Source organism: Aeromonas sp. MR19, from assembly GCF_963899305.1.
GTDB lineage: Bacteria > Pseudomonadota > Gammaproteobacteria > Enterobacterales > Aeromonadaceae > Aeromonas > Aeromonas bestiarum.
Genome location: NZ_CAWQWZ010000050.1, coordinates 1 through 55,099 on the forward strand (window position 1 = coordinate 1; position 55,099 = coordinate 55,099).

The 55,099-nt window shown below is 60.7% G+C and carries 54 protein-coding genes, 2 tRNA genes, 2 pseudogenes and 1 other annotated feature (1 of these 59 cut by a window edge); of the genes and pseudogenes, 40 read left to right on the plus strand and 18 right to left on the minus strand.

The features are described from left to right. Positions 1-611: 611 nt before the first annotated feature. The 4 genes and pseudogenes from AACQ95_RS17145 to AACQ95_RS17160 form a co-directional block, all read right to left on the minus strand. Positions 612-1,334, minus strand: a pseudogene (locus AACQ95_RS17145) (carboxypeptidase M32); the annotation flags it as partial. A 131-nt stretch (positions 1,335-1,465) separates the two neighbouring features. Then, positions 1,466-2,047 (minus strand): DNA endonuclease SmrA, encoded by a 582-nt coding sequence (smrA, locus tag AACQ95_RS17150; protein ID WP_241279159.1) that lies wholly within the window; start codon positions 2,045-2,047, stop codon positions 1,466-1,468. Between the two features lie 141 nt (positions 2,048-2,188). Further along, complete coding sequence (locus AACQ95_RS17155) at positions 2,189-2,374, minus strand: DUF3149 domain-containing protein (RefSeq protein WP_098984905.1); 186 nt, start codon at positions 2,372-2,374, stop codon at positions 2,189-2,191. Positions 2,375-2,507: 133 nt separating this feature from the next. After that, a complete protein-coding gene (locus AACQ95_RS17160) occupies positions 2,508-3,398 on the minus strand; it encodes a TraB/GumN family protein (protein ID WP_241279160.1) in 891 nt (296 codons plus the stop codon). A gap of 87 nt (positions 3,399-3,485) precedes the next feature. Here AACQ95_RS17160 and AACQ95_RS17165 point away from each other — a divergent pair, with 87 nt between their 5' ends. Then, positions 3,486-3,818, plus strand: a complete 333-nt coding sequence (locus AACQ95_RS17165; protein ID WP_241279161.1) for a DUF1904 family protein — start codon at positions 3,486-3,488, stop codon at positions 3,816-3,818. Positions 3,819-3,908: 90 nt separating this feature from the next. Here AACQ95_RS17165 and AACQ95_RS17170 read toward each other — a convergent pair whose 3' ends face one another. The 7 genes from AACQ95_RS17170 to AACQ95_RS17200 all read right to left on the minus strand — a co-directional run bounded on the left by AACQ95_RS17170 (position 3,909) and on the right by AACQ95_RS17200 (position 13,007). Then, positions 3,909-4,739 (minus strand): SDR family oxidoreductase, encoded by an 831-nt coding sequence (locus AACQ95_RS17170; protein WP_241279162.1) that lies wholly within the window; start codon positions 4,737-4,739, stop codon positions 3,909-3,911. Positions 4,740-4,853: 114 nt separating this feature from the next. Beyond that, entirely contained in the window at positions 4,854-6,299 is a 1,446-nt protein-coding gene (locus tag AACQ95_RS17175; RefSeq protein WP_043554719.1) for an OprD family outer membrane porin, read from the minus strand. A gap of 508 nt (positions 6,300-6,807) precedes the next feature. Next, positions 6,808-8,745 carry a methyl-accepting chemotaxis protein gene (locus AACQ95_RS17180; RefSeq protein ID WP_241279163.1) on the minus strand — a complete coding sequence of 646 codons (1,938 nt, stop codon included), beginning with the start codon at positions 8,743-8,745 and terminating at the stop codon, positions 6,808-6,810. Between the two features lie 95 nt (positions 8,746-8,840). Continuing rightward, positions 8,841-9,743, minus strand: coding sequence for a DMT family transporter (locus AACQ95_RS17185; RefSeq protein ID WP_241279164.1), 903 nt, complete (start codon positions 9,741-9,743; stop codon positions 8,841-8,843). A gap of 125 nt (positions 9,744-9,868) precedes the next feature. Then, positions 9,869-10,699, minus strand: a complete 831-nt coding sequence (gene rhaD / locus AACQ95_RS17190; protein WP_205619597.1) for a rhamnulose-1-phosphate aldolase — start codon at positions 10,697-10,699, stop codon at positions 9,869-9,871. 217 nt (positions 10,700-10,916) lie between these two features. Beyond that, positions 10,917-12,068, minus strand: a complete 1,152-nt coding sequence (locus tag AACQ95_RS17195; protein WP_241279165.1) for an iron-containing alcohol dehydrogenase — start codon at positions 12,066-12,068, stop codon at positions 10,917-10,919. Positions 12,069-12,176: 108 nt separating this feature from the next. Beyond that, complete coding sequence (locus tag AACQ95_RS17200) at positions 12,177-13,007, minus strand: helix-turn-helix domain-containing protein (RefSeq protein WP_216640170.1); 831 nt, start codon at positions 13,005-13,007, stop codon at positions 12,177-12,179. A 295-nt stretch (positions 13,008-13,302) separates the two neighbouring features. Between AACQ95_RS17200 and rhaB the strand changes: the two genes are divergently transcribed. The 4 genes from rhaB (at position 13,303) to rhaM (ending at position 17,531) form a co-directional block, all read left to right on the plus strand. Next, entirely contained in the window at positions 13,303-14,787 is a 1,485-nt protein-coding gene (gene rhaB, locus AACQ95_RS17205; RefSeq protein ID WP_241279166.1) for a rhamnulokinase, read from the plus strand. Next, a complete protein-coding gene (locus AACQ95_RS17210; RefSeq protein WP_098984893.1) occupies positions 14,784-16,043 on the plus strand; it encodes an L-rhamnose isomerase in 1,260 nt (419 codons plus the stop codon). The genes rhaB and AACQ95_RS17210 overlap by 4 nt, the downstream gene beginning before the upstream one ends. A gap of 133 nt (positions 16,044-16,176) precedes the next feature. Then, the gene (rhaT, locus tag AACQ95_RS17215; RefSeq protein WP_241279167.1) at positions 16,177-17,205 is read left to right on the plus strand and encodes an L-rhamnose/proton symporter RhaT; all 1,029 of its coding nucleotides are present in this window, start codon (positions 16,177-16,179) and stop codon (positions 17,203-17,205) included. Between the two features lie 11 nt (positions 17,206-17,216). Continuing rightward, a complete protein-coding gene (rhaM, locus tag AACQ95_RS17220; RefSeq protein ID WP_098984891.1) occupies positions 17,217-17,531 on the plus strand; it encodes an L-rhamnose mutarotase in 315 nt (104 codons plus the stop codon). 73 nt (positions 17,532-17,604) lie between these two features. Here rhaM and AACQ95_RS17225 read toward each other — a convergent pair. Then, positions 17,605-17,681 (minus strand) — tRNA-Arg (locus AACQ95_RS17225). A 50-nt stretch (positions 17,682-17,731) separates the two neighbouring features. Beyond that, the gene (locus AACQ95_RS17230) at positions 17,732-18,886 is read right to left on the minus strand and encodes a flagellar assembly protein FlgT (protein WP_098984889.1); all 1,155 of its coding nucleotides are present in this window, start codon (positions 18,884-18,886) and stop codon (positions 17,732-17,734) included. 192 nt (positions 18,887-19,078) lie between these two features. On the opposite strand from AACQ95_RS17230, the gene AACQ95_RS17235 reads away from it, so the two are divergent. Next, positions 19,079-19,699 carry a FlgO family outer membrane protein gene (locus AACQ95_RS17235; RefSeq protein WP_043139910.1) on the plus strand — a complete coding sequence of 207 codons (621 nt, stop codon included), beginning with the start codon at positions 19,079-19,081 and terminating at the stop codon, positions 19,697-19,699. Positions 19,700-19,714: 15 nt separating this feature from the next. Next, a complete protein-coding gene (locus AACQ95_RS17240) occupies positions 19,715-20,146 on the plus strand; it encodes an LPP20 family lipoprotein (RefSeq protein ID WP_043139908.1) in 432 nt (143 codons plus the stop codon). Positions 20,147-20,206: 60 nt separating this feature from the next. Here the strand turns inward: AACQ95_RS17240 and pheA are convergent, their stop codons facing one another. After that, positions 20,207-21,379 (minus strand): prephenate dehydratase, encoded by a 1,173-nt coding sequence (gene pheA, locus AACQ95_RS17245; protein WP_241279168.1) that lies wholly within the window; start codon positions 21,377-21,379, stop codon positions 20,207-20,209. A gap of 38 nt (positions 21,380-21,417) precedes the next feature. After that, positions 21,418-21,540, minus strand: a sequence feature (Phe leader region). Positions 21,541-21,709: 169 nt separating this feature from the next. Here pheA and AACQ95_RS17250 point away from each other — a divergent pair. From AACQ95_RS17250 to galE, 21 genes are all read left to right on the plus strand, one after another. Then, positions 21,710-22,306 carry an HAD family hydrolase gene (locus AACQ95_RS17250; protein ID WP_241279169.1) on the plus strand — a complete coding sequence of 199 codons (597 nt, stop codon included), beginning with the start codon at positions 21,710-21,712 and terminating at the stop codon, positions 22,304-22,306. 31 nt (positions 22,307-22,337) lie between these two features. Then, positions 22,338-22,616 carry a DUF6482 family protein gene (locus tag AACQ95_RS17255; protein ID WP_043134374.1) on the plus strand — a complete coding sequence of 93 codons (279 nt, stop codon included), beginning with the start codon at positions 22,338-22,340 and terminating at the stop codon, positions 22,614-22,616. A gap of 45 nt (positions 22,617-22,661) precedes the next feature. After that, on the plus strand, positions 22,662-23,534 hold the full coding sequence (locus tag AACQ95_RS17260; protein ID WP_043554728.1) for a hypothetical protein: 873 nt from the start codon (positions 22,662-22,664) through the stop codon (positions 23,532-23,534). A gap of 100 nt (positions 23,535-23,634) precedes the next feature. Further along, the gene (locus AACQ95_RS17265) at positions 23,635-24,183 is read left to right on the plus strand and encodes a DUF3157 family protein (protein WP_241279170.1); all 549 of its coding nucleotides are present in this window, start codon (positions 23,635-23,637) and stop codon (positions 24,181-24,183) included. Positions 24,184-24,390: 207 nt separating this feature from the next. Further along, positions 24,391-25,020 (plus strand): outer membrane beta-barrel protein, encoded by a 630-nt coding sequence (locus tag AACQ95_RS17270; protein ID WP_241279171.1) that lies wholly within the window; start codon positions 24,391-24,393, stop codon positions 25,018-25,020. Positions 25,021-25,193: 173 nt separating this feature from the next. Beyond that, positions 25,194-26,138 (plus strand): YbgA family protein, encoded by a 945-nt coding sequence (locus AACQ95_RS17275; RefSeq protein ID WP_098984879.1) that lies wholly within the window; start codon positions 25,194-25,196, stop codon positions 26,136-26,138. Between the two features lie 137 nt (positions 26,139-26,275). After that, positions 26,276-27,163 carry a MerR family transcriptional regulator gene (locus AACQ95_RS17280; RefSeq protein WP_241279172.1) on the plus strand — a complete coding sequence of 296 codons (888 nt, stop codon included), beginning with the start codon at positions 26,276-26,278 and terminating at the stop codon, positions 27,161-27,163. After that, positions 27,160-28,581, plus strand: a complete 1,422-nt coding sequence (gene phrB, locus AACQ95_RS17285; RefSeq protein WP_241279173.1) for a deoxyribodipyrimidine photo-lyase — start codon at positions 27,160-27,162, stop codon at positions 28,579-28,581. Before AACQ95_RS17280 ends, phrB begins: the two co-directional genes overlap by 4 nt. Before the next feature lies 1 nt (position 28,582). Then, positions 28,583-29,011, plus strand: coding sequence for a nuclear transport factor 2 family protein (locus AACQ95_RS17290; RefSeq protein WP_241279174.1), 429 nt, complete (start codon positions 28,583-28,585; stop codon positions 29,009-29,011). Then, a complete protein-coding gene (locus AACQ95_RS17295; protein ID WP_241279175.1) occupies positions 29,008-29,742 on the plus strand; it encodes an SDR family NAD(P)-dependent oxidoreductase in 735 nt (244 codons plus the stop codon). Before AACQ95_RS17290 ends, AACQ95_RS17295 begins: the two co-directional genes overlap by 4 nt. Continuing rightward, entirely contained in the window at positions 29,739-30,998 is a 1,260-nt protein-coding gene (locus AACQ95_RS17300; RefSeq protein WP_241279176.1) for an NAD(P)/FAD-dependent oxidoreductase, read from the plus strand. Before AACQ95_RS17295 ends, AACQ95_RS17300 begins: the two co-directional genes overlap by 4 nt. Further along, complete coding sequence (locus AACQ95_RS17305) at positions 30,995-31,747, plus strand: DUF1365 domain-containing protein (protein WP_241279177.1); 753 nt, start codon at positions 30,995-30,997, stop codon at positions 31,745-31,747. The genes AACQ95_RS17300 and AACQ95_RS17305 overlap by 4 nt, the downstream gene beginning before the upstream one ends. Continuing rightward, complete coding sequence (locus AACQ95_RS17310; protein WP_241279178.1) at positions 31,747-33,003, plus strand: SAM-dependent methyltransferase; 1,257 nt, start codon at positions 31,747-31,749, stop codon at positions 33,001-33,003. Before AACQ95_RS17305 ends, AACQ95_RS17310 begins: the two co-directional genes overlap by 1 nt. Positions 33,004-33,005: 2 nt before the next feature. Then, positions 33,006-33,485 carry a DUF2878 domain-containing protein gene (locus AACQ95_RS17315; RefSeq protein ID WP_241279179.1) on the plus strand — a complete coding sequence of 160 codons (480 nt, stop codon included), beginning with the start codon at positions 33,006-33,008 and terminating at the stop codon, positions 33,483-33,485. Beyond that, on the plus strand, positions 33,482-33,700 hold the full coding sequence (locus AACQ95_RS17320; protein WP_043134397.1) for a TIGR02450 family Trp-rich protein: 219 nt from the start codon (positions 33,482-33,484) through the stop codon (positions 33,698-33,700). Before AACQ95_RS17315 ends, AACQ95_RS17320 begins: the two co-directional genes overlap by 4 nt. Continuing rightward, the gene (locus AACQ95_RS17325; RefSeq protein ID WP_241279180.1) at positions 33,657-34,199 is read left to right on the plus strand and encodes a chalcone isomerase family protein; all 543 of its coding nucleotides are present in this window, start codon (positions 33,657-33,659) and stop codon (positions 34,197-34,199) included. Before AACQ95_RS17320 ends, AACQ95_RS17325 begins: the two co-directional genes overlap by 44 nt. 14 nt (positions 34,200-34,213) lie before the next feature. Then, positions 34,214-34,756, plus strand: coding sequence for a DUF3833 domain-containing protein (locus AACQ95_RS17330; protein WP_241279181.1), 543 nt, complete (start codon positions 34,214-34,216; stop codon positions 34,754-34,756). Positions 34,757-34,885: 129 nt separating this feature from the next. Then, positions 34,886-35,353, plus strand: coding sequence for a Dps family protein (locus AACQ95_RS17335; RefSeq protein WP_021140949.1), 468 nt, complete (start codon positions 34,886-34,888; stop codon positions 35,351-35,353). Between the two features lie 218 nt (positions 35,354-35,571). Further along, the gene (hcp, locus tag AACQ95_RS17340; protein ID WP_241279182.1) at positions 35,572-37,221 is read left to right on the plus strand and encodes a hydroxylamine reductase; all 1,650 of its coding nucleotides are present in this window, start codon (positions 35,572-35,574) and stop codon (positions 37,219-37,221) included. 131 nt (positions 37,222-37,352) lie between these two features. Continuing rightward, positions 37,353-38,360, plus strand: a complete 1,008-nt coding sequence (locus AACQ95_RS17345) for a hybrid-cluster NAD(P)-dependent oxidoreductase (RefSeq protein WP_241279183.1) — start codon at positions 37,353-37,355, stop codon at positions 38,358-38,360. 83 nt (positions 38,361-38,443) lie between these two features. Continuing rightward, on the plus strand, positions 38,444-39,469 hold the full coding sequence (galE, locus tag AACQ95_RS17350; protein ID WP_241279184.1) for a UDP-glucose 4-epimerase GalE: 1,026 nt from the start codon (positions 38,444-38,446) through the stop codon (positions 39,467-39,469). 182 nt (positions 39,470-39,651) lie between these two features. Here the strand turns inward: galE and AACQ95_RS17355 are convergent, their stop codons facing one another. Next, positions 39,652-40,401 carry a DsbA family protein gene (locus AACQ95_RS17355; RefSeq protein WP_241279185.1) on the minus strand — a complete coding sequence of 250 codons (750 nt, stop codon included), beginning with the start codon at positions 40,399-40,401 and terminating at the stop codon, positions 39,652-39,654. A 198-nt stretch (positions 40,402-40,599) separates the two neighbouring features. Here AACQ95_RS17355 and AACQ95_RS17360 point away from each other — a divergent pair. From AACQ95_RS17360 to AACQ95_RS17400, 9 genes and pseudogenes are all read left to right on the plus strand, one after another. Then, positions 40,600-40,687: transfer RNA gene (locus tag AACQ95_RS17360), tRNA-Ser, on the plus strand. A 225-nt stretch (positions 40,688-40,912) separates the two neighbouring features. Then, positions 40,913-41,683, plus strand: coding sequence for a LuxR family transcriptional regulator (locus AACQ95_RS17365; protein WP_241279186.1), 771 nt, complete (start codon positions 40,913-40,915; stop codon positions 41,681-41,683). Positions 41,684-41,915: 232 nt separating this feature from the next. After that, a complete protein-coding gene (gene hcp1 / locus AACQ95_RS17370) occupies positions 41,916-42,434 on the plus strand; it encodes a type VI secretion system effector Hcp1 (RefSeq protein ID WP_042867131.1) in 519 nt (172 codons plus the stop codon). A gap of 189 nt (positions 42,435-42,623) precedes the next feature. Further along, on the plus strand, positions 42,624-42,923 hold the full coding sequence (locus AACQ95_RS17375) for a PAAR domain-containing protein (RefSeq protein ID WP_241279187.1): 300 nt from the start codon (positions 42,624-42,626) through the stop codon (positions 42,921-42,923). A gap of 11 nt (positions 42,924-42,934) precedes the next feature. After that, positions 42,935-44,941: pseudogene (locus AACQ95_RS17380) on the plus strand (type VI secretion system Vgr family protein); the annotation flags it as partial. A 102-nt stretch (positions 44,942-45,043) separates the two neighbouring features. Further along, complete coding sequence (locus tag AACQ95_RS17385) at positions 45,044-45,721, plus strand: ADP-ribosyltransferase (RefSeq protein ID WP_241279283.1); 678 nt, start codon at positions 45,044-45,046, stop codon at positions 45,719-45,721. Continuing rightward, positions 45,718-46,518 carry a DUF4123 domain-containing protein gene (locus AACQ95_RS17390; protein WP_241279188.1) on the plus strand — a complete coding sequence of 267 codons (801 nt, stop codon included), beginning with the start codon at positions 45,718-45,720 and terminating at the stop codon, positions 46,516-46,518. Before AACQ95_RS17385 ends, AACQ95_RS17390 begins: the two co-directional genes overlap by 4 nt. Further along, positions 46,518-48,452, plus strand: a complete 1,935-nt coding sequence (locus AACQ95_RS17395; protein WP_241279189.1) for a T6SS phospholipase effector Tle1-like catalytic domain-containing protein — start codon at positions 46,518-46,520, stop codon at positions 48,450-48,452. The genes AACQ95_RS17390 and AACQ95_RS17395 overlap by 1 nt, the downstream gene beginning before the upstream one ends. Then, the gene (locus tag AACQ95_RS17400; protein WP_241279190.1) at positions 48,452-49,165 is read left to right on the plus strand and encodes a DUF2931 family protein; all 714 of its coding nucleotides are present in this window, start codon (positions 48,452-48,454) and stop codon (positions 49,163-49,165) included. Before AACQ95_RS17395 ends, AACQ95_RS17400 begins: the two co-directional genes overlap by 1 nt. 127 nt (positions 49,166-49,292) lie before the next feature. On the opposite strand, the gene AACQ95_RS17405 is transcribed toward AACQ95_RS17400, so the two are convergent. Continuing rightward, entirely contained in the window at positions 49,293-50,177 is an 885-nt protein-coding gene (locus AACQ95_RS17405; protein WP_241279191.1) for a LysR family transcriptional regulator, read from the minus strand. Between the two features lie 109 nt (positions 50,178-50,286). Between AACQ95_RS17405 and budA the strand changes: the two genes are divergently transcribed. Beyond that, positions 50,287-51,066 (plus strand): acetolactate decarboxylase, encoded by a 780-nt coding sequence (gene budA, locus AACQ95_RS17410; protein WP_098984791.1) that lies wholly within the window; start codon positions 50,287-50,289, stop codon positions 51,064-51,066. A 27-nt stretch (positions 51,067-51,093) separates the two neighbouring features. Further along, positions 51,094-52,764, plus strand: coding sequence for an acetolactate synthase AlsS (gene alsS / locus AACQ95_RS17415; protein WP_043134416.1), 1,671 nt, complete (start codon positions 51,094-51,096; stop codon positions 52,762-52,764). Positions 52,765-52,875: 111 nt separating this feature from the next. Here alsS and AACQ95_RS17420 read toward each other — a convergent pair whose 3' ends face one another. Both AACQ95_RS17420 and AACQ95_RS17425 read right to left on the minus strand, forming a co-directional pair. Next, the gene (locus AACQ95_RS17420) at positions 52,876-53,451 is read right to left on the minus strand and encodes a DJ-1 family glyoxalase III (RefSeq protein ID WP_241279192.1); all 576 of its coding nucleotides are present in this window, start codon (positions 53,449-53,451) and stop codon (positions 52,876-52,878) included. A gap of 37 nt (positions 53,452-53,488) precedes the next feature. Continuing rightward, on the minus strand, positions 53,489-54,421 hold the full coding sequence (locus AACQ95_RS17425) for a ketopantoate reductase family protein (RefSeq protein ID WP_241279193.1): 933 nt from the start codon (positions 54,419-54,421) through the stop codon (positions 53,489-53,491). Positions 54,422-54,622: 201 nt separating this feature from the next. On the opposite strand from AACQ95_RS17425, the gene AACQ95_RS17430 reads away from it, so the two are divergent. After that, on the plus strand, positions 54,623-55,099 hold the 5' portion of the coding sequence (locus AACQ95_RS17430; protein WP_005311958.1) for a YajQ family cyclic di-GMP-binding protein. 6 nt of this gene lie beyond the right edge of the window; 477 of the gene's 483 nt are visible here — the first part of the coding sequence; its start codon is at positions 54,623-54,625; its stop codon lies beyond the right edge, outside the window.

The window sequence follows — 55,099 nt, forward strand, 5'->3', positions numbered from 1 at the left end:
TCAGTCACCTGCTTGACGGCGGCCAGTTTAAATTCTTCCGTGTAACGTTGCTGCTTGCTCATAACACCTCCTGAATGACCTCAGTTTGAGGCTCTTGAGGTGTCTAGGAAAGTAGGGGCGATTCAAGGCGGGGGATTTATCTTACCTCGATAGTCAACCACGTCTCGCTTTACATTGGTGATTTTGTAACCTTCGTATTCTATTGGGTACTGCATTCTACTTTCCTATTTTTAGTTGTTTTGGGCCTTGTTATAACAACTAAAAACGAGGTTGTAGGACGCACCCGAAAAATAACTCCTATGCCAGTTATGGAGTGTTTTACGTTCAAATTTGAACAACACAAAGGGAAGCAATACGGGGAACTAACTGAGGGGAATATTGACGTTTTTTATTTGTTCATCTGAACAAACGAAGAGTTTTGCGCAGTACCGAAGCGTAAACTAGTGATTGACTTTTTATTAGCGTCTGATTTTATTGAATATTGTCACGTGCTTTACTGACTTCCGCACATAAAAAGCAGATATCACTGTCTAATTAGTGAACTTCTCATGTGATTGATTTTTAAGAAGAAATTATTCAGTGAGGAATTGAGCATTTAACGTACCAAATTATCTTTGGTCGGTCGGCACGCCGCCGCAGAACGGGTGGCTGCTCACATCGAGCCGGCCGTGGGCGAAATCAAAGCCGAGCACGCCCATCACCTCCTGGCCGAGCGCCTGCTGGCTCGCGATGGGGAAGGGCCCCTGCGGGATCAAGATGGCGTCATGCTTCTGCTGTTCACTCACCTGCTGGATGAGGGACGGCAGCCAGCCGGTGAGATCGCCGAAGATCTGATCGAGCCGCGCACTCGTCATGCCGGGTTCGTACAGTGCCAGCATGGCGTCGTAGGGGCGTACACCGAGTGCCTCGGCGCGAAGGCGCGCCACTTCCCGCGACAGCGTCACCACGTCCTTGAGATTCGGGGCGAAGCCTGCCCAGTCGTTGTTTTTGCGCTGGCCACGCCAGGCGTGCTCGCACTTGCTGCCGGCCAGCGACAGCGCTTCGACCAGATCGCTTGGCAGCAGGCTCGCATCCTGCCAGTGGCGCTTGATTTCGCGCAGGTTCGCGTGCTGGATCTCATCCAGTGGTTCGCTCTCGGCCTTGGCGATCCAGTCGCCGAGCTCGGGGGCGGTGCGCTTTTGATGGATCAGCACGCCGAGTTCGGCCATGGCCTCGGCACGTGCCTCGTTGCCGCCTTCCGGCATCATGGCTGCCCGATCCCAGCCGCAGATGGCGCTGAGGTGGGAGAGCCGGTGCAGCTGTTGCTGATGTTGTTCAAGTTTTTGATATGACATGGGATTGTCCTTGTTATCGTCCCTGATGGTATGCCCCGTACCTGGCATGATCGGGGCCGATCGATGCTAACACTGCCCTCGTGCGTTTTACCACCCTGGCCTGGGATGACTGACCAGATGACGGGGGCTGGCTAGCCGCGCCGCTTCTGGTGTCGCTCGCGGTTCTCCACCTTCTTGCGCTCGCTTTTTCGCAGCAACACATAGAGGGCGCCACTGCCGCCGTGGCGGCGCTCGGCGCTGTGCATGGCCATCACGGCCGGCAGTTGTGGCAACCAGGTGCTGACATGGCTTTTCAGCTGGGCGCGCGGTGTGCTGCGCTCGCCCTTGCCGTGCAGGATCAGCAGGCAGCGGATGTCCCGCACCTCGCAATCCGCAATGAACTGCACCAGGCTCTGGCGCGCTTCGTTGAGCGTCTTCTGGTGCAGGTCCAGGCTCGCCTGCAGCTCATATTTGCCGAGCCGCAGCTTCTTGTAGACCCCCTCCTGCACACCGTCGCGCTTGAAGCCGACGATGGCGTGGGGATCGAGCAGCTCGACCGCCTCCATGCTTAGGTGATCCAGGGTCAGTTGCTCGGCGGTCGCGGCCTGGCGACGGGCCAGTTGCGCCTCGGTCGGGGCGGATGTGCCCGTGAGGGAGAGGGTGTTGTCGCTGCGAATGGGCCGCACGTCGGCCACTTCCTGCAGAAACAGTGAGAGTTCGTCGTCATGAGACACGGCAGGCTCCCCGCATTGGAATGAGCGGGCATTATAGCGGGGGAGTCGGGGTCAGAAAATGGGGGTAGCCAGTCAGACGGCCCTGTCAGTCGGGCCGGGCAGGCGACAACAGGCGATCGGGGGATCGCCTGACGAGATGTGTTACTGCTCCTCTTTCGGCGGCTTGGCGTTCATCACCTTGTAGATGAAATAGGCCGCGTAGGAACTGATCAGCAGGAAGGTACCGATAATCACCAACATGGACATGAGCCCCACGCTGTTGCCGAACATCAGGTTCATCCAAAATTCCATCTCATGCACTCCTGTCATCCCATTGATGACAGGCATGATAGATACCTCTTTGGGAGTGAAGAGATGATCTCGATCAAGTCCCGTGGTGGTTATTTAACCGGCAACCGGATCTGTGAGCGGCCTCGCACTCGGCCAAGCCGCCGGGCAGATCAGGCGCACGGATGGGGCATCACTTGGCGGCCGAGCCTGGGCCTGGCTCGGTGAGCTGTGTGATGCGCCACCCCTGCTGCTCCAGCAGGGCGATCAACCCCTGGTCGCCATAAAGGTGCAGGGCGCCTACCACGATAAAGCTCTCGTTCGGCAGGGTCGGCCACTTCTTCAGCCAGTTGCGGTTGCGCTCCGCCAGCAGGGTCTGCTCCAGCCAGGCTTGCAGCTTGGGCGGTGCCATCTCGGCTTTGAGCAGCTTGACCAGGGCGGCCTGATCCCCCTCCTGCCACGCCTTCATCACGTCGCGAAAGCCGGTTTCAAGCTGGGGCAGCTCATCCAGGGTGCTCTCCAGCATCAGGGTCTGGTTGTCACCGACGCTGGCGAGGTAGCCGAGCTGTTCGAGCAGGGTCTCGAAGCCGATGATGGGCTTGCCGCTCTCGGTGGCGCGCTTGGCGAAGTGCTGATCCACCCCGAGCGCACTGCTGAAACCGGTACGTTCCAGCGCCGCCTGGGTCAGGGTGATGGCCGCAAACCAGGGGCGCAGCGGGGAGAGCATGTTTTCGGTCAGGCCATTCTGGCCGGCGGCTATGATGGTGCGCCGATACAGATCGAGCGGCACGTGATCCTTGAGGGTCTTGCCATCCACCAGCCGGGTGATGGCGCCCATCTCCCGCCACTGCGTCTGGCTGATGTGGGTCAGGTCGGCCTCCATCACCAGGGCGCGGCTCTGTTGCCAGGCGCGCTCGACGGGATCGGGCAGCGGATAGAGCGAGGGTTTGCCCGCATGAATGGAGCCCAGCAGCCAGTGCTGCTGGTCACCCTTGCTCACCCGATAGAAGGCGGGGTCGGCAAAGGCGGTCAGCGGCAGCAGCAGACAGAGCAGGAAGGAAATCAGCGTGCGATGAAATCTCATGAGGCACCTTATGTTGGCGGGATGGCTTCTCTTCATAACAATAAGCCCTATGATAAGTCCTCATTCGTCACAGCCAAGAGGTTTCCCATGCCCCATCTTCGTTTTCGGGCCGTCTCCGTCGATACCCTGCAGCAGATAAGCACTCCCCTGCTGGCGGATCTGTGCGCCCTGACCGGCGGCAAACCGGAGTTCGTCACCATGGAGTGCATCGACAGCCACTGGGTACGCGACGGGGTGATCGAAGCCGGTTTTCCGTTCGTGGAGCTGGTCTGGTTCGAACGACCGCAGGAGCTGCAAGACGCCGCCGCGGCGCTCATTACCCGCCATCTGAAGGCTGCGCTGGGGGAGCAGACCTATGTGGTGGTGCAGGTGCTGCCCATCGTCAAAAGCCACTACTACAGCGACGGTCAGCACTATTGAGGCGAGGGTAAACAGGGTCGGTGCGTCGGGTTACGCCGTTACGCGGCCAACCCGACCCGGGTTGCTGGATGCCCATAGCCTCCAACGGGATCAGGCCGACTTGGCCAGGATCCTGTCGAGCCAGCGGCTTGGCAGCAGGCGGCGCAATACCGAAAACAGCCGGGTCGGAAAGGTGACAGGGTAGCGATGCTTTGGCCGCTTGCTCTGCAGCGCATGCAGCAGCGGCGGTATGCAGGCTTCGCTTGGCAGCGTGAAACCGCTGGTGGCCCCCTCTTTTTCCAGCCGGGTCAGGGTCTGGCGATAGGCGCCCTGATGGCGGCTCTGGGCCGGATCTATATGGCGCACGAAGGCGGCGCGGGCATTGGCGCGAAAGCGGGTATCGATGGGGCCCGGCTCGATCAGGCTGATGTGCACGCCGCTGCCTTCGAGTTCCAGGCGCAGTGTGTCTGTATAGCCTTCCAGCGCAAACTTGCTGGCGTTGTAGGCGCCGCGATACTTCATGGCCACCAGCCCCAGCACAGAGCTGTTCTGCACTATCCGTCCCTCTCCTGCCGCCAGCATGGCCGGCAGTATCTGGCGGATCAGGTGGTGCCAGCCAAACAGGTTGGTGTCGAACTGGGCACGCAGTGCTTCCGTGGGCAAGTCCTCCAGCGCGCCGGGTTGGCCATAGGCACCGTTGTTGAACAGGCCATAGAGACGGCCCCCCGCCAGCGCCAGCGCCTCTGCCGCCCCCCGCTCTATGCTGGCGGTGTCCGCGAGATCCAGTTGAACCGCCTGCAGACCCTGCTGTTGCAGCTGTGCCACATCGTCGGCCTTGCGGGCGGAGGCGATCACGCTGAAGCCGTGAACCCCGAGCGCCTTGGCGGCGGCGAGGCCGATGCCGCTGGAGCAGCCGGTGATGAGCACGAAGGGGTGGGGCATAAAGGTCATCCTTGTTGGCGACCAGAGTCTGGCCGAAGCGGGCATGGTAGCCCGAGCGCGACAAAAAAGAAAACCGGGCCACGTGGCCCGGTTTGCTGAGGTTCTACCACCTGCTTACAGTATGGTGAACGGCATTATGATGTGGAACTTGACGTCATGCTCGGAGGCGAAGATGTTCGGGTATTCGGTCCAACCGCCGCCCTGGCTGATGTCGTTGTTGTAATCTGTGTAGTGCAGTTTGAACAGTGTGCCTTTCAGCTTGCCATCCTGCACCGTGTACATGACGTCGAAGTTGGCTGCCCATTCGGTATCTTCACCGTTGGTGGCCTTGGTGCCGTCGCCTTTCTGGATATCCCAGCCGTAGGCGCCGGAGACACCGACGGACCAGCCTGGTGCACCCACCAGATCATCCAGGGAACGGGTCACGCCGAAGAACAGTGCTTTCTCGTTGTTCGCGTTCCAGTCGGAGCGGGAATCCCACCAGATTTCGTTCGCGCCCTGGGAGTTGCCGTAGCCACGGGTCAGACGGGGCAGGTAGTTGCCTTCGTTACCCTCGGCCTTGGTCCACAGACCTTCCAGACGGAAGCCGTACGGGCCTGTGCCCCAGGCGGCGGTCAGCGCTTGTTGCCATGCCATGCCGTCATAAGTCTCGATGTCGGCACCACCCTTCTGATAGGTGTCGGTTTCGGAACCGTAGAACTGATAGCTGGTGGAGAGGCCGTTCAGCACGTCGAATTTATGGGCCAGCTTGAAGTGGTAGCTGTCCATATATTTTTCGGAGTTACCGTAGGAGCCGGTGATGGCGGTGCCATTTTCGAAGGTATAACGTGCGGCTACACCCTGGATGTAGTCGATGACGTTTTCATCGGCGAACGGATCCATCCATGCCTTGGCGCGGGAGAACTTCTGGGTCTCCTTGTACCAGGGGGACTTGTACTCGTCGGCGATGGCGTAGGTCAGGTAGAGGCCACCGAAGTTACCCTCGATCTGGCCACCACGGTAGGTACCCGGCTGATAGGACCAGTTCACACCGATCACGCCCGGAACGTAGAGCTGGGTCAGGCCGCCCTTGGCGGTGATGGCACCGTCCAGTGCTTTCAGTTTCAGGGAGGCGTTGGCCAGGCTGAAGCCACCCTCGGGGGAGCCATCCTTGTAGTTTTCGCCCCACTTGTTGCCGGCGAAGGAGAATTCGTTCTCCTGGTTGACCGCATGGTTCTCGGTCACGGCCAGGTCATAGGCACCGAAGCCCCCCACGTCGATACCGACGATGTCCCAGGCATAACCCGAGTTGAAGTTAAGGGAGGCCTGGGTAGTGGCATGGCTCAGGTTGGACTGGTATTTGCCTTCTTTCTTGGCGGCAGTCGGGTCGCCATCGATACGCTGACGATCACGCTGGAAGTAGAAGAGGCCACCGTTGAGTTTGCCTTCTTCATAGAATTTGCTGGCGGCGGCAGCATAGGCAGGACCGGCTTCGTCGGCAGCGAATGCCATACCGGGGGCGACCAAGGCGGCAACAACGGCTGCGCTCAATGCGGCACGCTTGAAGATCACTTTTTCCATTTTGTATTGCTCCTGATTTTATGGACTTAGCTTTTTTGTCCGGCAGTCAGGCGATGGCCCGCCGCTCGGTATTGGCATTGCAATCAAAACCCCGTAGGGCAAAAAATTTCTGGTAGCTCGTCTGCGGCCGCGACGTCTTGGCACATCTGCGGTGGGCAGCTCTGTTCATCACATCATTTTATTTTTTGTGTTCCGATTCTTGGCTATCGGACAATTCCAAGAGTACGTTCGCGGTGCGAAATATCAATGAAAAGTTCCCACCAAGTTTCAAAAATATGACCGAGTGCAAATAATCATGGATCTTGTTGTGGACACTCCCAGCCCGCTCATATCAGTGCTGATAGCGTTTTCAGGTGAAATTGACCAGCGACGCGGGCGGATCTCTCACAAGGGGCATAACTTTTTTCGTTAACCTGTATGCAACAGATAATTTTGTGGCACAAAAAAAGATATGCCCCCGCGTTGGGGGCGGGGGCAGTGGACTCGGAAGGAGATCTGGACGGGAGATTCAGGCCTGATGGCCGAGGATGCGCGGGATCTGGCTGGCCTGGTGATGGATGTGCTCCGACACCTGCACCGAGAGGCGGCTGCCCTGGCGGGCGTGCTGGCTGATGCGCGCGATGAGATCGGCGAAGCTGGCCAGCTTGTGTTCCTGGCTCTTGGCGTTGTCGGCCCCCTGCAGCGCTATGACGGCTGTGCTGCGCGCCATCTCCCGCACCGCCTGGGTGGTCTGGCGCAACTGCTCCGCCTGCTGGCGCTGGGCGGCTGCCTCCGAGGTGATCCGCGCCAGCACTGTGCCGAGCAGATCTCCCGCCTGGGTGAGCCGCATCAGGATCTCGGTGATCTGGCCAAGGGATCGCTGGGTGTCGGCGGAGAGGTGGCGCACCTCGTCGGCCACCACCGCAAACCCGCGCCCCTGTTCCCCCGCCCGGGCCGCCTCTATGGCTGCATTGAGCGCCAGCAGGTTGGTCTGCTGGGCTATGTGACCTATCACGTCGACGATGGCGGTGACATCGTCCACCGAACGCTTGAGCTGAGTCAGGGCGCCACTGCTCTCGTCGATGGCAAGCCCGGTCTGGGCCGTGGCCTGCAACATGCCCCCCACCAGCTGCTCGCTCTGGCTCATGGAGTGCTCGTTGTGCTGGGCGTGCTGCGCTATCTCTGCGGCCACCTGATGCACCTCGCCGGCCAGCTGGTTCAGCTCGTTCATCATCAGATCGCCCTCGTCCACCGCCTGTTCCGTGGTGCGCGTGCTGTGGTGGATCTCTTCGACCTGATTGACCATGCCCTGCAGGCTCAGTGAGACCGCCGACAGCTGCCCCTCCTTCTGCTGTTGATCCTGTTGCAGGCGCATGATGAGGCGGTTGTAACTGGCGACTATGTCGCCGAGCTCGTTGCGCTCGCGCCCCTGGGGCAGGGTCTCGGCCTGACCCGTTTCGTCGAGTTGCAGAAAAGCACCGCGCAGGCGCAGCAGCGGCGTGACCAGCCAGCGGCGCTGCACCAGGGCAAACAGCAGCGCGACCAGCACCAGACAGAGCGCCAGGCTGCCGAGTATGGCAGCCAGCCGCTGGTTGACCGCCTGCCGCCCGGCGGCAAGCTCGGCCCCCATCTGGCCGGTGGCCTGCAGCATCTGGCGGATGTCCTGCTGCACCGCCTGGCGGGCAGTCTGCTGCTGTTGCAGCGCCTTGCGGCTGTTTTCCAGCTCTTGCGGGTAGCGCGTGAGCAGGGAGAGCAGTTCGGCTTTGGGCAGATCGCCCAGCTCCTTGTGCTCCGGCTCACCCAGGGTGAACTCGTCGGCAGGCGGCGCAGCAAACAGGCCTAGCAGCGGCAGGGCGGCCAGTTGTTGTGCCTGCTTTTGCATGGCAGCCAGCTCGAACGTCAGTCCCTCCAGCAGCTTGGGGCTGGCCTGTTCCATGTAGTTCTGGCGCAGGTGACCGAGTCCGGGCAGGGCCGCCAGTATGTCGGTGGCGCCCTGGCGGTATCGATCCGCGCTGGCCGGATCTGCGCCCGTCGCCCCCTGCTGGCCATAACGCAGCAGCGCCCTGGCCTGGGCGGTCAGCTCGTTTTCGGCGTTTTGCAGCAGCCACTGGCTGTTGCCGGAGAGCTTGCCCGCCGCCAGATAGTCGCCGTCGATGCGAGTACCCATCCGTTCGAGCAGGGCGCGCAGCGGGGCGGTGAGCGCAGCATCCTGCTGCGCCAGCTGGGCGAGCGCCTGCTTGCGTAGCGCCTGGGCCTCAGTCAGGCGCAGGGGATCGCCGCTGGCGAGGTAGTCGCGCAGGGTACCTTGCAGTGTGCCGGTCAGCCGTTGTTGCAGCCGTTCGTGTTGATGCTGGGCCTGTTCGGCCCGGTTCAGCTGCTGCCAGCCATGAAACAGGGCGCCGGCTTGCACGGCGGCGACCAGCAGCAGTATCAGGGAGGAGAGGGAGGCGTAATGGGCTATTTTCACGTCAGGATTCCTGCTTGAGCCACGGGAATGGAAGTCGGCGTGAGCTTAAGCAGGAGAGATGGCGTTTTTATGACAGCCGCTGCATGGCGGCGAGGTCATGACAACGAAGGCGCGGCGGGCTCCTTCTGCTTGCGGGCGGCAGGCGACTTGCCCAGCATGCCGAGCAGGGCGCCCCCCATGATGAAGGCCCCGGCCAGCAGGTGACGGGGCGTCAGCTGTTCGCCATTGAGCAGCACCAGCAACAGGGTGCTCAGCAGCGGGGTCAGGTAGGCCAGCGCCCCGATGCGACGGGGATCTCCGTCTCGCAGCGCCAGATACCAGGTGACGAAGGCCGCCCCCATGGGCCCGAGCGCCAGCCCCAGGATCAGCCACCAGTCGCCGGCGGGGATCTGTTCGAGGGGCAGCGGCCCTTCCAGCCAGAGTGCCAGCAGCAGTGCCAGCAATCCGGCGGGCAGGCAGGCCGCCGCCGTTACCACTGCCGGGGCGGGGGGCAGCCGGCGGGAGAGCACAGAGTAGGCGCCCCAGATGATGGCGGCGCCGAGCGCCAGCAGGTAGCCGGGCAGATAGGCCTGCTGCAGCTGCAACTCGCCGTTGACCATCACCAGCACGGAACCCGCCAGCCCGAGCGCGCCGGCCAGCAGGTGGCGGGCATGGAGTGGATGGCCCGGCAGCAGCAGGGGGGTGAACAGTATGATGCACAGGGGCCAGAGGTAATTGATGAGGTTCGCCTCCAGCACGGGGGCGTGGCGAAAGCTCATGAACAGCAGCAGATGGTAGAACAGCAGCGCCGCCACAGTGACCAGCCAGGTGATGGGGCGAGCCCGCCACTGGCGCCAGAACGGCAGGGCACCGGCGCCACAGAAGAAGAGCACCAGCCCCACCAGCACCAGAGGTGACACGCTGGTGATCCGGGAGGTGAGCGCCGCCAGCGAGGCCCACAGCAAGATGGTCAGCAGTGCAAAACCGGTGGATCTGTCCCACCAGGAAGAAGCAGACATCCAACACTCCTTTGCAAGATGAATAAAAAGAGGGCCAGTCTAGCAGACCGGCCCTCCCTGAGGTGCAGTGGTTTTGAGCGCGCATCGCCATAAGCCCCGCTGGCAGGGCCTATACCGGCCGCTTGCTACAGACCGAAGGTCTCCTGCAGCGCCTGCATGTCCTGTGGGCTGACTCCTTCCGGCTCGAAACCGCTGGCGAGACACATCAGGTGCAGCTTGGCCCCCTTGTTCGCCACATCGACGAAGTCAAAGGCCATCAGTGCATCCGTCCCTGTGGCCACGGCACCATGTTTTTCCCAGATGGCCACATCGTGCTGGCGCAGTGCGGCCGTGGTGCCATCCGCCATGGTCTGGCTGCCGGGCATGCAGTAGGGCACCACACCTATGCCGCGTGGCACGAAGGCCCGCACCTCGGGCAACATCTTCCAGCAGGCGTGGGTGTAAGCGGCGCTGTCGCGGGCATAACGGGGATGGTGAGAGAGCGCAATCAGCTCGAGCGGATGTGTGTGTACCACGCAGCGATCGGCTGCCCCCCGGCGTTGCTTGTCCATGACGATTTCCACGTGGGAGATGAATTCGCTGGTGGGCTGGTAGTCGTGCAAGCCACGGCCTCCCCACAGGATATGGTAACCCCGGGCCTCGTCATCGATCCGCAGGACGCAGCCCGCGAGCTCCGGGCTGCGCAGCTCGCGTATGCGTTCCCCCGTGCCCTTGACGAAGAAGACATGACCGGCGCTGTCGGCCGGGAAGGCGCCTTCCCCCCCTACCATGGACAGGGGGCAGTGGGGATACTGGCTCAGGTCGGCGGGTGCCTGCCCAAAGATGTCGGTGAGATCGACGGAAATGTTGCCGCCGTTGCGCTCGGCCCACTCTCGTTGCCACAAATAGGCGGATACCTCGACGACCTTCTCGATTTCAGCCCGCACGGCTGCGTTGAATTCAATCTGCTGCATCATTCCCTCTACCTTGCGTTGAAGAGCCATTGTGAGTGGGGCCACTGTAACCAGTGGCGCGGCGTCGAGCCTCAACGGGGGCGCCAAGCCAGGAGTGGAGTTGGCCGGATTTTCAAGAAGTGCACAAAGGGGCGGAGGGCTGGATGCCAATGGGTGTATGCAGGCTGTTGAAAACAGAGAGGCCGCCCGGGGGCGGCCGCTTGTCGTGCTGGGTTCGGGGTCAGAACGCGGCTTGATAGAGGGCCAGCAGCTCTGCCTTGCTGGCCACACGGGGGGCACAGCCGGAACAGGGATCGGCGGCGGCGGCATCGACCCAGCCGGCGAGATCCCCAGGCTGTATACCGAGTTCATGCAGGCCACCGGGAATACCCACCCGGGCGGAGAGTGCGCGAATGGCCTGGATGGCGGCAACGGCGGCACCAGCCTTGCTCATGGCGCTGGTATCCACCCCCATGGCGGCGGCTATGTCGGCGAAGCGCTCCTCCCTGACGGCCAGATTGAACTCGCAGACCACCGGCAGCAGGATGGCGTTGCACACGCCGTGCGGCAGGTTGTGGGTGGCGCCGGGCTGATGAGCGAGAGAGTGCACATAGCCAAGTCCTGCGCTGTTGAACGCCATGCCGGCCAGAAACTGGCCGTGGGCCATCATCTCGCGAGCGGTCAGATCCTGGCCGTTCGCCACCGCTTGCGGCAGATATTCGGCAATTACCCGGATGGCGGCGAGGGCCGAGTGATCGGTCAGCACATGGGCACCGATGGAGACATAAGCCTCAATGGCATGGGTCAGGGCATCCATGCCGGTAGCGGCGGTAACGGCCGGGGGCAGCCCCAGCATCAGGGTGGGATCGTTGACTGCCACTGTCGGTATCAGTGCCGGGTCTATGATGACCATTTTGACCTTGCGACGGGTGTCGGTGATCACCGCATTGCTGGTCACTTCGGCGGCCGTGCCCGAGGTGGTGCTGATGCAGGCCATGAAGGGGCCCGTGTGGACGACCTTGCCGATGCCTTCGAAGTCATGGACCTGTTTGCCCGGGTTGGCAACCAGGGCGCGCACCGCCTTGGCGGTATCCATGGCGCTGCCACCGCCAAAGCCGATGAGTGCATCGCACTGCCCGGCCTGCCAGGTTGCCAGCGCCGCGCTGGCAACCTTATCGGTCGGGTTGGGCTCTACGCCGTCATAAACCTGGGGGGTGAAGCCATGATCACGCAGTGCGCCGAGCAGACCGTCCAGCAGACCAAGCGAGATCAGGGCTCGCTCGGTCACGATCAGCGGACGACGGGCGGGCTGGTTGCACATCAATTGCACCAGATCGTGGATGGCTCCACTGCCGGACAGGCTGATCTGGGGTAGACACAATGCAAAAGCCATCAGATATCCCTCTTCTTTGGATGAAATTAAGGGGATATTAAGCTTGTTGTGGCGGACGGCCTTTAACCTTTGGCCCGTGAGGGAAATATAGTGGCCAAGAATTGAAGTTTATTTATAGCGTTTTCTGTATTGCAGTGGCGTCAGCTCAAAGGCATGGTGAAATTTGCTCGAAAAATAATTGCCATCATTGAATCCACTCTCAAATGCGATATCTGTAACCGATTTATTGGTATGGCTGAGCAACCAGGATGCATGGCAGAGTCGCACTCGTCCGAGATAATTGTTGGGGGTCAAGCCAGTATATTCCTGTATTTTTCGGTTCAGGGTGCGCAGCGGAATGGAAAAACGTTCAGACAGTTGGCTCCAGTCGATCTCTTCCTGATAGTTTTCATCGAGATAATTAATGAGGGCCAACAGCCTTTCCTGATCCCCTTCCCCCTTGCCGCCCGCTTCCCCTCCTTGCTGACGGGTACGCCAGAGCAGCACGGCCAACTGGGAAAACAGTGCTTCGATCATCACCGGAGAACAGGCATCTCGCCGGCTGTTTTCTGCCGCTATCTGGTTCAGCAGCAGCTCGCTCTGCGGTTGCAGGGAAGGGGGGAGTCGCAGTCCGCCACTGGCCGGATGGCAGCTGGTTTGCAGCAGGGTTTGCAACCCGTCTGCGAAGTGGAATCCCTCCGGCCTGAACAGCACGTTGGTCAGGCAGAGATCCTTCATCTGATCGAACATATGGGCATCGTCTTCGCGCAGGTAGAAGACACTGCCGCGGCGGATATGCACGGCGCTGCCGTCCGTGATGTGGATGGCACAGCCAGATTTGATCAGCACGAGTTCATGAAACGAATGACAGTGCTCCGGAAAGGGTTCCTGCGGAGCGCGTGGCAATACGCTGATGACCTTGTTGTGGTCAAAAAAATCGGTCTGTTGCAGGCGAAACATGGTCGCTCTCTTCATGAGGTGATGAGCAGTGAATATGCGCAGGCGCCGGCTCCGGTCAATCAAATAGCACGGGTTTCGTGAGGGTTTTCACAGTTACCTCGCATTTATTTATCAACGAGTCTCGATTGCTTCCTTTTATGCCGTGGCGTTATTTGACCTCACTCACACAATTGTCATTCAGTCTCTATTTCTCGATTTTTATGCCAGCTGAGCATATTTATTTGGCCGCAACAGAAAGGTTGCCAACCATCAGGGAACCTAGAGTGACGACATCGAAATTTATGGAGTCGGTTCGATGTCAGTCAATATTGCGGCAGTGGATTTAGGCGCCTCCAGCGGGCGGGTAATATGGGCCAGCTATGATCCGGTCAATGACAATATCACCATGCAGGAGATGCATCGCTTTACCAATGGCATGGTGCATAGCAATGGGCATGATTGCTGGGAACCGGAACGGCTCTTTTCCAATATCTTGCTCGGGCTGGAAAAAATTGATGCCGCGGGCATTGCGCTCGATGCGGTGGGTATCGACTCCTGGGGGGTCGATTTTGTACTGCTGGATGCGGCGGGCCAGATGCTCGGTGACACTGTGGCTTATCGCGATGCCCGTACCGACGGTGTGCCGGAGCGGGTCTGGCAGCAGTTGTCCCGCGATGAGATCTATCGTCGCAGCGGTATCCAGTTCCTCAAGTTCAACAGCCTCTATCAGATCCGGGCCCTGCTCGATGAAAAACCGGCCTGGCTGGACAAGGTCACACGTCTGCTGCTGATCCCCGATTACCTGCACTATCGGCTGACCGGCCAGTTCAGCTGTGAATTTACCAATGCCTCCACCAGTCAGCTGGTGAATGCCCGCAGCAGGGATTGGGATCCCGAACTGATTGCGTTGATCGGCGAAGGGGGCAAGTGGCTGCAGCCGATCGCCGCCCCCGGCACCCGGCTGGGTCACTGGATCAGCCCCTCCGGCCGTCAGGTCAGCGTCATCCTGCCTGCCACTCACGATACCGGCTCGGCCATAGTCGCCACCCCGCTGAGCGGACGCGGCGCTGCCTATATCAGCTCGGGCACCTGGTCGCTGGTCGGGGTCGAGCGCAAGGCTCCGCTGACCGATGCTGCCGCACTGGCTGCCAACCTCACCAATGAAGGGGGAGTGGAGGGAACCTGGCGTCTGCTCAAGAACGTCATGGGGTTGTGGCTGGTGCAGGGGCTGCAGGCGCTGTGGCCGCAGCTGGGCTTCGCAGAGTTGGTGGCGCAGGCGGAACAGGCCGAGCCCTTTGCTTACCTCATTCACCCCAACGACGAACGTTTTCTCAATCCCGCCTGCATGCGCAGCGCCATCCAGCATTTCTGTCAGGAGACGGGACAGGGCACGCCGCAGACCCCGGGCGAGCTGGTGCGCTGCGTGCTGGACAGCCTGGCGCTGTGCTACGACCAGGTGCTCAGGGAGCTGGAGAGCGTCACCGGCGAGCCCATCACCAGGTTGCACATCGTAGGCGGCGGCTCCCTGAACCGGTTGCTCAACCAGCTTTGCGCCGACATCTGCCAATGCACAGTGCTCACCGGGCCTGTGGAGGCCTCGGCGCTCGGCAACATCGGCTGGCAGCTCAAGGGGCTGGGCCTTTTACAGGATCTGGCGGACGTGCGCCGCCTGATCCGCCACAACACCCGCATCGACACCCTGCATCCGCATGAGGTCCCGCAGCTGGACCATTACCGGACGCGCTTTGCCGCGCTCTGCGCGCACACCCATTCAGACACGTTAATAGAGGAAGTTGTATGAACCCGAATATTGAAACCGCCTTTGCCCTGGCCAAACAGCAATATGCCGCCCTCGGCGTCGATGTGGATCAGGCGTTGACTACCCTGGCCACCATTCCCGTCTCCATGCACTGCTGGCAAGGGGACGATGTCGGTGGCTTCGAAGCGGATGCCGGCGCCCTGACCGGCGGCATTCAGGCGACCGGCAACTATCCGGGCAAGGCGCGCGATGCCATCGAGCTGCGTCGCGATCTGGATCTGGCGATGTCACTGATCCCGGGGGCCAAGCGGCTCAACCTGCACGCCATCTATCTGGAGGCGGAGAGCCCGGTTGCGCGGGACAAGATTGAACCCAAACACTTCGCCAACTGGGTGAGCTGGGCCAAGGAGAGAGGCGTGGGTCTGGACTTCAACCCCAGCTGTTTCTCCCATCCGCTGAGCGCCGATGGCATGACGCTGTCACATCCGGATCCCGAAATCCGCCGCTTCTGGATCGATCACTGCAAGGCGAGCCGTCGTATCTCGGCCTCCTTTGGTCAGGCGCTGGGTACGCCGTCCGTGATGAACATCTGGATCCCGGACGGCATGAAGGATCTGCCCGCCGACCGGCTCGGGCCGCGTCAGCGGCTGATGGCGGCACTGGATGAGGTGCTGGCCGAGCGGATCGACGAGGCGCACCACATAGATGCCGTGGAGAGCAAGTTGTTCGGCATAGGAGCCGAGTCCTACACGGTCGGGTCAAACGAGTTCTACCTGGGTTATGCCAGCTCCCGTGACATAGCCCTGTGTCTGGATGCCGGCCATTTTCACCCCACCGAGGTCATCAGCGACAAGATCAGCGCGGCCTCCCTGTTTGTCCGGCACCTGCTGCTGCACGTCAGCCGCCCGGTGCGCTGGGACAGCGACCACGTGGTGCTGCTGGATGACGAAACCCAGGCCATCGCCAATGAAATCATCCGCAATGAGTTGCTGGCGCGGGTGCATATCGGCCTCGACTTCTTCGATGCCTCCATCAACCGCATCGCGGCCTGGGTTATCGGTACCCGCAACATGAAGAAGGCGCTGTTGCGTGCTCTGCTCGAGCCCATTGAGATGCTGCGTCAGGCCGAATGCAAGGGGGATTACTCGACCCGGCTGGCCCTGATGGAGGAGACCCGCAGCCTGCCGTGGCAAGCCGTCTGGGACTACGCCTGCGCCCGTGAAGGGGTAGCGGTGGGCGTCGACTGGCTCGATGCCGTCAAGGAGTACGAGGTGCAGGAGCTGCTCACTCGTCGCTGAGTTCACCCTCTGCTGACGCCCGCCATGTGTGGCGGGCGTCAGAAAAACAACAAAAACAGCGCGGTTGTCATCAAGGACGCTTCCCTCCATCGGGAAGCAAAAACACAATCAAACCTCAAGCAAGGAACATCTCATGTCTGCAATCGTATCGGGAATCGGTTGGCATCTGGTTGGCGCCGCCTCGGCGGCCTCCTTCTATGCGCCCCTCAGCAAGGTCCGGCGCTGGTCGTGGGAAACCACCTGGGCCTTCGCCGGCCTGTTTTCATGGATCCTGTTGCCCTGGCTGGTCACCTCCACGCTGATCGATGACTTCGGCGCCTTCTACAGCGTGGTGGACAGCAAGGCATTCTGGGGCATGTTTCTGTTCGGTGCCATGTGGGGGATAGGCAATGTCAACTATGGCTTGACCATGCGCTATCTGGGCATGTCTCTGGGCATAGGGATCGCCATCGGCGTGACCCTGGTGGTGGGCACCCTGATGCCACCCATATTGCGTGGAGAATTTGGTCAGCTGCTCACCACGGCCAGTGGCCAAATCACCCTGCTCGGTGTCTTTGTCGCATTGATCGGCATAGGCATAGTCACCTGGGCTGGGCATCAGAAAGAGATTGCCCTGGGCACGACTACCCGGGAGTTCAACCTGAAGAAGGGGCTGCTGCTGGCGGTGATGTGCGGCATCTTCTCCTCGGGATTTGCCTTCGGGCTGGAAGCCGCGGCCCCCATCCGGCAGGCATCGCTGGTACTTGGCATCAACCCGCTCTACGCCGTGTTGCCGAGCTACGGCATCATCATGGGCGGTGGGGCCATCGTCAACATGGCCTACTGCTTCATCCGGCTGGCAACTCGCCCCGAACTGTCACTGCGCAATGATCTGGCCCAGCCAGCGCGGAGTTTGCTGCTCAATGGCTTGCTGGCCGCGGCCGGTGGCATCATGTGGTATCTGCAGTTCTTCTTTTATGCCTGGGGCGAAGCCAGCATCCCCGAACACCTCTCCTTCGTGAACTGGATGCTGCACATGAGCGGTTATGTGTTGTGTGGCGGTATCGTGGGGCTGTTGATGGCGGAATGGAAAGGGGTCGGCACTCGTCCGGTGCGGATCCTCTGCATCGGCATGCTGGTGATAGTCGGTGCCGCCAATCTGGTCGGCATGGGCATGGCATAAGGAGCGACAAGATGATCCGCAAGGCGTTCCTGATGTCGGTGCACCCTGGCTGCGAGGTGGAATACCGTCGCCGTCACGATGAACTCTGGCCCGAGCTGGCCGCAACCCTGAAGGCGCACGGGGCAAGCAACTACAGCATCTTTCTCCACCCGGAGAGCTGTCAGCTGTTTGGTTACGTCGAGATTGAAGATGAGGGGCGCTGGCGCGAGGTGGCCAGCACGGCCATCTGCCAGCAGTGGTGGGCTTATATGCAAGAGATAATGCCATCGCACCCCGACAACAGCCCGATCAGCATGGAGCTCTCCTCACTCTTCCATCTGGCCTGATAGCGGGTGTGTCATCCGGCCCAAAAACGACCAAGGGGTTGGCACCATAACGATGCCAACCCCTTGTTTTATATGGTGCTCCCGACTGGAGTCGAACCAGTGGCCTGTCCCTTAGGAGGGGACCGCTCTATCCTACTGAGCTACGGGAGCCTTGTGGCGGGCATTATACAAGAAGCCGCTCCCTTTTAAACCCTTGATTCTTATTCCAATACTGCCAAATCCCCGATCTGGATGTTAAACGGCGAATATTTGTTCTGACTGCTGATGATGGCGCCGTCCTCGAATACCTGTACCACTTCGAACAGGCCGTCGGCCGGGTTGCGCATCATGCGTGACTTGCCATAGGGGTCGATGAAGTCGGCGCTGTGCTGGATGCGGAACTGATCCCCCAGTCTGACGCCGTTGCGCCGGCCCAGGTTGATGTGGGGGCCGCGTTCGTTCTGGCCTATCACCCGGGCGGTGACCGGGGCGCAGTTGAGCTGGGCTACCAGATCCTGCACCGCCTCCTGCAACTGATAGTTCACCTCCTGGCCATAGCTGGACTGCCAGAACTGGCCGCTGCTGCTGCCTATCTGATCCCGCTTGCCGAAGGTCCAGTTAGCGCGGCCCTGATACTCCTTGCGGCTGAGCAGGCTGCCGTTGATGCCGTCGAACAGGTAGAGCTGCATGCGAAAGTTGCGGATGGGATCTTCGTACCAGCTGGTCAGCTGGTTGCCCTGGGGCTCGATGGAGAGGTCATCTATGCTGCCGAGCACCAGATACTGGCTGTCGGTGCGCAGGCTGAGGGCCTTGATCTCCTCGAGGGCGCTGCGATCCCCCTGTTGCAGGTGGAGCGGGTCTATGCGCAGGTTTTCGTCCAGCCACTGGCGCACGGCCACCCCTTGCGGCGCGTTGGCCAGGGTCTCGAACATGCGACGGGACAGGTTGGCGGGCATGTCGTCGAGGGCGCCGTAGCTCGCCTGATCCGGGTAGCGCAGTCGCAGCCTTACCAGCGTCAAATCCTTGGCGTAATGCTGGGTCTGGCAGATCTGGCGTTCGGCCTGGATATCGGCCTGTACCGTGATGTACATGCGGCCGTTGCGCACCTCTTCCCGCTTGAGCCGGTACTGGCGGATGTCGCCGCCGGAGCGGATCTGGATCTGCTCGGAGCGCAGGCTGCCGTTTTCCAGACGCTGGATGCTGGAGACGGCGGCGCCGCTCGCCAGCAGGGCCTGGCGCAGGGCGTCGCGGGTCGCCTGCTCGCGGGCATAGACCTCGTCGCCCCCCAGGATGGCGGCACTGCCCTGGGCTTCGATAAGCTCTGCCCGGACCGACAGGCTGGCCAGCAGCAGGGTTAACAGCAGCGGTAATTTCATGACAAACACCTTGAATATGCGGGTCGGCCCTCTCACCCCTGTTGAAGTGATGGCACCGGCCGATACAGACCACAGAACCGTGCGTTGCACAGCACACCGCAAATAATTAGCAAGATCCATGCCTCATTCCCGACTCAAGCTTTGGCCAGCCGAACCGATAACGAATCAGGTGCAGATACAGGAAAGGTATCCATGAACAAACTCTTTACGGCGTTGGCCCTCGCGCTGGCTCTGACCAGCTGTGGTTCCGACCCCATCAACCGGGAACAGGGTGATCCTCGCCAGGCCGCTGCTGGCATGGAGCTCAACTGGCTGGTGGCGCGCATGACCGATCAGCTGATGGAGCGCAAGTCGCTCACCACCCTGACCGAGCCCATCGCCGTCTCCTCCTTTGTCGATCTCGATACCCTGCAGGACACCAACTGGATGGGGCAGCAGATCGAGGAGAGCTTTATCTACGAGCTGAACCGGCGCGGGGAAGTTGTGGTGGATTTCAAGATGACCGGCAGCATCAAGGTGACCCCGCAGGGTGATTTCGTGATGAGCCGCAACTACCGGGATCTCTCCCCCCGGCTGCCCATCTCCCGCATCCTGACCGGTACCTTCAGCCGCAATGGCAAGGGGATCCTGGTCAATGCCCGCATCATAGATCTGCGGACCAAGATGGTGGAGACCACAGCCCAGAGCCTGATCCCGCAACAATACCTGTTCGGCGCCAACAATTCGTTTGGCCGGGCATCCATCAATCGCGGTTACCTGATGCGCGACAGCCAGGCTCGTCCCGGCGGCCATCTGGTCAATCTGACCCCCTGACAAGGAGTGAGCGCAATGAAGATCCTGTTCGGATGCCTGCTGGTCCTGCTGCTGACCGCGTGCAGCGGTGGCAATCGGGTGGTGAACTACGGCGGCGGCAACAACAAGCCCGATGACTTTCCGGTGCTCAAGGCAGTGGGTTACGCGGTGATCGACATACAGCCGGGCCCATCCCAGTCCGAGAAGATGTTGCAGGCCATTCGCGCCTCCAAGATGGATGCCTACCGCGAACTGGCGGAGCAGCTCAATGGCCAGCAGGTGCGGGGCCAGAGCAGCTACAAGGACTTGACCCAGACCTCCAACTCGCTGGACGTGTCCGTGGCCGGCATGGTGCGTGGCGCCCGGGTGGTGGCCTCCTATCCCCGTGGCAATACCTATGCCACCGAGATGGAGCTCGATACCCGCGCCCTCTACAACATCAACCAGCTGATGGCCGGCCAGTTCTGACGGCGAGGCAGAAAAACAAAAGGCGAACATCATGTTCGCCTTTTTTGTTGGCAAAAACGGTCAGTTGCCCATCAGTACCGGCGGCACGGTGGTCGGCTTGACGTCTTCGCTCGGGTAGCAGCCCAGCACCTTGATGTAGCGGGTGATCTTGGTCAGCTCCATCAGCGCGGCCTGCATGGCCGGGGTCTGCAGGTTGGCGGACACATCCAGATAGAACATCTCCTCCCAGGGGTTGCCCTGCACCGGCCGGGATTCGAGCTTGGTCATGTTGATCTCGTTGTTGCGCAGCACCAGCAGCGCCTCCACCAGGGAGCCGGGCTTCTGGGAGGTGGACATGATGAGGGTGGTCTTGGCCGGAATTTGCGGCGCCACGTCGATGGGCTTGCGCGCCACTACGATGAAGCGGCTGTAGTTTTCCTTCTGGTTGGCGAGCTGCTCGGCCAGCACGTCCAGTCCGTACAGCTCACCGCCAGCCGCGCTGCCGATCGCCGCCGCCTCCGGGCTTGCCAGCTCTTTCACCTTCATCATGGCGCTGGAGGAGGAGTCGCAGATCTCGTGGCGCGCCCCTTCCAGCTTGCTGAGGTAATGGGAGCACTGCTGGAACACCTGGGGGTGGGCGTAGAAGGTCTTGATACGGCCCAGCTCGGTCGGCACTGCGGTCAGGATGCAGTGCTCTATGGGGTAGGTCAGTTCGCCGACGATGGAGAGGCTGGTGTGCTGCATCACGTCATACACCTCGTTGATGGAGCCCGAGCTGGTGTTCTCTATGGGCAGTACGCCGAAGGCGGCGCGACCCGACTCCACCGCATCCAGCACCTCGCGAAAGTTCTGGCAGTTCACCTCTATCACCTGATCCTTGTAGCGGGCCAGATACTTGCGAGCCGCCAGGCTGGAGTAGGAACCGCGCGGGCCCAGATAGGCGACGCTGGTCATGGGCTCCTGCTGCTCCGGGTTGAGCAGGCTCTGCAGATAGGCCTGCTGGGAGAGCACGGAATCTTCGATGATGGTGTGATAGATGCGGGTGATGTACTGGGCATCCAGCCCCAGCACTCGCCCTTTCTGGATCAGGGCGACCAGCAGATCCTGCTCGCGCTGGGTGTCGCGGATGGGACGGGGATTGGCCTGCTTGGCACGGGCGACCTCTATGCTGAGGGTCTTGCGCTTGGCCAGCAGGGCAAGCAGCTCCTGATCCAAGCGGGTGATGTCTAGTCTGATCTCGTCGAGCGTAGCCATGGTGGTTCCCTATCCAAATAATCGAGTGTGGTAGCTGCAAAAAAAAGCCTCCGCTAGGGGAGGCTCGATTCGTCTTTGCTTTCTGTTCATGCGACGACAGGGCCTTCCCTCATGTGGGCCGGATAAACGAGAAAGCAAAGAGGAATGGTGTGTGCATGGGTCTGATCCTGAAAATATCGTCATAACCATTAAGGGATTTGGGCCTGGGATGCAAGTAAAACTTGCCCGTGGGAGGCGAACGGGGCAGGGTATTTGCGTGTGCCGACGGGCTGTTCAAGCGCCATGTGGCAGCGGTTGGCTCAGAAGCAGAGGCATCAGGAGGAGGTCACAATGGCGATTATTTTCGATCTGGGACGGGTGGTGGTGAGCTGGGATCCGGTGGCCATAGTGCGCGCGGTGCGAGGGCCTGACGACGCCGAGGCGCTGGCGGAGCGGCTGTTCAACCACCCGGACTGGCTGGAGGTGGACCGCGGCACCCTGTCGCTGCACACCATGGCTCGCCAGGCACAGGGGCGCACCGGCTTGCCAGCGGCCCAGAATCTCGCCATTTTGCAGGCGGTGCCCGCATCGCTCCTGCCGGATCCCGCTATGCTGACCCTGATAGAGACGCTGCATGGAGCGGGCCACCGCCTCTATGCACTCTCCAACATGGGTCATGCCAGCATCGACTGGCTGGAGCAGCACGCATTCTGGCGCTTCTTCAGCGGCAAGGTGGTGTCGGCGCGGGTACGAATGATGAAGCCGGAGCCGGATATTTATCGCTATCTGCTGGTGTCGTTCGACCTGAAGGCCGACGAGTGCCTGTTCATCGATGACAGCCCCGCCAACGTGGCTGCCGCGCAGGCGCTGGGGATTGGGGGGCTGGTGTTTACCGATGTGCCCAGCTGTCGTCAGCAGCTGCTGTCGCTGGGCTATCTGCCCGGTTGAGCCGACAGTCTGGAGTGCTCAAGGAGACGTTATGGAGCATGGCCGGTTTCGCAATTGGTTGAGTCACTATCCGGATGCCGGCCTGCTGATCGCCTGCCTGGATGGCAGCGGTTACCAGCTCTGTGTCGAGGTCGACGGCGAGATGCAGTGCCTCACCGACAGCGAGGAGGGCAGGCTGACGTTCGGCTCCCTCGAGCAGGCGGAGGGCTTTTTGCGGGCCCATCAGGTGCATCAGGCGAAACTGCGGATTTATGATGCGCAACAGGATGAAAATGAGGGTAATTGGCAGGAGATGATCATTAAATTCTGATTTATCCCTCTCCTTTAAGGGTTTATTCAGGATTGTTGCGGCACAATGGCGACCAATTCATCATCCGGTGTAGTCGTTATGGATGCCAATATAGTTGTGCTGAATCGAGGATACGATCAGACCTTTCAGGCCAGGGAGCAGCAGCTTGTCGAGACCCTGGCCAGCTACGGCGAACTGGTGGTCTCCTTCTCCGGCCGACTGGAATCCTGCTACAGCATGGATTTGTGCCGCGCCAGCGGGGTCCGGATCCGGGCCCTCACCCTGGACAGCCCGACCCGCAGCCGCAAGGAGGTGGCGCGGGCCAAACGCTACTGCCAGCGCTACGGCATAGAGCAGAGAGTCATCAAGACCGACGAGATGATCTTCTGCGATCACCTGCGTCACCTCAACGAGGTGATAGACCCGGTACGCTACATCTGCCATCTCACCGCGCTTGAAACCGACTGGAGCCATCTGCCCATGCTGCTGCCCGCCCCGGTCGAGGAGTTGCAGGAGTATTTGCGCCGCTTCGGCAGCCTGCCGGCCAACACCCTCTGGCTGTTTGCCAAGCAGGGCATGACCCACAGGGACTTTCGTTACGGCTTCAACAAACGGCAGCTGGGGCGCTGGGGCAAGAGCGCCCACGGCTGCCTGAGCCGTCGCTTCTCCGATCCCGAGCTGGTGGACAAGCGCCATCTGCGCATGGTGGACATGGCGGAGCAGATGCTGGCCGACATGGGGCTGGAGGAGGCTCAGGTGTTCTTTCATACCCTTTCGGATCAGGCGACCACACTGGCACGGGTGCGCGTACCGCTGCGGCTGCGTGCCCAGGCATTCGACCTGCAACCGGACATTCTCAATGCCCTCAAGAGCACAGAGTTCGATCTGGTGACGCTGGACATGGTGCAGGAGGAGGATCGGCAGGAGCTGGCTTGCTGACGGCGGCGGCAGAGGGCAAGAACGTGAGTCGGGTCATAGGCAAGTCGGAGCCGACTCTTTATACTGACGCCCTTTTCCATCGACGCCGAGCCATCACCCTATGAAACCCTTGTCCCGCCTGCTGGTTGCCCTCTGTCTGTCGCCCTTGCTGGCACAGGCTGCGCCCCTGACCCAGGTCACCCTGCCGGATGGCCGCCAGGTGCAGCTCAACGATGACTTCACCTGGGAATATCTGCTGATCAAGCCGACTGCGAGCGCTGAGGTGGTCACGGGCGCGGTGGCCGTCCCCGTGCTGACCGAGCAGGCGATGACCAATCCGGATCTGCTGGCCCAGGCGGTCAAGGACGGGATAAGCGTCAAGCTCGACAAGATTGAGGGCTCGGATCCCCTGTCGCTGCAATTTTTGGTGAGCAACACGGGCAGCCGCAGCGTGGTGCGGGTGCGCGGCAGCGTCACCCTGTTCAGCGAGCAGGGTGCCCAGCTGGTCAAGCAGGAGGCCCGTTTCTGGGTGGGCGAGAACCGCCTGCCGGAGTCCTACCTGCGCAAGGGCCAGCAGCGTCCCTCCCTGGCGCTGGAGATGCCGCGTCCGGCCGGTCTGACCGGCAAGCCCCTGGTGCGGGTCGAGATTGAGGAAGTGGAGTTCCGCTAACCCCTCGCCACACAGACACCAGCTGCCAAACAGGCTCCATCACCGAGCCTGTTTGGGTTCAATTGTTAATCCGGTAACCGCCAGCAACAGTTGCTTACATCTGACATGATTTGGCAACAGCTTGCCGCTCGGCATTCCCCCTCCTGCTCGGCACAATGGTTCCATTCCAGCTAGGTCTCAACTAGCTCAACACGTGGAGTCATCAAAATGAAAAAAGTGGCATTTTCTGTTCTGGTTCTGGCCGGTTTCGCTTCTACTTCTGCTCTGGCACAGGATGCCTTCAGCTACGCCAAGGGCGGCCTGACCTGGGCACACACCAAGTCCGATTACATCGGCGGCAAAGAAGGCAACAACCGCGACTTCGGCGGCCTGAGCCTGGATCTCTCCAAGAGCTTCGGTTCCAACTTCTACGGCCGTCTGGGCAGTGAATTCACCTCCCGCAACGATGGCAACGACAGCATGGGCCTCTCCAGCCTGGGTCTGGGTGTCTACACCCCGCTCAGTACCGGTCTGAACCTGTATGGTGAAGCGGGTCTGATGGGTTACACCATGGAGCGTCAGGTGACTGCCAACGTGAAGGACAGCGGCTGGGATGTGATCACCCGCAAGAACAGCGGCAGCATGTACGGTGAAGTGGGCCTGCGTTACGACATCGGCGCCGTCGAGCTCTCCACCGGCTACCGCTACGCCAACATGACCGACGACATGCACGACTTCAAAGTGGGCGCCGCCTACAAGGTGAGCCAGAACCTGGCCCTCACCGCCGATTACACCTACCGCAAGTGGGACCTGCAACAGGGTTCCATCTCCAGCCTGGGTGTGAAGTACAGCTTCTAATCCTGTTTCCTGTAGTGTCTTCATTTTTGCCCATGACGTCTGTCATGGGCTTTTTCATTTTCTGGTGATCCTGTTTTCGCCCTTGTGCCGTATCAGTCCGCAATAGTTATACAACTTTCCTTTCTTTGTATAACTGCTATAACTGAACTCAGGCTTATACAAGGGGCGTCAACATGTACAAGATTAAAGTCGGTATCAGTGCCTGCCTGCTGGGACAGGAAGTGCGGTTCGACGGGGGCCACAAGCGCTCCAGCTTCTGCGAACGGGATCTTGGCGCTCACTTCGATTACCACCCCGTCTGTCCCGAGATGGCCATCGGCCTGGGGGCGCCACGCGCCGCCATCCGGCTGGTCAAGCGCCATGGCGAGATCCGCGCCGAGGCGAGCAACGGCAGTTTCGATGTCACCGAGCAACTGATCGCCTTCAGCGAGCAGAAGGCCCGTCAGCTCGACTTCATCTCCGGTTACATCCTCTGCGCCAAATCCCCCAGCTGTGGCATGGAGCGGGTGCGCATCTACGGCGCCAACAACGAGGGAAGTGCCAAGGAGGGGATTGGCCTGTTCGCCAAGGCGCTGATGGAGGCCAACCCCCTGCTGCCGGTGGAAGAAGATGGCCGCCTGTGCGACCCCATTTTGCGGGAGAACTTCGTGCTGCGGGTCTTCGCCTACCACGACTGGCAGCAGCTCTGCGCCCAGGGGCTCAGCGCCGCGGCGCTCATCCGTTTTCACTCCCGCTACAAGTATCTGGTGCTCTCCCATGCCACCCCCCAGTATCGGGCGCTCGGCAAGCTGCTGGGCAACCTCGGCAAGGCCAACCTGCAGCAGGTGGCCGACAGCTACATCAAAGGATTGATGGCGGCCCTGACCCTGCGTGCCAATCGACGCAGCCACACCAATGTGCTGATGCACCTGCAGGGTTACTTCAAGCGGGTACTGACTCCGTCCCAGAAGCAGGAGCTGGCCGACACCATAGACAAGTACCGCACCGGCATCTTCCCCTTGCTGGTGCCGCTGACCCTGATCCGCCACTACCTGCGGGAATACCCCAATCCCTATCTGGCGCAGCAGGTCTATCTCAATCCGCACCCCGATACGCTGAAATTGCGTTACGGGCTCTGAGTCCAGCTTCGTGGCCCTGGTGCCTATCTGGTCGCCCCGATACGCTCACGCTGCGATACGGGCTCTGAACCCCAGTGTTGCGACCCTGGGCCCGCATCAGGGCCGGGGCGCCCATACCCTGTTGAATGGAATTAGCCATGTCAGATTTACCACAAGATGATGCCACCAGACCGGATGAGGGAATTTACCCCATTCGCGAGGTCTCCCGCCTCACCGGCGTCAACGCCGTCACCCTGCGCGCCTGGCAGCGCCGCTACGGGCTGGTGCAGCCGGCCCGCACCGAGAAGGGGCACCGCCTCTACAGCGAGCAGGATATTCGCCAGATAGGCGAGATCCTGAGTTGGCTGGAGCGGGGGGTGAGCATAGGCCAGGTCAAGGGATTGCTGAGCGAGCCCCAATCCCAGCTGGTGAGCGATCACTGGCAGCAGACCCTGGAGCAGCTGTGCCAGGCGGTGCTCGCCCTCAGCCAGCGCAAGGTGGAGGCGCAACTGAATGACCTGCTGGCGAGTTACCCGTTCGAGCTGGTGCGCAGCCGGGTGCTGCAACCCCTGGTGGAGCAGTTGCTCGGCCTGTGGCGTGAGCGTCCCGATGGCGAGCTGCTGCAGCAGGTGTGGCTGGGCTGGCTTCATACCCGCTTCGCTCGCCACCTGATCGAGCAGGAGAAGGGGGTGCCGATCACCTTGGCGAGCTGGGGCCAGGTCGGCCCCCTCGATCTGGTCTGGTCTGCCTACGAGCTGATCGGCCAGGGTTATGAGGTGCAGTTGCTGGGGGCGGTCGAGCCGCGCCACCTCGCCCTGCTGGAGGGGCGGGCGACCACTCCCTGGCTGGTGCTGCTGGGGGCCGGGCTTGGCAAGCAGGATCTGGCCACCGGCTGGCCGACGGGCACCCGCTTGTTTGGTGAGCTGGGACGCCTCTATGACGCGGATTGGCTGGCGGTCCACGGCTGGCAGCCCACCCTTGCACAGGTTTCTTTGGACCAACCGGCAGCCCGTGGCGGCGCCGTGCGCGGGAGCAAGACCCCATGAAGCTGGTCTGGTTTCGCAATGATTTGCGCCTCGCCGACAACCCGGCCTTGCGACACGCTTGCGCCGAGACGGGGGAGGTAGCCGCCCTGTTTGTCATCTCCCCGACTCAGTGGCGGCAACACAAGATGGCCCCCATCCGTCAGCGCTTTATGCTGGCGCAGGTCGATGCGCTGGGCCGCGAACTGGCGGCCCTCGGCATTCAGCTCCATCTGCTGCGGGTGGAGACCTTTGCCGAGCTGCCGGCGGCGTTGGTAGCCCTGAGCCGGGAGCTGGGTGCCACGCATCTCTACGCCAACCAGGCCATCGAACTCGATGAACAGCGCCGCGACCGTGCCGTCAGCGCCGTGCTGGCGGAGCAGGAGACAAGTTGCCACTGGTTCAACGGCTGCTGCGTGCTGCCGCCGGGGCGGGTGCTGACCGGTTCGGGTGAGATGTTCAAGGTGTTCACCCCCTTCAGCCGTGCCTGGCTCAAGGCGCTGGAGGAGGATGGCTTCGTCATTCACAGAGCCCCCGCGCCCCGGGGCGAGCCGCTGTCGTGGCAGCCGCTGGCCGACAGGGCACTTGTCGATGCAGATCTCGGTGAAGTGACGCCGGATCCGCGCTGGCCCGTGGGGGAGGCGGAAGCCGTTCGCCGTCTGCACGCTTTTCTGGAACGGGCGGTGCTCGACTATGGCGAGACCCGGGACTTTCCGGCGCAGGCGGGCACTTCCATCCTCTCGCCTTATCTGGCAGTGGGCATCATAAGTCCGCGCCAGTGCGTGGGGGCGCTGCAACAGCGACTTGGTTACCGGCCCCAATCCAAGGCGCAGCCTGGTTTCGTCTGGCTCAATGAGCTTGTCTGGCGCGACTTCTATCGCCATCTGCTGGTGCTGGTGCCGACCCTCTCCATGAACCTGCCGTTCAAACCCGAGACAGCCGCCTTGCCCTGGGGCTGGGATCCGGAGGCCTTGGCTGCCTGGAGCGAGGGGCGCACCGGCTATCCCATCGTCGATGCGGCCATGCGCTGCCTCAACGCCACCGGCTGGATGCACAACCGGCTGCGGATGATAGTGGCGAGCTTCCTGACCAAGGATCTGCACATCCACTGGCGGCTCGGGGAGGATTACTTCATGAGCCAGCTGATTGACGGGGATCTGGCGGCCAACAACGGCGGCTGGCAGTGGGCTGCGGGTACGGGTGCCGATGCTGCCCCCTACTTTCGGGTGTTCAATCCCACCACTCAGGGGCAACGATTTGATCCACAAGGAGACTTTATCCGTACCTGGGTAACTGAACTTGCCGATGTCCCCGCCGCCTATGTGCACCAGCCCCATGACTGGTTGCGACTCAAGGGAGGAAGGGGATATCCGGCACCCATGGTGGATCACGCCGTCGCCCGGGTGAGAGCCATCGAGATGTTTCGACACCTGGAGAAATAGGATGAACGCGCCGCTGGCCCGCTTTATTGCCCTGTACCAGCAACTGGACAAACAGCAGTTGCATCGCTTGCCTGACGTCTACGCCGAGCAGGTGGTCTTCATCGATCCGGCCCACCGTATCGAGGGGCTGACGGCGCTCACCGACTATTTTGCCGCTCTGTATCAGCGTCTTGCCGACTGTCGCTTCGAGATCGTCAGCCAGCAGCAACAGGGTCGTGAGGCCTGGATAAGCTGGGTCATGACCTTCTCCCACCCAAGGCTCGGCGGAGGGCGGCCCGTCACTGTAGAGGGGGCGACCCGGCTTGAGTTCGACGCCGCAGACAAGGTGTGTCTGCATCGCGACTACTTCGATCTCGGCGCCATGCTCTACGAGCAGTTGCCGCTGCTCGGATCTCTGGTGCGCACTATCAAGGGGAGGCTGGGATCATGAGCGGACGTGTGCTGATCACGGGGGCCAGCTCCGGGCTGGGCCGCCAGCTGGCGCTCGATTACCGGCAGGCGGGCTGGCGGGTGTGGGGCTGCGGTCGCGATGGCGATCGGTTGCTGGCACTGGGTCGCCACGGCATCACCCCATTGCAGTTTGATGGCCGGGATGCGGCTGCCATGGCAGGGGTGGCAGCCAGCCTGCCGCCGCTGGATCTGCTGATCCTCAATGCCGGCAGCTGCGAATACATGGATCTGGCTGAGGGGTTCGATGGCGAGCTGTTTGCCCGGGTGATCGAGACCAATCTCATCGCCACCGGCCAGGCGCTGGCCGCCTTCCTGCCGCTGCTGGAACGCGGTGCCCGGCTTGCCATCGTCGGCTCCTCGGTGAGCTGGTTGCCGCTGCCACGGGCCGAAGCCTATGGCGCTTCCAAGGCGGCTCTCGACTATCTGGCCGATACCCTGCGTCTCGATCTCAGGGCCAGGGGCATAGCTGTGACCCTGATCCGCCCTGGCTTTGTGCAGACGCCGCTCACCGCGAAAAATGATTTTCCCATGCCCTGCCTGGTGACGGTGGAGCAGGCCTCTCGCGCCATCCTGACCGGACTAGCCGCCGGTCGTCACCAGATCCACTTTCCCCGCCGCTTCATCTGGTTGCTGCGCCTGCTTGGCGCACTGCCGGTCGGACTCTGGCTGCGGCTTGGCAGCACGCTTGTTTCGAAAGGACGCCCTTCATGAAGAAAAAAATTGCCATCGTCGGCTCAGGCATCTCCGGGCTTACCGCCGGTTTTCTGCTTCACAAGCGCCACGACATCACCTTGTTCGAGGCGGCCCCCACTCTGGGGGGGCATACCGCTACCGTTGATGTCAGCCTGGCCGGTCGCAGCTATGCCATCGACACAGGTTTTATCGTGTTCAACGATCGCACCTACCCCCATTTCCTCAAATTGCTGGCGCGGATCGGGGTGGCGCGCCAGCCGGCCGAGATGAGCTTTTCGGTGAAGAGCCCGCAGGGGCTCGAGTACAACGGTCACAACCTGGATACCCTGTTTGCCCAGCGCAGCAATCTGCTGAGCCCGCGTTTTTACCGCTTTGTGGCCGAGATACTGCGCTTCAACCGGGAGGCCCGTGCCTGGCTGACCGACGGCCAACGCCATGGCGAGTGTCCCGCGCTGACCCTGGGGGACTTCTTGCTGGTGGGGGACTTTAGCGACTACTTCGCCCGCCACTACATTCTGCCCATGGGAGCGGCCATCTGGTCCTCCACCCTGGCGGACATGCGTGCCTTTCCGCTGGCCTTCTTCCTGCGCTTTTTTGCCAACCACGGCCTGCTCGATGTGGCCAACCGCCCCCAGTGGTACGTGATCCCGGGCGGCTCGCGGGAGTACATAGGCCCGCTCACCGCAGGCTGGCAGCCGCAGATCCGCCTCGCCTGTCCGGTGCAGGGGATCCGGCGGCTGGCCGAGGGGGTGTCGATCCAGAGCCGCTATGGCGAGGAGCAGTTTGACGAGGTGATCCTCGCCTGCCACAGCGATCAGGCGCTGGCCCTGTTGCAGGATGTCAGCGAGCGGGAGCAGGCGATTCTGGGCGACATGGCCTATCAGGCCAATGACGTCTGGCTGCATACCGATGTCAGCTGTTTGCCCACTCGCCGCAAGGCCTGGGCCAGCTGGAACTATCAGCTGGACGGGGACGACGAGGCGCGGCCGCTGGTGAGCTACAACATGAACATTCTGCAGGGGGTGAACTCGCCAGTGCCCTTCTGCGTCAGCCTCAATCCCAGGGGAAAGGTGGACGAGAGCAAGGTGCTGCGCCGCTTCGTTTATCACCACCCTGTGTTCAATCAGGCATCCATTGAGGCGCAGCAGGCGCGGCTGGAGATCTGTGGTCAGCATCACACCCACTTTTGCGGTGCTTACTGGTACAACGGCTTTCACGAGGACGGGGTGCACAGCGCACTGGACGTTGCCAGACGCTTCGGGGCCGAGCTATGAGTGCTGTCGCCATGGCTCAGACTGTCAGCGCCATCTGGCAGGGCTCGGTGCGCCATCGTCGCTTCGCACCCAGGGCCCACGCCTTCTCCTACCGCCTCTTCATGCTGGGGCTGGATCTGGACGAGCTGCCGAGCCTAGGCCAGGGGCGCTGGTTCGCCGTGGAGCGGGCCGGGCTGCTCTCCTTTCACCGCAATGATTACCTCAAAGGCCGCGAGGGAAGCCTCAAGCAGGCGGTGTGGGACAAGGTGACCGAGCTGGGCGGCGCTGCCGAGCCGGACGGGCGCGTCTTGCTGCTCGGCAATGTACGCTGCCTGGGCTTCTATTTCAGCCCGGTCAATTTCTACTTCTGCTACCGGCAAGGGGAGGCGCGTTACCTGCTGGCCGAGGTGTCGAATACTCCCTGGAACGAGCGTCACTACTACCTGCTGGATCTGGCGGCGCTGGCGCCCCACGACAAGGATTTTCACGTCTCTCCCTTCATGGGGCTGGCCATGCGCTACCACTGGCGAATTCGCCCGCCGGGGCAGGAGACGCTGATCCATATTGAGAGTCATCCCAGGTCTGGCGAGGACAAGCTGTTTGACGCCACCCTGGCGCTGAGCCGTGAGCCGCTGTCGCGCAAGGGGCTGGTGGCGCTGCTCGCCCGCTGGCCCTGGATGACCCTGAAGGTGCTGCTCGGGATCTACTGGCAGGCCCTGCGTCTTTTTATCAAACGAACCCCCATCTTCACTCATCCGGAGAGTCGCTAATGGAACTTGTGCAATCAACCCTCTCTGCCTCTTTCATCGACAAAGGCGCAAGGCAACTGCTGCTGAATCTGCTGGGGCGTCTCGAGCATGGTCAACTGCTGCTGCGGGATGGCAGCGAGCGCCACAGTTTCGGTGTGGCGGGTACTGACCTGCACGCGGAAGTGGTGGTGCAGGATCCGGCCTTCTATCGCCGCCTGTTGCTGGGGGGCAGCATAGCCGCCGGTGAAACCTGGGTGGAGGGGCTCTGGACCAGCCCGGATCCGGTGGCACTGGTGCGGCTGCTGGCCCGCAACCTGACGCTGCTCGACAGCCTTGAGCGGCGGCTCAGTTGGCTGAGTTTCCCCTTCAACAAGGCGCGCCACTGGCTCAACCGCAATACCCTGACAGGCTCGAGATCCAACATCGCCGCCCACTATGATCTCGGCAATACCCTCTATCAGGGCTTTCTCGATGGTCACATGCAGTATTCGAGTGCCATCTATCCGAGTGCCGACGCAAGCCTGGAGCAGGCGCAGCAGGCCAAGCTGCACACCATCTGCGAGCGGCTGGCGCTGAAACCAGACGATCACCTGCTGGAGATTGGCACAGGTTGGGGCGGGCTGGCGATCTATGCAGCTCGCCACTACGGCTGCCGGGTGACCACGACGACCATCTCCCGGGCCCAGCACGACTACGCAAAGGAGTGGATTGCGCGGGAGGGGCTCGACGATCGCATTACCTTGCTGCTGGAGGATTACCGCAAGCTGGAGGGAACCTTCGACAAGCTGGTCTCCATCGAGATGATAGAGGCGGTGGGCCACGCCTTCCTGCCGGACTATTTCCGCCAGTTGTCGCGCCTGCTCAAACCCGGTGGTCGCCTGCTCATTCAGGCCATCACCATAGCCGATCAGCGTCACGCCCAGTATCTGCGCGGGGTCGATTTCATCCAGCGTTACATCTTCCCCGGCGGCTGCCTGCCGAGCGTCTCCCAGATGGCGGGCTTGCTGGCCCGCGAGACCGACATGCAACTGGTGCGGCTGCACGATCACGGCCACCATTACGCCCGCACCCTGGCGCACTGGTGCGAGCGTTTTCTGGCGCTGGCCCCTGAGCTGCCGAGGCTCGGCTACAGCCAGGATTTCATCCGGCTGTGGCACTTCTACTTTGCCTATTGCGAAGGTGGCTTCTGGGAGCGGGCCATCAGCCTGGTCCAGCTGGAAGCGGCCAAACCGGGCCCCCTCGGCTGGTCGGGGGAGCTGCCAGTAAGCGGTCACTGACCATGTGGCAGTGGGCCCAGCTGCTGGGGTTCAACCTCTACTGGTTGCTGGCGGTAAAGTGGCAGCAGCCGGGCCCGCTGATGCTGATGCTGTTGCTCCACTTTCTCTTCTCCCCCAGCCGCAGGCGCGATCTGCGGTTATGGCCGGTGGCCCTGGCCGGCTGTCTGCTCGATGGCTTGCTCTGGCAGCTCGGGTTGTTTCAATTTTCGGCCGGTTTTCCCCTCTGGCTGGTACTGCTCTGGCTCGGTTTTGCCCTGACGCTAGCCCACGGCATGCGCTGGTTGCGCCCCTTGCCCCGCTGGCAGCAGGGGCTGTTTGGCATGGCGGGTGGCGTCTCCTCCTATGTGGCGGGAGCAGCCATGGGCGCAGTACACTTACCCTGGGGCATCTGGATCAGCACGGCACTGCTGGCGGTGATCTGGATGTGGTGGTTACCCGTACTCCTGTGGGTAACGGTCAAGCTGGAGGGTGAAGCGAGGTGAACACCTTTTCGACCGACACCTTGTTGTTTTCCAAGTGGACCAAAGAGAGCCAGCACGAGCTGACCGAGCGCTTCTATCTGGTGGTGTCATGCCAGCGGGATGCGCAGGGGCAGCTGGCCCGCGTGGTGATGCAGGATATCAACACCCTGCTGGAACAGGAGATGGATTGGCATGAACTGGAAGATCCCGCGAGCTGGCATATGGGGTGGAATTAGCCTGCTGATCGTGGCCTTGAGCAGCCCGTGTTCACTGGCCAAAGAGGCCCCTTCCACCCCCTGGCAGCCGCTGCGAGCCGTGGGGCAGGGGGAGATGAACTGGCTCTGGTTCAAGCTCTATGACGTTACCTTCTACAGCGCAAGTGGCCGTTATGAGCCGGGCCATTATCCACAGGCGCTGATCCTTACCTACGCCAGAGAGATCAAACGCAGTGATTTGCTCACCGCCACCGCCGAGGAGTGGCAACGGCTGGGGCTTGGCAGCGATGCCGATCGCCGGCGCTGGCTCGATCAGCTGGCGGCGCTCTGGCCCGATGTGGGGGCGGGAGACAGGCTTGCCTTCTATGTGGATGAGGCCGGATTTGGCCATTTCTGGTGGCACGAACGGCCGCTCGGCAGCCTTGCCGATCCCCAATTCTCCGCAGCCTTTCTGGCCATCTGGCTCGCCGACAACAGTCGTGATCCCGCGCTCACCCGCCGCCTGCGGGGTCAACTCTGATGCTGGAATACTCAATGTCTCTCTATCGTTATTGTCGCTTTCTGCTGCTGTTGTCACTCGTGGTGCTGACGGGGTGTGGCAGCAATCTGGACGACTACCGTGGTCAGGGGCCGAACTGGGATCTCGCCCGCTTCTTCAACGGCAAGCTGGTGGCTCATGGCCTGGTGACCGACCGCAGCGGCGAAGTGACCAGTCGCTTCCGGGTCGAGATGCAGGGGCATTGGCAGGGTGGCAAGGGGCAATTGTTCGAGCAGTTCTATTTCGATGACGGCCGCCGGCAGACCCGCACCTGGTTCTTGAGCAAGGGAGCGGATGGTCACTGGCGCGGTACCGCATCCGATGTAGTGGGGGAGGCGATAGGCAAGACGGAAGGCTTTGCTCTCAACTGGCGCTATCAGCTCGATCTGGTCCTGCCGGACGGGGAGTTGGTGCGGGTGAGCTTCGATGACTGGATGTATCTGCTGGATGAAGATCGCCTGATCAATCGGGCCGAGATCAGCAAGTTCGGCATTCATCTGGGCGAGGTGATCCTCTATATCGAGCGGCGTCCGGGGTGAGGCATGCCAGATCATCTGATGGGTGCACTTGGCGATAGCCGCTCGCTATCAATCAGTTAGGCAGCAACTATTACCTTTTGAGTCTGAAGGGAGCTAATCTGGCTCCGTCGTCAAATCTGGAGGTGAAACATGAAAAGTCCGATTGGTCTTGATACCGTTCAATCACAAGCCCTGGCCGCCGAGCTGAACAAGTTGCTGGCCAGCTACCAGATCCTCTACATGAACGTCCGTGGCTTCCACTGGAATATCCGCGGCAACCAGTTCTTCGAACTGCACCTGAAATTTGAAGAGATCTACAACGATCTGCTGCTCAAGGTCGATGCCCTGGCCGAGCGCATCCTCACCCTGGATGGCGTGCCCATGCACAGCTTCAGCGACTACCTGAAAGTCTCTGCCATCCCGGAGCAGAAGGGACTGCATGACGGCCGTGCCTGTGTCGAATCCCTGCTTGAGAGCTTCCGCGAGCTGCTGGTCGCCCAACGCCGGATCCTGGGACAAGCCGCCGAGGCCGGTGACGAGGGGACTGCATCCATCCTCTCCGACTATGTGCAACAGCAGGAAAAACTGGTCTGGATGCTGCGCGCCTATCTGGCCTGACCCTTTGTTGAAACGAGTTTTGTTGTAAACCTTTGTTGTAAACCCGAGTTGTCTCTCCTTTTATCCACCCGCTTGCCGCCCTGTTTGGGCGGCTTTTTTGTTTTTGATCTGCATCAATGAAAACTTAATTGGCAAATTGAATGCCTATTAAGTTTTTGGCGAGGGGCATAGAATCGCCACAAAACAAGTAACTGAAATGTCCAATTAGGAGAGGCATGATGTTTTGTGTGCAATGTGAACAGACAATTCGTACCCCGGCAGGCAATGGCTGTGCTTATGCACAAGGCATGTGCGGCAAGACGGCTGAAACCTCGGATCTGCAGGATGTGCTGATCTATGCGCTGCAGGGCCTCAGTGCCTGGGCGCTGGCCGCTCGCGAGCACGGCGTCATCGACAACGAGATCGATGCCTTCGTGCCCAAGGCCTTCTTCGCCACCCTCACCAACGTCAACTTCGACTCCGCCCGCATCGTTGCCTATGTCAACCAGGCGCTGGCTCATCGTCAGCAGTTGGCCGACCGTCTGGCTGCACTGGCGGTGCAAGTCACCGGCTTGCCCGAGGCCGCCGGCTTCGAGCCGGGTGACGAGTTGCTCGCCCAGCTGGCCCATGCGCCGCAAACCGCGGTCAATCGCGGCAAGAGCGAGGTGCACGAAGACATCATGGGGCTGCGTCTGCTCTGCCTCTACGGCCTCAAGGGCGCCGCCGCCTACATGGAGCACGCCCGGGTGCTGGGTCAGCAGGATAGCGCCGTGGCCACCGAGTTCCATCGCATCATGAGCTGGCTCAGCACGGACCCGAGCGAGCTGGATCCCCTGTTCAAATGTGCCATGGAGATCGGCCTGCTCAACTTCAAAATCATGGAGATGCTGGATCTCGGTGAAACCACCGCCTTCGGCCACCCGGAACCGACCCAGGTACGCGTCACCCCTGTGCCGGGCAAGTGCATCCTGGTCTCCGGCCACGACATGATGGATCTCAAGCTGATCCTGGAGCAGACCGCAGGCACCGGCATCAACGTCTACACCCACGGCGAGATGCTGCCGGCGCTGGCCTACCCCTTCTTCAAGCAGTACCCCCACCTGGTGGGCAACTACGGCTCTGCCTGGCAGAACCAGCAGAAGGAGTTTGCGAACTTCCCCGGCGCCGTTGTGATGACCTCCAACTGCATCATCGACCCTAACGTGGGCGACTACAGCGACCGTATCTTCACCCGCTCCATCGTCGGCTGGCCGGGCGTGACTCACCTGGAAGGGGATGACTTCTCCGCCGTGGTGGCGAAGGCATTGGCGCTGGACGGTTTCAAACACACAGAACTCGAGCACTTCATCACCATCGGCTTTGCCCGCAATGCCCTGATGCAGGCGGCACCAGCGGTGATCGACAAGGTGAAAGCGGGCGAGATCAGCCACTTCTTCCTGGTGGGCGGTTGTGACGGCGACAAGGCCGAGCGCGCCTACTTCACCGAGTTTGCCAAGGCAGCCCCGCAAGACAGCCTGCTGCTCACCCTGGGCTGCGGCAAGTACAAGTTCAACAAGCTCGACTTTGGCGACATAGGCGGCATTCCCCGTCTGCTGGACGTGGGTCAGTGCAACGACGCCTACTCCGCCATCCAGCTGGCGCTGGCGCTCTCCGAGGCGTTCGAGTGTGGCGTCAACGACCTGCCGTTGACCCTGGTGCTCTCCTGGTTCGAACAGAAGGCCATCGTCATCCTGCTCACCCTGCTGGCGCTCGGTGTGAAAGACATTCGCACCGGTCCGACCGCACCGGCCTTCCTGACCCCGGCCCTGCTCAAGGTGCTGGAGGAGCAGTTCGGGCTGAAAGGGACCACCACGGCCGAAGCAGATCTCGCCGAGATCCTGGCGGCCTGAATCCGGTGATAGCGCAGGCCGCGCCGGCCTGATCATCTCAGCGTGTTGTAAGCCTTTGGCGAGCCTGATGGCTCGCCTTTTTTCAACGCGTCGTGTTTCAAAAACATGTTTTCAAAATGAGGAGCCTTGTGATGACCTCCACCTCTCTCACCCTGCGTTGCATCGGTCGTCGCGCCGACACCCATGATGTGGTGAGCTGGCAGTTCGCGCCGCTTGCAGGCAGTCTGCCCCCCGTGCTGGCCGGCCAGTGCGTGACCCTGCACACAGAGATCGACGGCCAGCCCATGTGCCGTGCCTATACCCTCTCCTCCAGCCCGCATGATGCCCGCTGGCAAGTCACCATCAAGGATGTGGGGCGGGTCTCCCACCATCTGCACCAGAGCCTGCAGGTGGGGGACGAGATCCGGGTCGACGGCCCCTTCGGCGACTTCAACCTGACGGTGCTGCCCTGCGAGCGACCGCTGCTGCTGAGCGCCGGTTCCGGCATCACCCCCATGTGGGCCATGCTGCGCGACGAGTTGGCCAAGCGCCCCGAGGCGGACATCCGCTTCATTCACAGCGCCCGTTCGCCCCAGGATCTGATCTTCGCGGACGAACTGGCTGCGCTGGCCGAGGCTCACCCCGGTGTGCGCCACGCACTGATACTGGAAGAGGCACCGACGGCTCATCCCTGGGTTGGCCGACTCAGCCCGGACATGCTGAGGGAATTGGCGCCGGACCTGCTCGATCGCCACGCCTATCTGTGCGGCCCTGCGCCTTACATGACCGCCGTCTGCGCCATGCTGGCGGAGCTGGGGTTGCCAGCGGAACAGTTGCATCAGGAGTCGTTTGGCTTGCCTGCTGTTACATCGGGCGCGGCGCCGGTTGCGGCCGCCAGCGACCATTTCTGGCTGACCCTCAAGAAGAGCGGCAAGAAGGTGAAGATACTGCCGGGCCAGACCCTGCTGGCCGCCCTGGAAGGGGCTGGCGAGACCATGATGGCCGCCTGCCGCGCCGGGGTGTGTGGCGCCTGTCGCTGTACCACGACTGGCGAGATCGAACGGCAGAGCGTGATGACGCTGAGTGCGCAGGATCTGGAGGGCGGCGTCGCACTGGCCTGCTCCTGTACCGCCAGGGGGGATGTCAACCTCGACTATTGAGGGTGCCATGAACATCTCGGCCTTTTCCCGCTGTGACTGGGCGGGTACACTCAGCCCAGTTTCACCAGAACACGGGATAAAAAATGACAATATTGGTCACGGGCGGCGCCGGTTACATAGGTTCCCATACCCTGGTTGAGCTGCTCAATGCCGGGCAGCAGGTCGTGGTGCTGGACAACCTCTCCAACTCTTCCCCCGAGTCCCTCAAGCGGGTCGAGCGGATCACCGGCAAGCCGGTCATCTTCGTGGAAGGGGACGTGCTGGACAGAGCCTGTCTGCAGCAGCTGTTTGCCGCCAACAAGATTGAATCCGTGATCCACTTTGCCGGCCTCAAGGCAGTGGGGGAGTCGAGCCAGATCCCGCTCACCTATTACCAGAACAACATCACAGGTACCCTGGTGCTGTGCGAGGAGATGGCAAAGGCGGGCGTGTTCCGGCTGGTGTTCAGCTCCTCCGCCACAGTGTATGGCGATCCGGCCTTTGTGCCGCTGCGGGAAGATTTCCCCACCAGCGCGACCAATCCCTACGGTCGCTCCAAGCTGATGGTGGAAGAGATACTGCGTGACTTGTCCAAATCCGATCCGCGCTGGGCCATAGTGCTGCTGCGCTACTTCAACCCGGTTGGCGCCCACGAGAGCGGCCTCATAGGTGAAGATCCCAACGGCATCCCCAACAACCTGCTGCCCTATATCAGCCAGGTGGGGGTCGGCAAGCTCAAGGAGCTGGGGGTGTTTGGCAACGACTATCCGACCCCGGATGGCACAGGCGTGCGTGACTACATCCACGTGGTGGATCTCGCCCTCGGTCATCTCAAGGCGCTGGCCCGCATCGCTGCCGATACCGGTGTCTTCACCTACAACCTGGGTACCGGTCAGGGCTATTCCGTGCTGCAGATGATCAGGGCGTTCGAGGTGGCCAGCGGTCGCACCATAGCGTACCAGATCAAACCGCGCCGCCCCGGTGACATAGCCGAATGCTGGGCCGAGCCGCACAAGGCCCGTGACGAGCTGGGCTGGCAAGCGGAGCGCGGGCTCGAGCAGATGATGGTGGACACCTGGCGCTGGCAAAGCCAGAACCCGAACGGCTATGGTCCTACTGCGAAGCCGTGATCAAGAGGATCATGCGCTGCTCGGGAGCCTCATTTATTCATATAAACTCCGGTTCCTGCGCAGCTCTTCGCCTTGCTGACAGCTCCTCGCGACGGCCCATCAGGCCTGAGGGACTGAAGCCTGAATGGCAAAACGCCCCGGCATCGCAATGCCGGGGCGTTTTTTATGGGCGAAGGGCTGGGTTACTGAATGCTCTTGCCCGCGCGCACATCCTTGATGAAGCCTTTCAGGCTCGCCAGATCGCGAGGGGCGCCACGCAGTATCTGGTCACCTATGATGAAGGCCGGTGTGCCTGAGATGCTCATGGCTTCGGCCAGCGCCCGGTTGGTGCCGAGGTTCTGATCTATGCTGCCGTCCTTGATCTTGGCCTCGACCTTGCTCCAGTTCACCCCGGCCGCTTCCGCCAGCTGTTTCACCTGGGCTTCATCGGACAGCGGGCCCTGATGGGCGTACAGCTTCTCGTGGAAGGCCTGGTATTTGTCAGGCTGACCCAGCTGCACCGCCAGCGCCGCACGGGCGGCGAAGTAGGAGGTCTCGCTCAGGATGGGGAACTGCTTGTAGATGTAGCGGATGTCCTTGTCTTCACCCAGCAGCTGCTTGATCAGCGGATGGGCGCGCTTGCAGTAACCACAGTTGTAATCGAAGAACTCGACCACGGTCAGGCTGCCCTTGGGGTTGCCGCTCTCGGGATCCTGATTGGCATAGAGCTGCTTGGCATGCGCCTGGATCAGGTTCTTGTCGTTGGCCGCCTGCTGGCTCTCCTGCTTGGCGCGCAGGGCATTGGACATCTCGACCAGGATCTCCGGATTCTTGACCAGATAGTCGCGCACGATTTGCTCGACATCGCTCTTGGTCAGCTCGCTTGCCTGAACCGGCGCCGCAAGCAGGGTGGCGCCAGTCAGGGCGCAAAGCAGGGCATGTTTGATTCTCATAAGTCCATCTTGCTGGAAATTTCGTGATGGCCACTATAGTGGGTGAGTCTGTTTTCAAGTCAAGTTATCTGGTTGAAAAAGCGCTGCTCATGCCCCGTTTGTCGACTTTATGCGTCATTTAGCCCAATAAATCGGCAAACGCACCGCGAGGGGATTTACAAGCCGGATCGCCATGGGTAATATTCGCCGCACTGTCGCGGAGGGGTGGCAGAGCGGCTGAATGCACCGGTCTTGAAAACCGGCGATGGGCGACCATCCGTGGGTTCAAATCCCACCTCCTCCGCCATTTATTCAGCCAAAAAGGCCATCCGAAAGGATGGCCTTTTTGCTATGTGCTCAGTGCCCTTTCAACGGTGCTTTCATACAGGTATGTCTGAATTTGCAGGATAAACTGTGGGCAATCTCCGATTTTGTGACAGGTCCAAGTGTGTCATCCGTTGACGCTTGTTAACATGCGGTACGTTTCCATGTTTGGCCACCCTACCTTGTGCACGATCCTCATACCCTAGAAATGAACACCCTGCATGCGCTGGATCTCATCACCCAGTTTGAGACGGCCGCTGATGAGCGCACCATAGTGACCCTGTTGCGTGAACTGACCGCGCACATGGGATTCGATCATTTCAGGCTCGGCCTGATCTTCCCCAGTACCATTCAACGTCCCGACGTCATCATCTTCAACGGTTGCCCGCAAGCCTGGGTGGATACCTACACGGCCAGCGGTTTCTTTGCCATCGATCCCATCGTCAAACGCGGCATGACCCAGAGCACCCCCATTCTGTGGGCCGATGTGGTACGCGATGAAGAGAGTGGTGATGAGCAGGGCCGGGAGGTGATGCAGCTGGCCAGCGAGTTTGGCATTCGCGATGGCGTGACGTTTCCCTGGCACGGAGCCAACGGCCATGTGGGCCTGCTCTCTTTCATCACCAGCGAACCTCGCACCAGGGCGCAGTGGCTCTCTGCGGTGCCCTTTCTCAGCTGGCTCTCCATGCATATTTTCGAGGCGGTGGCCCGGGTCTGTCTGGCCGGTCTGTCACCCCACGATGCGCTGAGTCTGCGGGAGCTGGAGGTGTGCCGCTGGGCTGCGGAGGGCAAGCAGGTGAGCGATATTGCCCAGATATTGGGGATCACCCCTCGTACCGTGACATTTCACCTGAACAATGTGGTGAGCAAGCTGGGGGCCAGCAGCAAGAGCCAGGCCATCTCATGGGCTCTGAAGCAGGGGATGGTCAGGTTGAACGTGGAGATGGCGCTGGTTGCCAATGTGGATGAGAAACAGTGATTTCATTGGTATTGAGCAAGTAGTTGCGCGATCTGCAAAATATTCAACTGAGTGGGCAACTATTTATGGTGTAAAGGCCGGTAACGCACAACTTATTGCGCTGCATGAGTGAGGTTTGCTTGGGTGTTTTACTTAAGATGCTGAAAAGTAAGGGCTAAAAAGAGTGGCATGGTCGCTGCTAATGGTTTGGTCGAGTGCTATCTCATTTAACCAACCCATCAGGAGCATACACATGCCAACTCCATGTTATATCAGCATCGAAGGTAAAACCCAGGGCAATATCACTGCCGGTGCCTTCACCTCCGATTCCGTCGGCAATATCTTCGTGCAGGGCCATGAAGACGAGATGCTGGTACAAGAGTTCCAACACGTTGTTACCGTGCCGACCGATCCGCAATCCGGTCAGCCTGCCGGCCAGCGCGTCCACAAGCCGTTCAAGTTCACCGTCGCTCTGAACAAGGCCGTGCCGTTGATGTACAACTCCCTGGCTTCCGGCGAAATGCTGCCGAAAGTGACCCTGAAATGGTACCGCACCTCGGTCGAAGGCAAGCAGGAGCACTTCTTCTCCACAGTGCTGACTGACTCCACCATAGTCGACATCGACTGCCAGATGCCCCACTGCCAGGATCCGGCGAAGTCTGACTTCACCCAGCTGATCCAGGTCTCTCTGGCCTATCGTAAGATTGACTGGGAACACACAGTGGCTGGCACCTCCGGCTCTGACGACTGGCGTGCACCTATCGAGGCCTAAGCCCCGAGTCCTTATTGACGTTATTCCTTGTAATGCACCCCAGGGTTCTGGCGTTCACAGTGTCAGTGGTCGCCAGGCCCGTGCAAACTTTCTCCGGCCTGTTCGTCTGGACGTGGTCGGAGCTTTTGTGTTTTGCCATATGGCTGAAGGCATCGACCTTATTGCAAAGCACAACAGAGGTCAGTCGTGATGTGTCCCACTATTGCATTGCCCGGTGAGATCGGTACTGGGCGCCATGGGCTTCACCCATCCCCCGTGATTGCCGCCAGCCCCGATGTGTTCCTCGATGGCAAACCGGTGGCTCGGCAGGGTGATCCGCTGGCCCCTCATGTCAAACCCAACAATCCTCCCCATCCGCGCAGCATCTCGGGGGGCGTCGGCTCCGTGCTGTGCACTTTGCGGTGCAGTGGCAAGCCCATCGCCGTGACCGGTACCGCCATCGGTTGCGGTGGCGTTGTGATTGGCTCGGGCAGTGGACAGGCAGGATAAGGAACAGCGTTATGGCAGACAGCACAGGATTACAATTTACCGTCAAGGTGGGGGCGCTGCCCGAGAGCACCTTCGTGGTGGCCGAGTTTGCGCTGGAAGAGGCGCTGAACGGGCCTTTCCAGCTGCGCTTGGAATTGGCGAGCCCCGAGCCCGACGTCGACTTCGGTGCCGTACTGGACCAGCCGTGCGAGCTGATAGTGTGGTACAAGGGCGAGCTGCAGCGGCGGGTGTGCGGTGTCGTGAGTGATTTTGTGCAAGGGGACAGCGGCTTTCGCCGCACCCGCTATCAGCTCATGGTACAGCCGGCCCTGTGGCGGCTCTCCCTTCGCCAGAATTCGCGCATCTTTCAGGCGCAAAAGCCCGACGAAATCCTCTCCGTCCTGTTGCAAGAGCACGGCATTACAGACTACGCCTTTGCGCTGAAAAACGAGCACGCCCAGCGGGAATACTGCGTGCAGTACCGGGAGACTGACCTCGCGTTCGTCAACCGGCTCGCCGCCGAAGAGGGGCTCTTCTACTTCCACGAATTCGACGCAGGCAAACACAGCGTCGTGTTTGCCGACGATGCGGCGGCATTGACCGCCGGCCCCGCGCTCTTCTTCAACCTCGGCAACCGTTCGCTGGAGCAGGGAGCCTATGTGCGCCAGTTCCACTACCGCGAGGCGGTGCGCCCCAGCGATGTGGAGCTCAAAGACTACAGCTTCAAGACCCCGGCCTATGGCCTCTCGCACAAGAAGGTGGGAGCGGAGCTGGAACACCAGCGGGGCACCTATCAGCACTTCGACTACCCGGGCCGCTACAAGCAGGACGGCAGCGGCAAGGCATTTGCCCAGCACCGACTCGATGCGCTGCGCAATGATGCCGTGGCCGGCAGTGGCAAGTCCAACAGTGCGGCCCTGCTGCCAGGTCAGTATTTTTCGCTGACCGAGCACCCGAACGGCAGCCTGAACACCGACTGGCAAGTCGTGCGCATCAGCCACACCGGCTTGCAGCCGCAGGCGCTGGAGGAAGAAGGCGGCAGTGGCCCGACCGTCTACCACAACGAATTTGGCGTAGTCAAAGCCAGCACCAGCTGGCGGGCACGCATCGGCAGCCCACAGGCCCCTCACAAGCTCATGGTGGACGGCCCGCAAATCGCCATAGTGGTAGGCCCCGAGGGGGAGGAGATTTACTGCGACGAGCACGGCCGGGTGAAGCTGCAGTTCCCGTGGGACAGATACGGCAGCTCCAACGACCAGAGCTCCTGCTGGGTACGGGTCAGTCAGGGCTGGGCCGGCGGCCAATATGGCATGATGGCCATCCCGCGCATCGGCCATGAAGTTATCGTCTCTTTTCTGGAGGGGGACCCCGACCAGCCTATCGTCACCGGCCGCACCTTCCACGCCACCAACCGGCCACCCTACGAGTTGCCGGCCAACAAGACCCGCACCGTGCTGCGCACCGAGACCCACCAGGGGGAGGGCTTCAACGAGCTGCGCTTTGAAGACCAGGTGGGGCAGGAAGAGATTTACATCCACGGTCAGAAAGACCTCAATGTCCTGATCGAAAATGACGCTGCGTGGCACATCAAGCACGACCAGCACACCGACATCGACAATGAGCGGGTGACTCGCATCAAAGCCAACGACCACTTGAGCGTGGAAGGTGAGAAGCGCGACCAGATCAAGGCGGACTATTCCCTCACTGTCGATGCCAGCATGCACCAGAAGCTGGGGCAGTCCCTCTTGGTTGAGGCGGGCAGCGAAGTGCATCACAAGGCGGGCATGAAAATCGTGATGGAAGCGGGCGCCGAGCTGACCCTGAAAGTGGGTGGCAGCTTTGTGAAGATTGATGCTGGTGGCGTGACCCTCAGTGGTGGCTCCATCAAGATGAACTCGGGTGGTAGTCCGGGCTCTGGCTCCGGATGGGCAGGCAAGTCGCCCATCCTGCCGGGCAATGTTGAGGTGCCAGCACCACCTCCGGCAACCTTGCCTGCTCCAGCCATTCACAAGAGCATGGAGTCCATGGCGCCGCTGGCCAAGCCTTGTCCGCTCGCGCCACCACCACCCGCCCCACCCCAGTTTGCCGGGGGACCACCAGTGCCACCACCCGCCCCACCCCAGCTTGCCGGAGGGCCATCGATGCCACCGCCGCCACCACCCGTTGCGGCCAAAGGGGAGGGCAAAAAGCCGGCAAAGAAGTGGGCGACGGTAGAGATATCCAAAGCGGATGAAGCGCTCAGATACTATTCGGCGCAGGGATACACGCTGCTCAATAACTATTTGCGGGATCGCCCCTACAAGCAGCAAGAGGCCGTCGATACCCTGCTTAGCCGCAGTTATTTGAATGATGAACCGACATCCAGGAGTGAGTTCGACCAGGCAATGAAGGCCTATGTTGCCGATGTGGAGGCTGGTCTGGCGAAATTGCCGGCCTCACCCGATTTGTACTTCGTGTACCGGGGGTTGGCGCTGGACAAACCGGAGCTCGCAACCCTGAAAGATCAGTTTACCGGGGTGGGCAATATCGTTGTTGAGCCAGGATTCATGAGTACCTCACCGGACAAGGCCTGGGTCAACGATACCTTGTTGAGGATCCGCCTGCCCGCCGGTCATGGTGGCCGTCTGCTGGGAGACGCTGCGCACTTCAAGGGGGAAGCGGAAATGCTGTTTCCGACCCAGACCAGACTCAGGGTCGATCGGGTGGTTTCCTCCATGAGCGGAGATTTCGACACCTTGCTCAATACGATTCCAACCTCTGACAATGCATCGGACAACCGCAGCAGGATCAAGCGACTGATTGAGGTTTCCGTATTATGACGTTATCTGATTGGCTCGCTGGCAAGCAAGCGGGTGAAATATATGCCGTCATCGATGGAGCCCTGGCGGTGTCAGCCGTGGCGGATTTCTATACCTATGATGGAGAGAATGCCAATCCACTTTTTGCCGGTACCGCTTTCGATGAGCAGTCTGCGTTGGGGCCCTGGTTGCTACCTGCGCCTTCCACTGAGTTCATGACTGCCAATCCTGCCCTGAGCGGCTTCTACCTGATCAGCGATCAATCAGTGGAGCTGATCCGTCGCCATTGGCAGAGCCTGATAGAAGCGATACGCGAGGGAGAAGCTGTCTGGTTTCGTTTCTCTGACCCACGCATTTTCCTGCCTATGCTCAGCGCCATGACCCCTGATGAACGCGATAGTGTGCTGGGGCCCTGTTCCGGGCTCTGGATCCATGGCAAGGCCTTCTCTCGCACGCCTCATGCCCGGTTCCAACCCGCATTGCAAAGCCCCTGGTTTCATATCCGGCCTCATCACCTGGCTGGACTCTACGACGAGAACCGTCATGCCTACATCTTGCGGCGGCGGTTATGGCAGACCATGACGGCTATGATGGAGCGTCATCCCGACCCGGCCGGGACCATTTTACCCACCCTCAAACAGGCCAATCAGGATGGGCTGCAAGAGGATGTGCGCGATGGTGTGGTGGCTGGCGTCTTGACCTTGCAGGCCAATCTGGCTCTTGAAGAGATACGGGTGCCTTTGATGCTGACCGACGATGAGCTGGTTCAGGTAGCCAACTGGCTGAACAAACATCACGAATTGACAGGAGTATCCTGATGGCGGCAGATCCCCACTGTATCCCTTGCGAACGTTATGATAACTGGATAGAGATAGACGTTCGTGATGAGCACAACTGTTCGTTCAAGGGGCTCAAGGCGACTTTGACTGACGAAACAGGCAAGTCAGAGACGGTCACCCTGAAGGATGGACCCACCCTGGTACGAGGTTTTGCAGTTGGCCCGGTGACAGTAAAAATCGAGACGCCAGCCTGGCTCAAGGCGGCGCAATCCCGTGAGGCCCTCAAGGAGGGTGAGGTCACACAGGTACCCGCCTATACAGACAAGCTCTTCGGGCACTGCGACGTCAAACGAGAGCACATCAAGGTGACCTCAGGCGACCTTTGCCTCACTGAACCAGAGCAGCCACTACCAGGAGGACATCAGGCAGAACAGGCTCAGCCTCCCCGCTTTTTCACCAAGCACTCCTATGTGATTGAGGTGAAGGGCTATCAGATCAATATCTTGCGGATTGGTGTCTTCTTCGATGGTACCTCGAACAACACCTTTAACCATTTGATTGGCAAGGATGGAATAGAGACATTTTTGGAACAATGCGCTGCTCCTGAAGAACGAGAAGCACTGCGCAAACAGTGCGAGGCGGGGGATGTCCCTCTAAAGGTTGCAAGCCAAGCAAATGATGTTACCAATATTGGTAAGGCCCATGATTTATACATTCGCCGCAATAAAGGTGCTCTTAGTGTTGCGGTTTATATTGATGGCATCGGCACTGAGGATGGGGATGGTGACACCGGAGCTGGACAGGGTGCCGATACTGGGAGCACCTCAAGTCTGGCCAAAGTTGAGAAGGCCTGTAAAACCAAGATTGTCGAGGAACTCAAACTACAATTAGGCCCAACGCTCAATACCCTCGACTGTATTCACAAGATCAACTTTGATGTATTTGGTTTTAGCCGAGGTGCCTCGGCTGCTCGGCAATTTGTCAACATGCTCGATCAACAAGCAAACCATCTCTTGGCTGACGCTATCAGAAATAAGAGTACCATCAAGCTAAAAGCAGGCTTTGACTGGGCTAATCGTGAGGATTGCCGTATTAAATTTGTCGGCTTGTTCGATACCGTTTGTACTGCAATGTTCAATAAGCGAAACGTAACGTTAGCCCCCGACTGTGCCGAACGGGTAGTCCATCTCATTGCAGCCGATGAGTGGCGCTATTTCTTTGCCTTGACCCGGATCACTGATGATGTTGCTGGTAACCAGATTGCACCCAATTTTACTGAGGTGCTCATTCCAGGATCTCACTCTGATGTGGGTGGTGGTTACTACAGCCGATGGAGTTTGAGCAATCCCAATAGCGATCCCGCGATTACAGAGCAAGTCTCCATCAAGATTTGTAGAAGTGAAGCATCTGCTATGACATATGACCCTAAAGATAGCAGCGCCTATCGACGAGCTAGGCAGTATGCCGAAGAGCAGGTGGTAAAGGGGTGGGGTAACGAGGTTGTTGACTTACCTAATGTGGCGAGTGCTCCGGTGAGGAATAAGGTCAGCTTGCGAGTGAGGAGCAGCCGACATCCCAAGACAGATAAAATGAGTGTCGAGGTTGAAGTGCTGCTCAATCGCGTAGTCGAAGGTGAATACTCACGCATTCCACTTCACATGATGGTCACAGCTGCTCAGGATGTTGGAGTGCCATTTATCACATGGAAACCAGATGAACGAGCGCTCATGTTGGAAAGTGGTGCACCTAAACTCCCTCGTACCGATCTGGCCAAACTTGATATGCTCTGGGTCAATGCCGCCAAAGAGCGGGGGGTGTCCAAGGATTTAACTAAGCAACTCGATGCTGAGGCCTACCGCCAACTGCGTTTTGAATATCTTCATCACAGCGCTGATACAGGATTGGTGAATAGGTCACATCACCACCGAGGCAAAGAAGCGCGTCATATTTACACTAACCAGGAGGGGGGATAATGAAATTCCGTTGGATCGGCTTGTCACTACTGGTTATGGCTCTACTTGGGTGCAGCAGCAAAGGTATAGCCAATAGCCAAAACACTATGGACTGGCGTTATATGGTGGGTACCAATGCGGATGAAATTTGGAGCAGCAAAGCCAATTTTTATCGAGATGGAAAACCTATTCATGGCTCATCAAATGGGGCGGTATCATCGGTTAGCAAGGAGTCATTGAGGGACAAAGACTACAGTTGGACCATCGGCAAGGGAAGGAGTGCTGAAAATCAACCGATACCCAATGAAGTACAAATAGAGTGGGTCTCGTACCATGATAAAAAGCGCTATGGTATTACCCTGAAACTACCTGTAGACATTGGCACTCAGATGGCCCAGCGTTACTTCATCTCAAATGGCAAAAAACGCGAAGAAACGCAGCGTAATGTCATTGCCGTAGGGATGGCTCCGGGCGGTTATGTCGAGGTGTTCCTGACACAATACAACGTCAAACCAGACATTCTGCTTGTTAGGGGTTTAGCCCATGAAGTAACCGATGATTATTATGACAAGCGAGTTCCCTTGAGCAAGCAATACGGGTTTGACGAGTTTTATCAAAAATATGGTGCAGCCTATCAAAAGTACCCAACCCCCAGTGGAATGGACTGGGCTCCCATCATGGATGCTTATCGTGCTGCCCAACCCGTCACCGATGTGAATCCTGTGTCTGAATAACGATTCTGTTTCATCTCAACCGGCGATAAAGGTGAGCTGAATTATTAAGTAGACCAATATTTGTACGCTATGTAATGCGGCACCAATGCCCCATCAGCTCATGCCGATGGGGTTTTTTGTTTGTCTTTCAATGATGGCCAGGGATCAGCCCAATCAGGTGCTGCAGGCTTTTCTGGCGGGGATGGCGACGGGTGGCGAGGCTGATGCGGGTGGTGAGCGGTTCATCGGCGATGGGGTGATAGCTGACGCCGTGGGGGTGCAGCTCGCTCACCGAGCGTGGGATGATGGCGACCCCGAAACCGGCCTGCACCATGCCGACGGTGGAGATCACCTGCGGGCTCTGGCTGCCGAGGCGGGGGCTGAAGCCGGCCCGCTGGCAGCGCTGGGTGATGGCGTCGTGCAGCCCGGGTCCGAGCTCGCGCGGGAACAGGATGAAGGGGTCCGCCGTCAGGGCCTCGATGGCGATGGCGCCACTGCCGGCCAGTGAATGGTGTGGGGGGAGGGCGATCAGCATTTCCTCCTCATCGATGAGGTGGTGGGTCAGTGCCGAGCTGCTGCTGCAGGGCAGGCGCAGGATGGCGGCATCCAGCTCCTCGCTCACCAGATCGCGCACCAGGTTGGGCATGCTGTTCTCGATGGGATGCAGGCTCACCTCGGGCCAGGCCTGGCGAAAGTCGTGGATGAGCCGCAGCACGCTCGGGTGCAGCACTGTGGAGCCGGCAAAGCCGAGGCGCAGCGAACCGAGCTGACCACGGGCGATACGCCTGGCCTTCTGCATGGCCTGCTCGGTTTGCGACAGTATCCCCTTGGCATCCTGATAGAGGCTCAGTCCCGCCTCGGTCAGCTCCACGCTGCGGGTCAGCCGGTGAAACAGCGGCGTGCCCACTTCCTGTTCAAATTTGCGGATCTGCTGGCTGAGGGGGGGCTGGGCCATGCCCAGCGCCTCGGCCGCCTTGGTAAAGCTCTGCTTCTCTGCCACGGCTACCAGGTAGCGCAGGTAACGAAATTCCATATCTGGTACGTCTCGAAGCTGATGGGTTTGGATATTGGTATCAAACTGTGATCTTGGTCACTATTGAATCCTAATTTGCCAACCTAACAGGATTGGAGGTTAAATCCAAATGGAAACCTATACACAGTGTGACTGTGCCATCGAGATCAGCCAGCAGTTTGCCCGCTGGCAGGCCCGTCAGGGGGGCGGCGAGGTCTATCAGAGCTCCTTGATGAGTGCCCTGCTGGCCGGCGTCTATGAGGGCGAGACCACCATGGCCGATCTGCTGCGCCACGGCGACTTCGGCCTTGGCACCTTCAACCGGCTCGATGGCGAGCTGATTGCGTTCGAGCGCCAGATCCACCAGCTCAAGGCCGACGGCTCGGCCCGTCCGGCCCAAGCAGGTCAGAAAACCCCGTTTGCGGTGATGACGCATTTTCGCCCCTGCCTGGAGCGCCGCTTCGATCACCCCCTCAGCCGCGACGAGATCCATCAATGGATCGATCAGCTGGTGGGCACCGACAACGTCTTCGTCGCCTTTCGCCTCGACGGCCTGTTTGAACAGGCGCAGGTGCGTACCGTGCCCTGCCAGACCCCGCCCTACAAGCCCATGCTGGAAGCCATAGAGGCCCAGCCGCTGTTTTCGTTCAGCCAGCGGCGCGGCACCCTGGTCGGCTTTCGCTGCCCGCCCTTCGTGCAGGGGATCAATGTGGCCGGCTATCACGAGCACTTCATCACCCAGGATCGCCAGGGCGGTGGTCACATCCTCGACTACGCCATGGGCCACGGCCAGCTGCAGTTGTCTGTGGTTCAGCACCTCAACATAGAACTGCCACGCAACCCTGCCTTTCAACAGGCCGACCTCAATCCCGCCGATCTGGACCGCGCCATCCGCGCTGCCGAAGGCTAATCCCTTCGCTTACAAGGAGTTATTCTCATGGAAAATCAACACTGGGGCTGTGGGGCCGAACTGGTGGTGCGCCACCTGGAGGCACAGGGCGTCAAGCAGGTATTCGGTATTCCGGGGGCCAAGATAGACAGGGTGTTCGATGCGCTGGAAGACTCCCCCATCGACACCATAGTGGTGCGCCACGAGGCGAACGCCGCCTTCATGGCCGCCGCCGTGGGCCGGCTGACCGGCAAGGCCGGGGTGGCGCTGGTGACCTCGGGCCCGGGTTGCGCCAACCTCATCACCGGCCTCGCGACCGCCACCTCGGAAGGGGATGCCATGGTGGCGCTGGGGGGCGCGGTGCGACGGGCCGACGGGCTCAAGCTCACTCACCAGAGCCTGGACACCGTCAGCCTGTGCCGCCCCGTCACCAAGTTCAGCGCCCAAGTGGGCACAGGATCCGCCCTTTCAGAGGTGATGGCCAACGCCTTTCGGTCCGCCGAGCTGGGTCGCCCTGGTGCCGCCTTCGTCAGCCTGCCCATGGACATCATCAACGAGCCGACCGATGGTGCCATCCTGGTGCCCAGAGCCATTCCCGAACCCGGTGCCGCCGATGAGGCGGGCATCGACAGGGCGCTGAGCCTGCTGGCGCAAGCCCGCAAGCCGGTGGTGCTGCTCGGCCTGCTGGCCAGCCGGCCGGAAAACTCCCTCGCGGTGCGCGCCTTTTTGGACAAGAGCCGGTTGCCGGTGACGGGCACCTATCAGGCGGCCGGCGTGGTGGATACCCACCATTTCGATGACTTTGCTGGTCGGGTGGGGCTGTTCAACAACCAGCCGGGGGACAGGTTGCTGCAGGGGGCTGATCTGGTGATCTGCATCGGTTACAGCCCCATCGAATATGACCCTGTGCTGTGGAACGGCACGGGGGAGCGGCAACTGCTGCACATAGATGCCCTGCCGGCGGAGATCGACAGCAGCTACTGCCCGGCGGTGGAGCTGGTGGGCTCCATCAGCGCCAATCTCTATTGCTTGACCAAGATGTTGAACCAGCCGCTGGCACGGGATCCCGCCATCGCCGCCCTGCTCGGGGAGATCCGGGCCCAGCGCCATCAGTTGACCCAGCATGCCCAGCATCTGGGGGGCATGCCCATTCATCCGCTGCGCATCGTCAAGGAGCTGCAGGACATCATAGGGCAGGACATGACCCTGTGCGTGGACATGGGCAGCTTCCACATCTGGATTGCCCGCTACCTCTACAGCTTCCGGGCGCGCCAGGTGCTCATCTCCAACGGTCAGCAGACCATGGGGGTGGCGCTGCCCTGGGCCATAGGTGCGGCTATGGTGCGGCCGGGGGAGAAGATCATCTCGGTGTCCGGCGATGGCAGTTTCATGCAGTCGAGCATGGAGCTGGAGACGGCGGTGCGGCTCAAGTCCAACATAGTGCACATCATCTGGGTCGATAACGGCTACAACATGGTGGCGATGCAGGAGGAGAAAAAATACCGCCGCAGCTCGGGGGTGAGCTTTGGGCCCATCAACTTCAAGGCCTATGCCGAGTCCTTCGGGGCGGCCGGGTTTGCGGTCACCAGCGCCGAGGATCTACGGTCGACCCTGCGCGCCGCCATGGCGGTGAGCGGGCCTGCTGTGGTGGCCATACCGGTGGATTACAGTGACAACCACCTGCTGATGGAGCAGCTCAGACCCGAGTTGCTGAGCTAGCGAGCAAGGGGGCAGTCCGAGTTGCGCCCGGCCAATAGCAGAGCGCCCCTTGCCGGCTGGCAAGGGGCGCTCTGTCATGACGAGAGGGCATCCCCGCGATGGCAACAGGGGTCATGGCATGACAGAAGGGGGCATCACCATGGGGCCGGCCACCGCGAGGGCGGTATCGTCCCCGCGCAGCACCCGCACGATTTCGAGGGCAAATTCGATGGCGGTGCCCGGCCCCTGGCTGGTGATCAGGCGATGAGCCTCATCCGTCACGACCCGCGCCTTACTCAAGTGTGTGGCTGGCAGGCTTGCTTGAAAGCCCGGATGACAGGTGACGCTGGCATCCCCCAGCAGATCGTGGTGTTGCAGCACCACGGCGGGGGCGGCGCAAATGGCTGCCCGCCAGCGGCCGAGCGTCGCCTGCTCCCTGAGCAGGTCGATGGCGAGCGGCGTATCGCGGATCGCTTCGCTGCCGGGCAAACCGCCCGGCACGACTATGGCTTCGAAGTCACGGCTGGCCAGCTCGTCGAGATGACAATCTGCGACCAGCTGCACCCCGCGGGAGGCGCGGATCTGGCGCAGACCGGCCGGACAGCAGGAGGCGAGCAGCACCTCGATGCGGGCGCGCACCAGGGTGTCGACGATGGCGACCGTCTCTATCTCTTCCGAGCCCGGGGCTACCAATACCAGCACTGTCATACTGCACTCCTTAGTTGCCCGCGATCTCGCGCCGGGCTCAGCTCTTCTCTTTGATGGCCTGATAGAGGCCCTGATTGACCGGTACTGCGATGCCGTGCCGGGCGGCCCTGGCCAGCAGGAAGCCGGTGATGGCCTCGATCTCGGTCTCCCGACCCAGCTCCATGTCCTGATACATGGAAGAGTAATTGTCGGCAGTGAGCTCCACCACCGTCATGGCGCGGCGCAGCAGCTCATCGCTGCTGGTGGGCTGGCCTTCGGCCTGCATCACGTCCGCCACTTCCACGCAGATCTGTTGCAGGACATCGGCGAAGCGGGGGCCGGCCAGCTCACCATTCTTGAGTTTATAGAGCGCGGTCAGCGGATTGATGGAGCAGTTGATGGCGAGTTTTTGCCACTGGCGAGCCAGGATCTGCTCATCCCAACCGGCCTGACCGAGGGCTGCACCGAGATCGTCCGCCAGGGCGGCATGGGCCTTGGCAGCCTCATTGACCGGGCCGAGCCAGGTTTCACCCTTGCCGGTATGGCGGAACACGAAGTGGCCGCTTTGCATGGCGCCATGGCTAGTGACACCCGCGATGACAGGGTTATGGGGGAACAGCTGGACCACCTGCTCGGCTATGCCCATGCCGTTGTGCAGCAGCACTATGGGCACGCCTGCCGCCAGCTTGCCCACCAGCGGCGTCAGGGCCGACACCACCTGACCAGCCTTGGTCATCACCAGCAGACGCTTGATCTGGCCGGGCTGGCTGATGAAACCGCGTTCGATGGCGATCAGCTGGGTATGGCCCTCCAGAGAGGTGAAGTCGATCCCGGGATGCAGGGTCGAACGGTGACGATCGCGCAGCAAGACGCGGGTAGGTTGACCGCTTAGAGTCAGCAGGGAGGCGAAGACGCCACCCAGGGCGCCGCAGCCCAGCAGTGACCATTGGGGGGAGGAGGGCAGTCGGGAACTCTGTAATCCGCTTGGCATGGAGAGACTCAATCAAGGTAGGGGTTGCATTCCGGTCAACCGCCCGCCGGGGATAAGTGAAGATGTCGCGTGGCGGACACTAACGGGTCTCGCCATTCCTGTGCGCAGGGGATTCTAGCAGAGCAACCCCATCGAAATCAGCAAATTTGCCGGTTTTCTGGTAGATTTGCCCCCTTATAGCGCAACATGAGGAGCCCTGACATGCCGTCATTCGATATTGTCTCTGAAGTCAAAATGAACGAGGTGTTGAACGCCGTCGATAACGCCAATCGTGAACTGGCGACCCGTTTCGATTTTCGTGGTGTTGAAGCCAGCTTCGAGCTGAACAAGGAAGAAGTGAAGCTGGAGGCTGATGCCGACTTCCAGCTCAAGCAGATGGTCGAGATCCTGCGCGCAGCCCTGCTCAAGCGCAACATCGAGAACAGCTCAATGGACGTGGGCGACAGCGTTCACTCCGGCAAGCGTTTCCACCTGAACGTCAAGTTCAAGCAGGGGATCGAGAAAGAGATCGCCAAGAAGCTGGTGAAGCTGATCAAGGATTCCAAGATCAAGGTGCAGGTCGCCATTCAGGGTGATGAAGTGCGCGTCACCGGCAAGAAGCGTGACGATCTGCAGGAGGCCATGGCGCTGGTACGTGGTGCCGAGCTGGGTCAGCCGATGCAGTTCCAGAATTTCCGC

What these genes read in the sequence shown, in the direction of transcription:
- AACQ95_RS17330 (WP_241279181.1), top strand. Translation starts at nt 34,214, where the DNA reads ATGTCTCTCTATCGTTATTGTCGCTTTCTGCTGCTGTTGTCACTCGTG.
- AACQ95_RS17400 (WP_241279190.1), top strand. Translation starts at nt 48,452, where the DNA reads ATGAAATTCCGTTGGATCGGCTTGTCACTACTGGTTATGGCTCTACTT.
- AACQ95_RS17295 (WP_241279175.1), top strand. Translation starts at nt 29,008, where the DNA reads ATGAGCGGACGTGTGCTGATCACGGGGGCCAGCTCCGGGCTGGGCCGC.
- AACQ95_RS17200 (WP_216640170.1), bottom strand. Translation starts at nt 13,007, where the DNA reads ATGTTTCGCCTGCAACAGACCGATTTTTTTGACCACAACAAGGTCATC.
- AACQ95_RS17185 (WP_241279164.1), bottom strand. Translation starts at nt 9,743, where the DNA reads ATGTCTGCTTCTTCCTGGTGGGACAGATCCACCGGTTTTGCACTGCTG.
- AACQ95_RS17240 (WP_043139908.1), top strand. Translation starts at nt 19,715, where the DNA reads ATGAAGATCCTGTTCGGATGCCTGCTGGTCCTGCTGCTGACCGCGTGC.
- alsS (WP_043134416.1), top strand. Translation starts at nt 51,094, where the DNA reads ATGGAAAATCAACACTGGGGCTGTGGGGCCGAACTGGTGGTGCGCCAC.
- AACQ95_RS17290 (WP_241279174.1), top strand. Translation starts at nt 28,583, where the DNA reads ATGAACGCGCCGCTGGCCCGCTTTATTGCCCTGTACCAGCAACTGGAC.
- AACQ95_RS17310 (WP_241279178.1), top strand. Translation starts at nt 31,747, where the DNA reads ATGGAACTTGTGCAATCAACCCTCTCTGCCTCTTTCATCGACAAAGGC.
- galE (WP_241279184.1), top strand. Translation starts at nt 38,444, where the DNA reads ATGACAATATTGGTCACGGGCGGCGCCGGTTACATAGGTTCCCATACC.
- AACQ95_RS17210 (WP_098984893.1), top strand. Translation starts at nt 14,784, where the DNA reads ATGAACCCGAATATTGAAACCGCCTTTGCCCTGGCCAAACAGCAATAT.
- AACQ95_RS17405 (WP_241279191.1), bottom strand. Translation starts at nt 50,177, where the DNA reads ATGGAATTTCGTTACCTGCGCTACCTGGTAGCCGTGGCAGAGAAGCAG.
- AACQ95_RS17345 (WP_241279183.1), top strand. Translation starts at nt 37,353, where the DNA reads ATGACCTCCACCTCTCTCACCCTGCGTTGCATCGGTCGTCGCGCCGAC.
- AACQ95_RS17165 (WP_241279161.1), top strand. Translation starts at nt 3,486, where the DNA reads ATGCCCCATCTTCGTTTTCGGGCCGTCTCCGTCGATACCCTGCAGCAG.
- AACQ95_RS17315 (WP_241279179.1), top strand. Translation starts at nt 33,006, where the DNA reads ATGTGGCAGTGGGCCCAGCTGCTGGGGTTCAACCTCTACTGGTTGCTG.
- rhaM (WP_098984891.1), top strand. Translation starts at nt 17,217, where the DNA reads ATGATCCGCAAGGCGTTCCTGATGTCGGTGCACCCTGGCTGCGAGGTG.
- AACQ95_RS17235 (WP_043139910.1), top strand. Translation starts at nt 19,079, where the DNA reads ATGAACAAACTCTTTACGGCGTTGGCCCTCGCGCTGGCTCTGACCAGC.
- AACQ95_RS17280 (WP_241279172.1), top strand. Translation starts at nt 26,276, where the DNA reads ATGTCAGATTTACCACAAGATGATGCCACCAGACCGGATGAGGGAATT.
- budA (WP_098984791.1), top strand. Translation starts at nt 50,287, where the DNA reads ATGGAAACCTATACACAGTGTGACTGTGCCATCGAGATCAGCCAGCAG.
- AACQ95_RS17195 (WP_241279165.1), bottom strand. Translation starts at nt 12,068, where the DNA reads ATGGCTTTTGCATTGTGTCTACCCCAGATCAGCCTGTCCGGCAGTGGA.
- AACQ95_RS17275 (WP_098984879.1), top strand. Translation starts at nt 25,194, where the DNA reads ATGTACAAGATTAAAGTCGGTATCAGTGCCTGCCTGCTGGGACAGGAA.
- AACQ95_RS17155 (WP_098984905.1), bottom strand. Translation starts at nt 2,374, where the DNA reads ATGCCTGTCATCAATGGGATGACAGGAGTGCATGAGATGGAATTTTGG.
- hcp1 (WP_042867131.1), top strand. Translation starts at nt 41,916, where the DNA reads ATGCCAACTCCATGTTATATCAGCATCGAAGGTAAAACCCAGGGCAAT.
- rhaD (WP_205619597.1), bottom strand. Translation starts at nt 10,699, where the DNA reads ATGATGCAGCAGATTGAATTCAACGCAGCCGTGCGGGCTGAAATCGAG.
- AACQ95_RS17170 (WP_241279162.1), bottom strand. Translation starts at nt 4,739, where the DNA reads ATGCCCCACCCCTTCGTGCTCATCACCGGCTGCTCCAGCGGCATCGGC.
- AACQ95_RS17270 (WP_241279171.1), top strand. Translation starts at nt 24,391, where the DNA reads ATGAAAAAAGTGGCATTTTCTGTTCTGGTTCTGGCCGGTTTCGCTTCT.
- AACQ95_RS17385 (WP_241279283.1), top strand. Translation starts at nt 45,044, where the DNA reads ATGCCACCGCCGCCACCACCCGTTGCGGCCAAAGGGGAGGGCAAAAAG.
- AACQ95_RS17365 (WP_241279186.1), top strand. Translation starts at nt 40,913, where the DNA reads ATGAACACCCTGCATGCGCTGGATCTCATCACCCAGTTTGAGACGGCC.
- AACQ95_RS17325 (WP_241279180.1), top strand. Translation starts at nt 33,657, where the DNA reads ATGAACTGGAAGATCCCGCGAGCTGGCATATGGGGTGGAATTAGCCTG.
- AACQ95_RS17375 (WP_241279187.1), top strand. Translation starts at nt 42,624, where the DNA reads ATGTGTCCCACTATTGCATTGCCCGGTGAGATCGGTACTGGGCGCCAT.
- AACQ95_RS17255 (WP_043134374.1), top strand. Translation starts at nt 22,338, where the DNA reads ATGGAGCATGGCCGGTTTCGCAATTGGTTGAGTCACTATCCGGATGCC.
- AACQ95_RS17250 (WP_241279169.1), top strand. Translation starts at nt 21,710, where the DNA reads ATGGCGATTATTTTCGATCTGGGACGGGTGGTGGTGAGCTGGGATCCG.
- rhaB (WP_241279166.1), top strand. Translation starts at nt 13,303, where the DNA reads ATGTCAGTCAATATTGCGGCAGTGGATTTAGGCGCCTCCAGCGGGCGG.
- AACQ95_RS17355 (WP_241279185.1), bottom strand. Translation starts at nt 40,401, where the DNA reads ATGAGAATCAAACATGCCCTGCTTTGCGCCCTGACTGGCGCCACCCTG.
- AACQ95_RS17335 (WP_021140949.1), top strand. Translation starts at nt 34,886, where the DNA reads ATGAAAAGTCCGATTGGTCTTGATACCGTTCAATCACAAGCCCTGGCC.
- AACQ95_RS17230 (WP_098984889.1), bottom strand. Translation starts at nt 18,886, where the DNA reads ATGAAATTACCGCTGCTGTTAACCCTGCTGCTGGCCAGCCTGTCGGTC.
- rhaT (WP_241279167.1), top strand. Translation starts at nt 16,177, where the DNA reads ATGTCTGCAATCGTATCGGGAATCGGTTGGCATCTGGTTGGCGCCGCC.
- AACQ95_RS17390 (WP_241279188.1), top strand. Translation starts at nt 45,718, where the DNA reads ATGACGTTATCTGATTGGCTCGCTGGCAAGCAAGCGGGTGAAATATAT.
- AACQ95_RS17420 (WP_241279192.1), bottom strand. Translation starts at nt 53,451, where the DNA reads ATGACAGTGCTGGTATTGGTAGCCCCGGGCTCGGAAGAGATAGAGACG.
- hcp (WP_241279182.1), top strand. Translation starts at nt 35,572, where the DNA reads ATGTTTTGTGTGCAATGTGAACAGACAATTCGTACCCCGGCAGGCAAT.
- phrB (WP_241279173.1), top strand. Translation starts at nt 27,160, where the DNA reads ATGAAGCTGGTCTGGTTTCGCAATGATTTGCGCCTCGCCGACAACCCG.
- AACQ95_RS17425 (WP_241279193.1), bottom strand. Translation starts at nt 54,421, where the DNA reads ATGCCAAGCGGATTACAGAGTTCCCGACTGCCCTCCTCCCCCCAATGG.
- pheA (WP_241279168.1), bottom strand. Translation starts at nt 21,379, where the DNA reads ATGGCTACGCTCGACGAGATCAGACTAGACATCACCCGCTTGGATCAG.
- AACQ95_RS17395 (WP_241279189.1), top strand. Translation starts at nt 46,518, where the DNA reads ATGGCGGCAGATCCCCACTGTATCCCTTGCGAACGTTATGATAACTGG.
- AACQ95_RS17175 (WP_043554719.1), bottom strand. Translation starts at nt 6,299, where the DNA reads ATGGAAAAAGTGATCTTCAAGCGTGCCGCATTGAGCGCAGCCGTTGTT.
- AACQ95_RS17265 (WP_241279170.1), top strand. Translation starts at nt 23,635, where the DNA reads ATGAAACCCTTGTCCCGCCTGCTGGTTGCCCTCTGTCTGTCGCCCTTG.
- AACQ95_RS17305 (WP_241279177.1), top strand. Translation starts at nt 30,995, where the DNA reads ATGAGTGCTGTCGCCATGGCTCAGACTGTCAGCGCCATCTGGCAGGGC.
- AACQ95_RS17260 (WP_043554728.1), top strand. Translation starts at nt 22,662, where the DNA reads ATGGCGACCAATTCATCATCCGGTGTAGTCGTTATGGATGCCAATATA.
- AACQ95_RS17160 (WP_241279160.1), bottom strand. Translation starts at nt 3,398, where the DNA reads ATGAGATTTCATCGCACGCTGATTTCCTTCCTGCTCTGTCTGCTGCTG.
- AACQ95_RS17300 (WP_241279176.1), top strand. Translation starts at nt 29,739, where the DNA reads ATGAAGAAAAAAATTGCCATCGTCGGCTCAGGCATCTCCGGGCTTACC.